Raw genomic sequence first — 56,584 nt, 5'->3', positions numbered from 1 at the left:
AGCATATTCTCTTGTAGGGTTAAAAACTTCTCCAAACTTGCTTTCATTACTATGTGTGATGAATAAGGAAAATCGCTTCTCCCAATGGAACGATTAAAAACAAAATCTCCACTAAACATTACCTTATTGCCACTAGAAAGATGTTGTAAATCTGCATTAGAGAATGTGGAATCTTTTTTGTGATCTTTGTGGTAAATGATAATAACGCTACAACCGGGTGTATGTCCGGGATAACAGATAAAAGTGATGATAAAATCCCCATAATTAAAAATATTTTTACGCTCTAAATTTTCTGTATTGGAGGTTTTTTCACAAATTTTATCAAAATCTTTTGCGCCAACTAAAAGTGTTGGAATAGAGTTTGGTAGCCCTGTGCTAAAGCAATCATTTGCTAGCATAAAGGCATCTTCATAAGGGCAAAGTAAAGGAATATGTGGAAAAAATTCTAAAAGCTCTGCATTGCTCCATACATGGTCAAAATGTCCGTGCGTGTTTAAAATCGCAAGAGGAGTGGAATGTGTGCTTTGAAGTGTGTCAATCACCCACGAGCTTGCTCCAATGCCCGGATCAATAATTAAAGCTTCTTGTGTAGCTTTATTGATGGCTAAATAACAATTTGTTTGGTATTCTCCAAAAGGCTTACATAGAACATAAAAAAAATCATTATTAAAAACTTGCATAATAATCCCTTTTAAAAAACTTTGCAAATCTTAACGCAAAATTGCTAAAATAACACAAAAAAGGCAAAATATGGAATTTGTAGCGCAACGCTTTTATTTGGCAAATCCAGACTTTAGGAGTCCCTTTAGTAGAGACAGAGATAGAATTATTCATAGTTCGTATTTTAGGCGTTTAGAGTATAAAACACAAGTGTTTTTAAATCATAGTGGAGATTATTTTCGCACGCGTTTAACACACTCTTTAGAAGTGAGTCAGATTGCACGCACCTTAGCTACACATTTAGGATTAAATGCAGAATTAGCAGAAGCCATTGCTCTAGCGCACGACTTGGGGCACACGCCCTTTGGACACGCTGGGGGCGATGAATTAGATAGAATTATGCGTAAATATGGGTATAGCAATGGATTTGAGCATAATTTTCAATCGTTTCGTGTGGTTACAAAACTAGAGAAGCGTTATAAAGATTTTGATGGATTAAATCTTACATTTGCGACATTAGAAGGAATTTTAAAGCATTCTTATCCTTATGAAAAGCCCTTTTTAAATGCAAAGATTAAAGAAGTTTTTAGGCTAGAATTTCATCCAAGTTTAGAAGCAATTCTTGTAGATTTATCTGATGAAATTGCGTATCTTAGTCACGATATTGATGATGGGATTAAATATGGATTGATTACTTTTGAAACATTAAAGGATAGCTGCCTTGTTAATCAAGCAATAGAATATGTAAAACAACAAGAGAAAATCACACAAAAGGAATCTATTTTTAGACATCGTTTTACTTCGCGTTTGATTACTGTGCTTGTTTATGATATTTTAGATAATACTACTAGTTTTAACCAAGAAAGTCCTAAATGTTTTGAGTATCTAGCAGAAACTTCTTTGCCTATTGCGCATACAAAAGAAATGAATAAAGAGATTAAAATCTTAAAAAAGATTTTGTTTAAAACACTCTATCGCCACGAAGAAATTGCTAGAAAAATGTTTATGGGAAAACGCTGTGTGCATAAGCTTTATGAATGTTTTAACGATGACACTAGCTTGCTCCCAAAAGATTTACAAGAACGCATTGCTAGTGGAGAAAAAACACATCGTGTGTGTGCAGATTATATTGCATCTATGACAGATAGATATGCAATCTCTTTGTATAAAGAGCTTGGATTTTAAGGGAATTAGTGAATTCCCTATAATTATTTAATATATTGCTTTTTGGTGAGTTCTAATGGAAAGCTTTGGATTTTCGTAATTGCTAAAAAGGTATTAAATGGAATCTTAAGCGTAATCACTCCATAGGAATAAGGCATAATTTCATAAGGCTGATAAAGAAATAAAACTTCTCCATAATCTAATAAAATAGAATTGGAGACATTGAAATCTTCATATTTTATTAGTGGTTCGCTATGCATTTCTTGTGTGAATTTTTGATATTCTTTCCATAGAAAATCTTTGAGTGGTTTGTTGTATGGAGTTAGAATATCGGCTAATGGAATGATATTTCCATCTTTTGATATTGTAATTCCAATTCTTGTGTGATTACCATGTGCTCCGCCCGTGTATATGTAAGTGTAAGTATTAAAACTTAGAAATTCTTCATCAAAGTAATATAAAAAATCGCTACTTTGTTTTTCAAAAGCACTAGAAGAAAGAATTGTGTCAATAGTTTCTGCATTCTTTAGCAATGATTTTTTTGCCATTTCATTAATCTCTGAAATTCCATTTTTACAATTGAATTTTACACCATACATTTTTTCTAATATCTTTTGTATGGTTGGATCTTTAGAACATTGAAATTTTGTTGTAATAGTTGCGCTATTGTTGGATTTTACTGTATGAGTTAAGTTAGCAATTTGTTCTTGTGTTTTAAAGGATTGTTCAAGTTTCAAATTTAAATGTTGAAATTTACCATTTTTTAGGATTCCAATAATTTCTCCATTTTTAACTTTTAAGGATGCATTTTTACATTTCAATTCACCATTTTTTAGAGGTTGTGTGATTCCATCTTTTTTATTTTCACATCTTCCAAAGTCAAATGAACCTGCATATAAAATACCTTCATTATTTTTTGATACAAACAATTTTTGTTTTTCATTTTCCATTTTGTATGTGTTGTAGGTAAAATCAATAGGTTTTGCATAAGAGCAAATGCCAAATATTAATGCGGTCGTTATAATTTTTTTTACGAGAGTTTTTTCTGCCATTTTTTATTCCTTTCTTTAAAAATAGACGAAGAATTTTACTATGATTTTATAAGCTTATTTCTTGTATGCATAATATAAAAATGCTCCCATGCCAATGATAAAAACAAATGTTAGAAATACAATTAAAACAATGTCTAAAATCCCCATTATGCTTCCTTTTTTGTCATAGTGCGTTCTCTTAGTTGTCCGCAAGCTGCGCTGATGTCTAAGCCTTTTGATTCTCTAATAGTGCATAAAAGCCCTTTTTTTAGTAAAAATTCTCTAAAGGATTCCATCTTTTCTGTGCTTGGTCTTTTGTAAATGCTGCCTTCGTGGGGATTAAAATAAATCAAATTAACCTTAGCTTTTAGTTTATTAAGCAATGCTACAAGTTTTTTCGCGCTATCTAAGCCATCATTTAAGCCGTCAATAACTAGATATTCAAACATTACTCTTTTGCGACTATCAATAGGGAATTGTGCCACCTCATCAATGATTGCTTGGATATTATAAGCCTTATTGATAGGCATAAGCTCTGTTCTTAGTTGATCATCAACAGCGTGTAAAGAGATTGCAAGTTGCACGCCAAGATTGAGCGCACCTAGTTTTTTTATTTTTGGTGCGATTCCACTTGTAGAAATTGTTTGACGGCGTGTAGAAATGCTCAATCCATCAAGTTCAGCAAGAATTTGAATTGCGCTTGCAACATTGTCTAAATTATCTAATGGTTCTCCCATCCCCATATATACAATATTAATAGCCTTATTGTGTGGAATATTTTGTGCTTTTTTAATGGCTAGGACTTGATAAACAATTTCTCCTGCGCTAAGATTGCGCACAAACCCGCCTTTGGCTGTTAAGCAAAAGCTACAACCCACTTTACAACCTACTTGAGAAGATAGACAAAGAGTAAATTTATCCTCTTTCATTTTTAAAAACACTGCTTCATAAGTTAGATTGTCTTGCGTTTGAAGTAGATATTTTACACTCCCATCAAGACTTTTTTCTTCTTTGCAAATCTTTGCGCTTGTGGTGGTAAAAGTTTCGCTTAGATAAGATTTAAGATGATTTGGAAGATTGTCCATTTTTTCAAACTCTTCTACATAACGGACATAAAGCCAATGGTAAATTTGCTTGGCACGAAACTTTTGAAAGCCTGCATTTTCTAGGATTGCTCCAAGCTCTTTTAGAGAATAGTTAAAAATATTTTCTTGCATTTATGTGCCTAATGTGGAATCTAATTTGTTTTTGATATAGGATTCTAACTTTTGCATTGCTTCTTTGTGATTGGCAAAAAATTCTTTTTGTGCATCTTTATGAATATGATTTGTGCTGCAAAAGATTCCAATAGCAGGTAATTCAAAAGTTTGTGCAACCTGCAACACGCTAAAAAACTCCATATTTTCATAGGAGATTCCAAGTTTTACCATTTTTTCTGCAAGGCTGGAATCTGTGCTAATATAGTTGCTAGAATTAACAACTTTTTGCATTGTTTCACGTGAAACATTGGTTAAAAAATTGTCTAAAGGCGTGTAGGATTGCCCTTGTAAAAAAGAGAGTTCAATATTACAAGCACTAGTTGTTTCAAAAACTTCTAGCAAGGGTTGTGTGACATCATAGTTTCCGCAAGTGCCAACAAAAACGATTTCATTAGGTTTATCATATAGGATTGAGCGCGTTAAAGAAATAGCAGATTCTACTAATCCTACACCTATGCTTTTTGCAAAAGCAAAGTTTTCAATTCTTCCTGCACAATAAATCATTGTTGCACTTCCTTGTAATATAAATACGATTCATTTTTCTTAATGGTTTTTTGTTCTGGAATTTGTAAAACTTGATAGAATTTTGATTTTTCTAAAAAGGCAATTTCTATAATATCTCCAACTTTAACATCGCGACTTGCCTTTACGCTTGTGCCCGCAATTTTCACAACACCATTTTCAATCATATCTTGCGCAATTGCGCGCCTTTTTACGATATTGACTGCATTTAAAAATTTATCTACTCTCATTTTTGTCCTTATTCTTTGTGGCATTCTAGCTAAAATAATATTAATTTGTCTAAGGGTATAATGCGCTTGATATTTACACAGGAGATTTACAATGCAAAAAAACTTTAAAAAAGTTGTACTAGCATATAGTGGCGGATTGGACACGAGCGTGATTTTAAAATGGCTTGGTGATACTTATGGTTGTGAGGTGGTAACTTTTACTGCTGATATTGGACAAGGAGAAGAAGTAGAGCCTGCAAGAGCAAAGGCGCAAAAGCTTGGTATCAAGCCTGAAAATATTTTTATTGAGGATTTAAGAGAAGAATTTATCCGTGATTTCGTGTTCCCTATGTTTAGGGCAAATACAATTTATGAGGGAGAATATTTACTTGGGACAAGTATCGCGCGTCCATTAATTGCAAAACGCTTGGTGGAGATTGCTAAACAGGTAGGAGCAGATGCAATCTCACACGGAGCAACAGGCAAAGGAAACGATCAAGTGCGTTTTGAAATTGGAGCTTATGCGTTAAATCCAGATATTAAAGTGATTGCTCCTTGGAGAGAGTGGGATTTAAACAGCCGTGAAAAATTGCTTGCCTATGCTGAAAATGCTGGAATCCCTATTGAGAAAAAGGCAAATAAATCACCTTATTCAATGGATGCGAACCTTTTGCATATTAGTTATGAAGGACAGATTTTAGAAGATCCTAGTGTTGCCCCAGAAGAAGATATGTGGCGTTGGAGTGTTTCTCCCAAAAACGCCCCAGATACACCAACGATTCTTACAATTGAGTTTAAAAATGGAGATGGAATCGCAATTAATGGAGAAAAATTAAGTCCTGCAAACTTTTGGGAGAAGCTTAATAAATTAGCGGGAGAAAATGGAATTGGACGCTTAGATTTAGTTGAAAATCGTTATGTAGGAATGAAATCGCGCGGTTGTTATGAGACTCCGGGTGGAACAATTTATCTTAAAGCACATCGCGCCATAGAATCTTTATGTCTTGATAGAGAAGAAGCACACTTAAAAGATGAGATTATGCCAAAATATGCAAGTTTGATTTATAATGGGTATTGGTTTAGTCCAGAGAGAGAAGCCTTGCAAGCATTAATTGATAAAACACAAGAAAAAGTTGAAGGAATCGTGCGTTTAGAGCTTTACAAGGGCAATGTTACAATTCTTGGTAGAGAATCTAAAAACTCACTTTTTAATGCAGCATATAGCACCTTTGAAGAAGATTCTGTATATAATCAAAAAGACGCCGAGGGCTTTATCAAGCTAAATGCGTTAAGATTTATCATTGCAGGAAAAACACGCAAATAATGTAGGTTGTTACTTAACGCGTTTAGGCTTTGTAGATATGCAAAAAGAAATAGGCATATCTACTTAGAAGCTACCTTGAATGAATACTTGTATATCTCTACTGGCTTCTTTCATCTAAGCATACTATCAAACTCTATGGAGCGATTTGTTGTCATTCTAAGATAACGCATAAATAAGCTCATTCACACGCATTTTTAAAAATTTTAACCTTGCACTACTTGCAGCAATGCTATGTGTCGTGCCACCGCTATTTATATCATAGATATGTGCGTGGTGTTTTTGTATGTATGCCTCATAGCTATCGCGGAGCTTGAGCCACACTCTTTGCTCTTCTAGCAGTGTGTCTTGCCCCAAATTTGGCTCGTGGGAGAAAGCCCCTGTTTGCGTGGTTTTGCTTTTCTTTTTGACTTTAGCGTGGTAGAGTTTGTAGTATTTGTTTAAAAACCTATCATACTCATCATAGCCATAATTTAGTGCGAGTAGAATGCTTTGTGTTGAGCCATCGCCTAAGGTTTGCACCAAACAATCAATCCGCGCCACTTCAAGCTTATAGATTTGCTCTATCGCTTAAATCCTTGAAGTTATCCTTAAAATTTTTCTCATCACATTGCTCTTTGATACACTCTTGCATATCTTTACTCACATTGTTTTTCTTAAAAAACTTGTGCAAACTCCCACTATCAGCAAACGCCACATTTGCAAATGCCATAAATGCTAGAGCTATTAGAATCTTAGCCCTTATTATAAGCCTTAATAGTCTTGCAAAAATACGCATAAATTACTTGTTTTGTAGATATAAAAAATTCTATCACGCAGAATAACATAGGATTCTTTATCAACTTTGTGTTATCTATCTAATCTCACTTCCTTACGCTTGATTTTCTTTTCTCTGCTTTGTGCGTTAGCCTGAAGCTCGGAGTGTTGGTTTTTTATCTCAAGTGGCCAGTCTGCTCCTTGTTCCCCAACATTCCATTCTGGATGTTCGTTTTCAATACTTAGATAATCTTCCACGCAACACTGCTCTATAAATTTATAAGAAATAGATACATTTTTAACTTTTTTCAGCCCAAATAAACCTTTCACTTCTTTTTCAAAATTCTCTTGGTATATCATATAAAATTCAATCTTTTTACCCTGCAAAATCGTGTGATAGAGAAAATACCACACACCAAAACTTCTTACAGCTGGTCGCCCTTTTACTCCACCATCTCTATAAATCTCTAAAGTGCTTTTGATTCCGCCTGCTGCCCCACTTCCACCGATTTTTTTAATTTCTCCATCTACTACGATGAGATACACTCTAGCAACATTCTCACTTAGAATCTTTTGTGGCAGTGCCTTGCCATTTTCATTTTTTAAATCTTTTAAATAATTAAAATTAAGTTTTGTACTTCCATCCACAAATTCCACATCAGCGATTTTAAATGCAGTTTTGACTTGCTCTATTCTCATTTTCACTCCTTTATAATCAAAAGCTCGTGGCTTTGCTTTGTATTGTCCGTATCACCTCTTTCGATACGATTTTTACCTATTCTTGTTTCACCTTGTCCCATTGTGTATTGCCATTTTGGCTCTAAAATTTTAAAATCCTTATAGACTTCTCGCACAAATTCACAATCATTATAGCTTAAGATAAATTTGCCCTTATGATTTTTAAGACATTCGCTCAAAAGCTCGTGATTAAAGTTATTGTGATGAATAGGGAAATTTCGCATAGGATAAATTCCTTTAAACATTTTAGAATCTCCTTCCAAAAAATACGGCGGGTCGCAATAGAAAAAATCGTTAGGATACATTTCAAACACTGCTTCAAAACTCGCCATTTCTACTTTAAGATTCTGCGTTTTAAAATCTCTAATTTTCTCTAAGGCTTTTAAATAGCGATTTTTATCTTCATAGATTTTACTCATCCAGCCCAAAAATCAAGGTCCATAGCTTAGATAAAATTAAAATAATAATCCCTTGCAAGAGTTAAAGAATCTAGCTCTATCTTAGGTTTATTCTTAGCATTTTTATGCCTTTCATTCCAAAATAAACTTAACTCTTTTTTGATTGTTGCATAATTTTATTTTGTAGGTTCAAGCTTTAAAAGCTCCTTATAAAGTGCGTGAGAATCCTTGCATAAAACCTGCCAAAAATTCACTAAAATATCAAATATATCAAAAGCTAAAACTTCAATATCAAGCTCTAAAGCCACTGCTACTTCCACACTCCCACCACCAATAAATGGGCTGATAAACCTTTTTGTGTTGCTAGGGATTTGCTCTAAGATTAAGCCAACCGCTAAAGATTTACCGCCACCATAACGCAAAGGGCTTTTTGTGTAGCGTTTGTAAGTAAGATTTTTGCCCTTGAGATGATGTAGAAAAGAGGTTTTTCTGTCTATATGATGTTGAAATAATCTTGTTTGATAAAAATCCACATCAAGTGCTGCGCAAATATCTCTTTGCAAGTTTTGATTATTTGCAATTTCGTTTTGTAAGTCTTTTTCTTTTGCGAAAGTCATTTTATACTCTTATTTTGACGGTTTTGGTAACTCTTTTTTGAGATTAAACCCACTATTATAGCAAACTTATAGAATCATTTTTTATCATTATGCAAACAAAATCACACAATCCCCTTACTCAAATACCTGCTTAAATCATCGGCAAAAAGCATTAAGATATAAACTTCTCATAGCTATCAAGTGGCATAATATCTATGCTAAAGTGCAATCGTGCAGAATGTGATTGTGAATGCTTTGTGATAATCACACTATCAAAGCCAAGCTCTAGCATTTTTTCATACCTTGCAAGCTCTCCTTCTTTATAACGCAAGGCAGTTTGCAAAAGCCATTTTGCTAAATCTGTGTTTGGATTACTCATCAGTGCTTTTGCGTTATCTTGGCAAAGCTTTGCTTGTAAGTTTTCTTTATTTGGCGTTGTTAGGGTAAATACTTCATCTCGTGGTGGGAAAAGATAGTTTCAAATGATACTCTTTAAGTTCTTTTTGTTTTAATATTCTCTCTGTAAATAATAAATTGTTAATTGGATTATTAAAGCTTTTAAATTGTGGTATATTATCTAAATTTACAACAATTACTAACAAATAAAAATCTTTAAATTCTCGTGCTTTATAATATTCATTTTGAGTAAGTCTAATGCTCCCATTGTGTCCCCTTAAACCTTTAATTTCACATAAATAGTCATTTTTTGCTTGAATAAAAAAATCATATCCATCTCCATATATTCTAGCATCTATACATTGCCCATTCTTAAGACATTCAATTTGATGATAGTTATGTAAGAAAAACATTTCAGCTTCTAACCCCGTGCTTTGCATTTTTTTAAATTTACTTTCTAAAATAGGATTAGGTTTATAGCTTAAATCAATACTATATTCTTTACTTAATATAAGTTTTATTACATTGGCAAATCCCTTTACATCTTCATTGCCAAATAAAGAATCTATAAAATATTTTCTATGAATGTAGGCATTGCCCTTTTGCCACCACCCTTTACGATGATTGGGAAAAAAATGGTCAAACAAATCCATTCTATTTTTTACAACACTTGCTGTTTTAACAATACCTAGATTCATAAAAAGATTAAAAAATTCTGTTTTTGTATTGCAATTAAATTCTTTTATAAACTCATTGTCAAATTTTGCTAAACCATAGCCTAAAAGATTTAAAAGTTTATAGTTTTGGTGTTTTTGACTCATAGCAATCCTTGCCTTTTATAATTTTTTGCGTTTTATTATAACTCAAATTTATTTATTGCCCATATTTTCGGTTAGCGTTGGGCAAAGCTTACTTTTATTCTCTCGTATATAAATACGCCTTAGCTGATAAATACTATCTTGTTTTATTACTTCTTTTTCTAGCCACGCATAATATTTACTCTTTGGCGTGTAGTAAAAACTATCATCTTGTTTTGTGTAGTCTATACAATTATGTATGGTTTTTGTAAGTTTTATAGGGCTTGGGAAGCTAAAATCTGCGTGATTTTTCACTTTATCTTTATGAAAAGCTATGATAAAAATTCTTTCTCTATTTTGTGGAATATTTGCGTGTGTAGCGGTGTTTAGTATGGAATCATATACGATATAGTCCATAGATTCTAAAGTGTTTTTAATCACTGCAAAAGTCTTGCCTTTGTCGTGGTTTTTTAGATTTTTGACATTTTCTAAAAACAGCACTTTGGGCTTGTGTATTTGAGCAATTTTTGCAATTTCAAAAAAGAGTGTCCCTCGCGTGTCTTCAAAGCCCTTTTGGAAGCCCGCTATACTAAAGGCTTGGCAAGGAAAACCAGCACATAAAATATCAAAATCTTTGGGGATACAAGCTTGTATAGAATTTTGTGTAATATCGCCATAAAGCGGTGTTTTTGGGAAGTTTTGCGTATAGGTTATTTGTGCGTTAGAATCTATCTCACTTGCAAATACGCATTTTGTGGCATTTTACCCCCCCCCCCCCCCCGTAGTTGCTAATGCCAAGTGGAATCCACCCACTCCAGCAAATAAATCAATAAAGCTAAATTGCATTGTGCCACCTTACAAAAATATTATGCAATTATATAAAATCATTTTAGATTTCAAACTCATTTTTGCTCATTTTGAAATCATTAAGAATTAGCGGATTGCGCGCATTGCATTAAGCAAGGCTAAGAGTGCCACACCCACATCTCCAAAAAGTGCAATCCATAAATTTGCGATTCCAAATACGCCAAATATCATAATTGCCACCTTTGCTCCTAAAGCAAAGATAATGTTTTGCCACAAAATTAAGCGTGTTTTTTTTGCAAGCTTTAGAATAAATGGAATCTTTTTTAAGTCATTGTGCATAATCACAATATCTGCACCTTCTAATGCAACATCACTGCCATTTCCCATAGCGATTCCAATATCACTTAGTGCTAAAGAAGGCGCGTCATTAATCCCATCACCTACAAAAATAACCTTTTTATTTGTATTTTTGCTGCTTGTTAGAATTTCTTTTAAATGTTTCACTTTATCTGCTGGCAATAAAGGAGCAAAATAATTTGCGATTCCAACTTCTTGTGCCACAGCTTGTGTAACTAAATTTCTATCCCCGCTTAAGATAAATAATTCAAACCCTTTTAGGTCCTCTACAACTTCTTTGGCTTCAGTTTTGATAAGATCTTCAAAATCAAAAGAAGCGATAACTTCTTTTTCTAATCCTAAGAAAATCTCACATTTTGCATTTTTGGATTCCATAATCTGCTGTTCTGTTATTTCTGCAATAAAGCGCGCATTACCCAATGCCAAATTTTTATTTTCATACTTTGCTAAGATTCCGCCTCCGGCATATTCTTTAATGGAGTCTAAAAGGATTGCTTGATCTAAATTGCACTTAGCGTTTAAAATCGCCTTTGCAATAGGATGATTAGAATGCGATTCTAACGCTTTTGCAAGATTTAGAGCATAATCTTTTGTATAATGTTTTTTTGTGTGTATTTCTTTAAGCATTAATGCGCCTTTTGTGAGAGTTCCTGTTTTATCAAATACAATAGAACCCACAGAATTTAACGCTTCTAAGTAGCTTGAGCCTTTGATTAAAACCCCTTCTTTTGATGCTCTGCCAAGTGCTGCAAAAAGCGTTAAAGGTATGGAGATAACAAGCGCACAAGGACAAGAAACCACTAAAAAAATGATTCCGCGATACAGCCAAGTTTGCAGTTCTTGCATAAAGTCTCCGCCTAAAACCCAAAAATAAAGTGGCGGGAGTAGTGCCACCAAAAAGGCTAGTAGCGTAACAATAGGCGTGTAATAACGCGCAAATTTTGTGATAAATTCTTCACTTTTGCTTTTTTGCGCGTTGCCTTCTTCAATAAGTTTTAAAACCTTGCTAAATGTAGAATCCGCATAATTTTGTGTTGCTTGAATCTGTAAAACTCCACTAAGATTAATCCCGCCTGATAGCACCTTATCTCCAACGCAAACACTTTGTGGAATAGATTCTCCATTTAGTGCAGAATTATCTATGCTTCCATCTCCCTTTACTACCACACCATCAGCTAAAATTCTTTCTCCTGCAAAAACAATTAAAATATCATCTTTTTTAACACTCTGTGGAGAAATTTGCACTTGCGTATCGCCTTGTAAAATTCTTGCATTTTCTACCTTTAAATCCCCAAGAGATCGGATTTGCTTTTTGGATTTTTCTACAACTAAATTTTCTAAAAACTCTCCTACACGATAAAAGAGCAAAATCGCAACAGCTTCAGCACCTTCTCCAATATAAAATGCGCCCAAACTTGCAATAACCATTAGGCTATTTTCATTGAAGTATTCGCGTCTTAAAGCCCCTAAAAATGCTTTTTTTAAGATTCTATACCCTAGAGCAAAATAACTTACAACAAATAGCAAAACTTGCAAAAGTTTTGGCAAATCAAACAGCTCAAACTCTCCAGCAAGTGCAATTAGAAATCCAAAAATCGCTCCACCAAACAAAATATTTTCAAAATTTTTGTTTGTAGATTTTACACTGCAAGAACCACTACAACAACATTCCATATCTTTTCCTTACATCTCTTTAATATGTTCTAGACCTTGATTTAGGATCTTTTCAATATGATCGTCATCAAGACTGTAAAACACTTCTTTTCCGATTTTTTGATAACGCACAAGGCGTGCTTGACGCAGAATTCTAAGTTGATGAGAGATGGCACTAGGAGAGAGTTGCAAAAGATGAGAAATTTCATTGACACATAGCTTTTCTTCGCGCAAAATAGATAGGATTCTAATCCGTGATGAATCTCCAAAAATCTTAAAAAACTCTGCTAAATCATACAGCAATTCTTCTTTGGGGAGATTGTTTGCAATCTTATTTAGAGCTTCTTTTCTGGTTGAATCAAGTTCTGGCATTGCATATCCTTTTAAAGTTGGAATCCAAAATTAACTCTTAATATATGAGCATTTGTTCATATATGATAATTTTAAATTTCTTAAAAACAAATAAAGATTATCAACTTTAGATTTAAGTGTCTTTGTTGATTTTGCAAATATCTTTACTTTTTATTTATCAAAACTAGATAGAATTTTAAAAATTTTTAAAGGATTGAGATGAAAACTCTTGCGATTATTGGACTTGGATATGTTGGGCTTCCTTTGGCGGTGGAATTTGGTAAAACTTATAAGGTAATAGGGTTTGATATTTATCAAAAGCGCATTGATGAACTGAAAAGCGGCTATGATCGCACGCTAGAAGTCGATGAAAATGAGCTAAAAGAAGCAAAACATTTGCAATTTACTACAAATTTAGATGATTTAAAAGAAGCGCAAATTTATATTGTAACTGTGCCAACGCCTATTGATAATTACAATAAACCAGACTTAACGCCTCTTAAAAAGGCATCACAGAGTGTAGGAAAAGTTTTAAGCAAAGGCGATATTGTAATTTATGAAAGCACGGTTTATCCGGGCTGCACAGAAGAAGATTGTGTGCCAATTTTAGAGCGTGAGAGCGGATTAAAGTTTAATGTGGATTTCTTTTGTGGTTATTCGCCAGAACGCATTAATCCGGGTGATAAACAACACCGCTTGCCTAATATTAAAAAAGTAACTAGTGGTTCAACTCCAGCTATTGCCGATGAGGTTGATGCGTTATATTCTAGTATTATCACTGCTGGCACACACAAAGCGTCGAGTATTAAGGTTGCAGAAGCGGCAAAAGTCATTGAAAATTCTCAGCGCGATATTAACATTGCCTTCGTTAATGAGCTTGCGTTAATTTTTGATAGACTTGGTATTGATACACTTGATGTTTTAGAGGCTGCAGGGAGCAAATGGAATTTCTTGCCTTTCCGTCCGGGACTTGTTGGTGGGCATTGTATTAGTGTAGATCCTTATTATCTTACACATAAGGCAGAATCGTTAGGTTATCATTCTCAAGTCATCTTAGCAGGACGTCATATTAATGATAATATGGGAATTGTTGTTGCAAATAAAGTGATTAAATTAATGGTAAAAAACTCTCATCAAATCGTTAATGGAAAAGTTGCGATTTTGGGTGTAACTTTCAAAGAAAACTGCCCAGATATTCGTAACTCTCGCGTTGTAGATATTGTTAAAGAGCTCAAAGATTTTGAATGTCAAGTTGATGTGTATGATCCTTGGGCAAGTGCTGAAGAAGTCAAACACGAATATGGATTAACTTTAAGTGATTTTAGTAAATTTGCACTTGAAGATTATCAAGCCGTGATTTTAGCTGTGGCACACGATAAATTCAAAACGCTAGATTTTAGCAATCGCGGAAAAGTTGTTGTGTATGACTTGAAAGGGATTTTGCCAAAAGATCAAGTAAGCGCAAGGCTATAAGCCTTGTTCTTAAACTTTTGTTTGAAAAACTAAGCTAGAATCTGACTGAGTCTGCTCTACAAATTCTTCTATGGTCTGTTTAAATGTTTGTTGATTGTTGCCGCATCTTTGCTTTTTAGTTACTCCACTTCCCCTGCAAAATATTTTTTTAATACAGCTTTTTCTTGAGGTGTTAGGGATTCTATATCTCCGCTTTGTTTAATTTTACAAGTAGTTCCATTGCTTTTTCTTGTGCCTCTTTTTTGCTTTTTTTGGTGTTAAATTCTTTAATTTTGATTTAAAGTCCTTTGTGGATTTGTCTTGCATTTGATTTTGTGGTATAATCTTTTCGTTGGCGGATTTGCGAAAATTGAGGTCGTTAAATACGGGATGATAGGGATGACCACGCCTATCCTCTTCCGCCTTTCTTTCATTGCGTTCGGTTTGACTATGAGTTGTTGCCAATCTATGAATTTTTTCATTGTCAAATTCGTATTTTCTACTTCCATAGGCTAAAATATTTCCATCATTTGCTTTAACTCTCCAAGTATAGCTTTGATTTTGTGGTATAATACTCATAGCAGGATTGTGAAAATTGCGGTCATTAAACTCTCGACGAAGCTGACCCCGTTCGTCCCTTCCTGTTTTTGAATGAGCCGTTAATAATCTATGTCCCTCCCCATAATCTCTTTCTCCATAATTAATTATATTTCCATCATCTGCTTTAACTTGCCAAGTATAACCTTGATATCTCTCATCATATTCTGCTTTTACACCCTTAGCCACTTTAGGAAAAGAGAGCATTTCTTTAGTGGTTACCATTCCTCTTAAATTTGGATTATCTAAATGCTTTTTAATTTCTTTATCCATAAAATCTTTATCTGCACTAATAAATTTATTAACATAATCATCTAAAGTTTTAGAAAGAATAGAATCTTCTTCTGCTTGATAGCTTTACACATTATAAACACTTAAACTTTCGCCAATCACTTCTTGTTGTTTGTCGCCAACTTTATAGGAATAGCCGTTTAAAATCATTGTGCGTTCTGTACCTGAAAATTTGCCATTTCTATTAATATCAGCTTTATTTGCTCCCATATTTTCCAAAAGTTCTTTGAGCCAGCCCCCAATATATGATTCTGCCTTACCACTTAAACGCAATGTTCCATCTTCTCTTTGATAAAAATTATTTGCATCAAACTTTTCTTGCAAGCGCGCAATATTGTCTTTTGTTGGCATTAGATTTATATGTTCTTCATTAATATTAAATTGCACAGCTCCATAATTATCTGCGTTGTTTTGCATAATGAGTTTTGCAGATTGCTTAATTTTGACATTGTTGTTTTTGTGTGTCTTCTTGCTCTTCATTTTTAAGTGCATCTTCGCTTTTGTGATTTGCAGCTAGATATACTTTAGTATGCACGATGTCGTTTTTATTGTTGATAAACATTGTATATCCTTTTAAGAGCTTAAGAAGTAATATTTTATAACCTTATACTGATTTTATTTAAAATGATAACTTCTTGTATTTTACAGAAAAACCTTGTTTCTTTTAGTAATGCTCACACATTTTGCATTTGTAAAGGTAGTTCCCAAAGGGGCAAAAAGATTCCAAGTGCAAGCCACAAAACAAGCACTCCAAGTACCAAAATCATTACGGGTTCAATCGCTCCTAAAAGTGCTTCTGAATGTGTTTGTAACTCTTCTTGGTAAAGCTCTAGCAAAACTTCAAGACTTTCTAAAAATCCTATTTCATTATGTGTTCCACTCAATAATTGCACCCCAAAGCCATCAAACATTACTCCAAGGGCGTCTTTTATTTCTATCCCTTGTGAAACTTTATGAAAAATTCCGCTTGCTTTATGTGTTAAGTAAGCATTGTGCAAGGATTTTATAGAGATTTCTAAAGTTTCTTGCAAGGGGACTTTAGAGCGATAGAGCCAAAAGAAGCTTAAAAGAAATTGCACTCTTTCAAAATCTCTTAACACTTGCCCTAAAAATGGAGTTTTTAAGAGCAGAAAATCTATACGCCATTTTAAGGATTCCACATTTTTATAAGTCCAAGAAAATATGGCACAAAATAAGACAAAAATCCCCAAACTCAAAACCCCATAATCTAGCACAACTTCACGCATAAAAAGTAGGCTTTGACTCACAAAAGGTAATTGTGTATCTACTCCACTAAATAGCACTTCAAATTGCGGTAGAACAAAGAGTGTAACTCCTAAAAACACACAAACCATTACACAAAAAACTACACTAGGATATAACATAACTTTTGTTAAGATTTTTTTGTTTTTTTGCGTATTTTTAAGGCGTAAAATCACAAGCTCCACAACTTCTAAAAGTAAATTTGATTTTTGCCCTACTAAAAGCATTGCGCAAATAAAATCTGAAAAGCCTGCTTCTTTGAAGCTTTGTGAAAGATTTTTCCCAGAATTTAGAGCAAAAAGTGCCTTTTGAAATCTGATTTTAAGACTTTTATTTTTGCAGTGATTTTGGAGATTTTCTAATAAAGTTTGCAAGGGCAAACGCGCCTTTAATCCAAGTTTAAATTCATAAAATGCACCCAATAAATCCTTGGTGTTAATATTTCTTTGTAGGTCTAAAAAGTTTGGTTTTTGCGTGATTGATAGAATTCTGGCACCTTTTAGGCTTTGTTCTAGTTTTTCTTGTGAGCTAAAAGCTTTTGTATAAATTTTTCCTTGATGTTTATATTTAACAATAAAGCGCATTTTTCACCACACGATACACTTCATATTCATCAGTAATCCCACGCGCAACTAGTTCTTTTGCTTTTTGTTCTAGTGTGAAGTTTGGCGTGGTGGATTTTAAAATTTCTAGCATTTTGGCTTTTTGGATTCCACCTTTTATAAAGCTTTCTAAATCCTTAGAGGCACACACTACCTCAACAATGGCAATTCTCCCAAAATATCCTGTGTAATTGCATTTTGCGCAGCCTTTTGGAGTCCAAACTTCTCGTGTTTTTTGTTTGCAATCACAAAGTTTTCTAAGGAGTCTTTGTGCTAGGATTCCACTTAATGCTTGTGTGATAAAATGCGCTTCTACACCCATATCTAGCAATCTTACAATAGAATCTAATGCGTCATTTGTGTGTAAAGTTGCAAACACTAAATGTCCCGTAAAAGCCGCTTGAATAGCAAGCTGTAAGCTCTCTTTGTCCCGCACTTCACCAAGACTTATTATATCTGGATCTTGCCGTAATACATTGCGTAACACATTGACAAATTCTACATCTTTGCTCATTGCTACTTGATTAATATGTTCTAAGCGATATTCTACTGGATCTTCAAGTGTGATGATTTTTAGATTCCGTTCTTTTAAGAGATTTAAGATTCCATACATTGTTGTGCTTTTTCCACTGCCTGTTGGACCTGTAATTAAAATAAGTCCAAAAGGAAGTGTAGCTAGACTTTTAATTTGTGCGAGCTCTACTTCTTCAAAACCTAAAGACTCTAGTGGCATTAGCGTCTTGTGTTTATCTAAAATTCTAAGCACAATGGATTCCCCTTGCACTAAAGGGAGAGTAGAAACGCGAAAATCAAAGGCATTTTGTGTATTGTTATCCTTTGTTAAGTTTAAACTAAAACGCCCATCTTGTGGGAGTTTGGATTCTGTTAAATTTAAATGTGCTAGAAGTTTTATGCTAGTGCTAAGTGGCGCAAATACCCAAGACTCTAAACAAAATTTTTCCACCAAAACCCCATCAATACGGAATCTAACACGCATATTTTGTAAATCTAATTCTAAATGCACATCACTTGCGCGCTCTAAAACTGCTCTTTGAAGGAGAAAATGCACGAATTCCTGCACACTAGATTTACCATCATTAAATTGCTCTTTAGAATCAATTTCTTCTTGGATTTGTTCTAGTAAATTTTGTAAGGTTTCTTTGATTTCTTCTTCTTGTAAATGTATGAGAAATTTGGATTCTGTAATTTCTGTAAATTCTAATTTAAAGGCTTTAAAAAGAGTTCTCAAAGTGTCTTTGTGAGGATTATTTGCCTTGAGTCCTATGTGTAAGACTTCTTCTTTTTTCTCTAAAATCACAGCTCCAAAATAACGCATTTGTGCGCAAGTTAGTTTCAAATTCTTTCTCCTTTACGCATTTGCTCTAGCAATCCTACAAGCTCTCCATTAGGGTTTTTAGCTAGGATTTTTTGCAAAATCAACATTGCTTCACTTTTGTTTCCCTCCAAATACAAAGCTTTAGTGAAAATCTCCCAGCTTTCGAGATTTTTAGGGTTTTGTTGATTGATTTTTAGTGCAAGCGTTTTAGCTTTTGCGTAATCTTTGTGAAGCATTGCAAGGCGTGCAAGTTGTAAATCGTCTTGTTTGGGCGTTTTTTGTGTGCTTGTGAGTAGGATTTTTGTTTTTGGTAGAGGAGCACTTGCAGCTTTTGGTTGCTCTGCTTTTTGTTGTTGGAGGCTTAAATATTCTATGGCAACATAGCCATCAGCAAGTTGCAAAAAGCCGTTTTCTATTCCAAAATACTCACACACTTGCGTTCCTTTAGGTAAGGCTTGCAGGATTTGTGCTTGTGTGTTTGGGTTTTTACGCACATTAAGCGCACTTGCTTGCACATACAAGCAAGGCTTTTCTTGTTTTTGCGGCGTGTTTTTGGATTCTAATTTTGTATCCCATACAAAAGATTCCATAACCAACACCAAAATTCCAAAACTCATACAAAATAAAGCAACACGCAACATTACTCATCTCCTATTAGTGTATATCCAAGCTTTGCTAAACTTAACTCTTCTTCTTCAACAATGCGTGGCGTGATGATAAAGACAATTTCTTCTGTGCTAATGGAATCTTGCGTGTAAGAAAAGAGTGGTTTAATGAGCGGGATATCTCCTAAAAGTGGAATCTTATTGTTTTCTTTAGCTGTATTTTGCGCAATAAGTCCCCCTAAAATTACTTTTTGATTGTTTTTAACTTTGACAATGGAGCTTAATTGATTTGTTGTAAGATTTGGTGGCGTATCAAACGCATTTGCGGCGATTTTTGTCTGCAAATCTTTAGTTTTTGTAATGGAGGGATTTACTTTGAGCATTATAGAGTCTTCAAAAATCAAAGGTGTAATATCTAGTAAAACCCCCGCAAAAATGCTCGGATATTCGTTGTTTGTATTTGTGAGTGTTGTTTGGGCGTTTGTATTTTGATAAATACTACTTTTTTTATAGCGCAAAATATCTCCAACACTAATCATTGCAGGTTGATTATTAAGTGTTAGAACTTTAGGGTTTGAGATAGAACGCACTTCTCCATAGCTTTTTAAAAACTCTATCACACGATTTAAGCTTAGTCCAGCAGAAAAAATATTTAATCCATATTGCACGCTACTTCCATTACTGCCACCAATGAGATTTAGCCCACTTGTATTTCCAATCTCTCCATTTCCTCCAAGTGTTGCGCCTTCTGTAAAAGGTGGGATTGTAAGATTTTGGAGATTGTATAAAGAATCCCAATTAATTCCCATTGTTTTTGTATCGCTATGGCGCACACTTAGAATTTGCACATCAATTAACACTTGTTTTTGTAATCTTTTATGGAGTTCTTTGATATAAGATTCCACTTTTGCAAGAGATTGCTTGTCGCCTTTTACGCTAATAAGTCCAGCTCCTTTATTGATAATCACGCGTTTATTATCTTTGTTTTCTCCAAGTAAAGCTAAAATTTCTTCTTCAATGTGTTCCCAAAAATTAAAGCCATCTTCGCTTTTGATTAAAATTCCAGATTGACTGACTTTATCGTTAGTATTTGTTGCGCTTTGACTCTCTTCATTGTTGATAGAAACTGCCGTGTTGCTGATTCCTTGCCGATTTGTGCTAAGGTAATTAATCTTAAAGGTTTTTGTCTTTTGAATGCTTAAGCGTAAAATATCTCCACTAAACTCATAGTGTAAATTTGCAGCACTAAAAAGTAATTCTAAGATAAAATCTAAATCCTTATCTTTAATATTAACCATTGATAACTTTTGATTTAAACGCGATTCTACTTCCGCTTCGTTCCACACCACGCTAAAATGACATAAGCTTGAAAACTCACTTAAAATCTCTTGCACGCTTATGGCATATTCTTGCATACTTAAATCAAATACGCGATTCTTACACGCAAAAAGTTCTCCACCAAACACACATAAAAAAACCACCAAAAATCGCTTCATTTTTCTTTGCCTTTTTCTTTAATAAATTTAGGTTTTTCTTTACAGAGTTTTTGTTGAGTTTTAGATTCCATATTTTCTAAAATTACGCAAGAGTCTTGTAAAGCCAAGAGCTTAAAGCTTTCATTTTCGTGCATAAAAGTTGTATGAAGAGAAACCCAGTTACCATTAAGATTTGCTTTAGTGTGCAAGATCCCAAAAAGTCGCAATGTTTTAAAGTCTGCAATACCATAATAAAAAGGATCACTAAAAAGCATTTGTGCCCACATAATTACTAAAAAAACACGCATTAATCTCCTTGGATCTGTAAAATTGCATAGAGTGTTAAATCCCTTGTATTAGGATTCGGATAAAGTTGCATTGCAAAAAAAGAGAGTTTAGGCTGTGCTTGTAAGGATTCCAAAAAATCAAGCATTGCATTGTATTTACCCTTTGCTTCTAGGGTAATCTGTCCTTTTTCTTGTGCAATTTCTACATTATAAAGCGCATTAACATCTGATAATTCTCTTAAAAAATATACGCCAAACTTCTCTAGTGCGAGTCTTTTTCTCTCTTCTTGTAGGGCAATTTTATATTCCATTTCTTCAATTTCTTTATGTGTTGCATCTGTGTCTTGGATATTTAGATTTTTTTGCGATGAAATTTCTTTTTGCAAGACAAGCAGCATACGATTTAACTCCACATTTTGTATATTTTCTTCCGCAATTTTAGCTTTAGCGCCTTCATAAAATAATCCTACCATAAGCCCAAATCCTATCAAAAAACACAGCATAAAAAGCAAGATTATTTCGCGTTTTGAGCGAATTTGCAAAAAAGATTCTATATGTAAAATTAAACCCCTCATCGTTTAATTACGCTCCACACAAATGCTCCATAAATCGCCATTTCTTCTACTTTCCCTAAAGATTCTTTTTCAATTGCTTCTAAAATTTTTAGTGCATTTTCTCCTAAAAGCAACAAAGAAAAACTCTTTTTTTCTAGTCCAAAATATGCGATTTTGACATTTAGCTTTTCTAAATAGGGATTTAATACAAAGATTAGTTGCGCAATTTGAAAATCCTCTTTTTCAAAGTCTTTTAAGGATTCTGCATTTGTTTTGTAGATTGTCTGTAAATTTTCTAACTTTTCTTGCAAATTGATGAGTGTATTTTGTGCTTGTGTGCGGTTTTTGCTGAGTGTTTCAAGCTCATTTTGTAGCGTGTGAATTTGTGCAGTTAGTCCTGCATTTTTTCTTTGATTTAGCAATCCAATAAAGGCTAAAATTATCCACAATACAGCACCCAAAGCAACTCCTGCTACTAAAAACTTACAAGCTACACCTAAATGTGTTTTTAAAAAAGGTTGAGATTTTTCTAGGGGATTAAAATTGCAAGATTCTAGCAATTCTATATTTTCTAAACTTTGTGTTATGTAGTGGATTGTGAATTTGGATTCTAGCTTTTTTAGTAGTTCTTTTTCGGTAAGCGTTGCACTTTCTACTTCCCATAACCAAAACATATTCAAGTTTAAATCCTTTAGCCTTTCAATAGTGTTTTCTAAAGATTCTAATGCGTAAAAATCCACAATATTTTGCTCATTGAATCCCACAAGAATCCAATTTAGATTCCAATCTTTTATTAAAACATAGCCATTTTGAATTTCACACAAAAAACAAGGATGTGTTAAATATTCTGTGGCGTCTTTGACATAATCTGCTAAAATCTCTTTATCTAGTAGCACGCAATGGTAAGCATTTGTGTGCTTGGATAACACAAAGCGCAAAAAATATTCTCTTTCTGTTGGCAGATTTAATACCATACAAATTTTTTCTTCCAAAAAATCGTGTAAGTTTTCACTATTTGCTTGATTTTGCATTTCATTTTTATCTAAAAATAATGTGTAAAAGATGATGCAATCACTTTTAAAACACTTCACAAACTATGATTCCCTAAAAAAATATTTTGATCTTGTAATTTAAACTTAACATAATTTTACTTTTTAATCACAAGTTTATATAATTTTTTTATGAAAGCATTTGCACTCTTAGAATTTTTAGTTTTTATCGCTGTTTTAGGTGTGGTTATTATGGGAATCTTAGGAAATTTCAAGCAAAACTACAAAAAAGATTTACAAAATCCACAAGATTTTTTCTATGAATATGTAACTTTATGTAACAAAATTAGCCAAGATTGTATTTTGGATTCCAAGATTATAACTCCAACCCCCTTTTTTGAAATTAATGCTACAAGAGCGCATTAATGAAACAAAAGAGAGCATTTACGCTTTTAGAAGTTTTACTTGCTGTGATTTTACTAGGAGTTTTTGGGATTTTTGGTTCAAAACTGCTTTTGGGAATTTATCAAAACTACAATCTGCAAAATCAAAACTTCCAAAAACAATTAGAAGCACAAAATGCACTTTTGCAAGTCAAACGCTTGCTTGAGAGTTCATATTTAGAGAGTTTGCAAATCCTGCCTAATGTGCCAATTTCCACAACATCAACAAATCTAATTGGAAAATCACTTATTTTTTATGAAAAGCTAGAGCAATTTGTGTTGCAAGAAGATTTTGCGATTCCGTGTTTTCATGGGGTTTTTGATCCAAAAAGTTTAAAGATTATAAATAGCACTTTGAGTTTAGAGTTTTTGAAGCTTTCTACAAATCCAAACACAACTTGTCCTTTTGGGCTACCAAAAACTGCTCTTTTAATTTCTGAAAATTTTATCTCTCCGCAAGATTTTTACAATCCGAATTTCCAAGGCAGAATTTTACATTTCAATACAGATTCTATCACTTTAGAGATTCCTAATGCGCTGAAGCAGCAACCACTCAATAAAATCTCTCCAAAACTTTATTTTTTAGATTCCCCTACGCGTTTGCATTTTGGAAATTCTCTTATTTTAGAGCAAAATAAAAATTACATCACGCTAGTTGAAAATCTAAGCCATTTTAGTTTAAAAACGCACTCTTTAGGGTTTTATGTGCGCCTTTGTTTGCAAAATGACTATTGTGCTAGCAGTGTAATTGTGGAGCTATGATGCGTAAAGGTCTTGTTTTGTTGCCTTTGATTTTATTTGTGATTTTAGGTGCATTTGTGTTGATTCTCTCCACAAAATTTGAACAAAAAAGTCTTGCATTAGAGACTTTAAATCCACGCATTGTATGGTTAGATCTTCATTTAGTAAGCGTGAAAGAAGCTCTAAAAACTCAATTAAAACATCAAACTTTAACATCTGTTAATTTTACAAAATTTACAATGCAAATTGGGGATTATCACTATATTGCAGTGCTTAAACAATTTAATCCAACACTTGTGCAGACGGCGGAATCCAAAACCATTGCATATTATTTTGTAGATGTTTTTGGGGTTTATAGAGATTCTAGCAAGGCAGTTTTGCAAGAATTTTCTACAAGGCGTAGTTTTGTTTTGCCTATTGTCTTACAACCTTAAAAGGTAGATTAAGCTATAATTTTGCAAGAAAATGGATTTAGTTAAGGGGGCAATTTGGCTTGGCTATTGATTCTTTTAGGTGGGATTGTAGAGATTTTTTGGGTGAGTGGGCTTAAATATTCTACAAGTTTTATGGGGTATTTTTTTACTATTGTTGGAATCTTAGTTTCTTTTACTTGTATGATTTTAGCAATTAAACGCGTGGAAGTTAGCATTGCTTATGCAGTATTTGTAGGGATTGGTGCAGCTGGAGTTGTGTTAAGTGAAATCTTTGTCTTTGGTGCTAGTGTTTCAATGTTGCAACTTATTTTAATTGCACTTTTATTAGTTGGCGTTGTTGGATTAAAGCTTGTTAGTAAAGAAAGTGATGCGCAAGATTCTAAAGCTATTGATGAGATTTCAGAAGTTTTAGGGATTGATGTGCTTGATGATCAAATTGAAGCAGGACGGAATCTAAAATGAGTTGGGCGTTTTTAATGCTTGCTGGATGTATGGAAGTGCTTGGTGTGATTATGATGAAGGTGTATGCAGTTACCTCTAAAAAGCTTTATCTTTTAGGTGTGGCGTTCTTTTTTATGCTAAGTCTTTTGAGCTTGTCTTTAGCCTTGCGTGAAATCCCTATGGGTATGGGATATGCGATATGGACAGGGATTGGCACAGCTGGTGGCGTGTTAGTTGGAATCTTTTTTTACAAAGAGTCGCGTAATGTTTGGAAACTCTTTTTTATTACGCTAATTGTGGCTTGTAGTGTGGGCTTAAAGCTTATTAGTTAAGAGCAAAAAGTCGCGTTGTGTTTGTGTTAATTTGTGCAATTAATTGCTCTTTTGGGAGATTTAAAATTTCTTGCATTTTCTCTAAAACTAAGGGGATATAAGAGGGTTCATTGCGCTTTCCTCTATGTGGGTGGGGCGTTAGATAAGGAGCGTCAGTTTCAAGCAAAAGGGATTCTAAAGGGATTTTTGGCAGGATTTCTACTAGTTTTCTAGCATTTTTAAAGGTTAAAACTCCACCGATTCCATAATAAAAATTAAAAGGTGCAAGTTTTAAAAGCTGAAAATCTGCATTAAAGCAGTGCAAAACGCCGCCTATTAAATCCTTAGCATAAGTTTGTAAAATCTCTAAACTATCATTAGAAGCGTCCCTTATATGCACGATTAAAGGTTTTTTAAACTTAATAGCAAGTTTAATTTGTTCTATAAATACACGCTTTTGAATTGCTTTTATTTCTTCTGTGGTATGGACTTTGAAGTCTTCTAGCTTTTCATCTAAGCAATAGTAATCCAAGCCGCATTCCCCGATTGCTACACATCTTGGGTCGCTTAAAAAAGATTCTATAAAATTAGAATCATAAGCGTATGCAAGATCTGGATGCACGCCACTTGCAAAATATACATTTGTGTGTGCGTTTGCTAAATTTTGTGCCTTTTGTAGGTCTTTAGGGTCTGCTGCTGGGATAATAAAGCGTGAGATCCCTGCATTTTCTGCGCGTTGTAGCATTTCATTAAAATCCATATCAAAGCGTGTATCATCTAAATGACAATGCGTATCACAAAGCTGCATAATAATCCTTTTATGTTACAATTTGCGCATTGTATTAGATTGTAGCTTAAAGGTTAAAAATGTTTACAGGGCTTGTGCGTGAGTTTGGCAGGGTAGAGAGTTTGCAAGGCTCAAGTTTGCGGATTTTAGCAGGGCATAAGCCGCGCATTGGTGATTCCATAGCGGTAAATGGAGCATGTTTAACGGCAGTTGAAGTGTTTAAAGGGGGGTTTGTGCTAGAACTTAGTGAAGAAACACAAAAGCATCTTGCATTAGAATCTTATCAAGGCTTGGTGCATATTGAACCTGCGATGCGTTTAAGCGATAGGTTAGATGGACACATTGTGCAAGGACATATTGATGGGATTGGGACGATTACAAACATTGCTCCACACTCTGTTGGGACAGACTTTTTTATCAAAATAGATTCCAAAATTTCAGCTTTGTGTGTGCCTAAAGGGAGCATTGCAATAAATGGCATTAGTTTAACGATTAATGAAATTTTGGATTCCATATTACGCTTGACAATTATCCCACACACTTTACAAACAACGCTTTTTAGAAATTATAAAGCAGGAGAAAGAGTAAATATAGAAACAGATTGCCTAGCACGAATGGTGCAACACTTTTTAAATCACAAGCAAGATTCTAAACTAAGCTGGGAAGCAGTGGATAGAATCTTAGGGAGTTATTAATGTCATCAAAAATACCACTAAATCAAAAAGCCGTTGCTCTAGCTTATGAGCAAAATAAACAGCGCGCACCAAAGGTGGTTGCTAAAGGAGAAGGATTTTTGGCGCAAAAAATTATTGAAAAAGCAAAGGAGTTTGATATTCCCTTGTTTCAAAGTAAGGCTTTAGTGGATTCTCTAATTCACCTAGAATTAGACGAAGAGATTCCACCTGCATTGTATAAGGCAGTTGTAGAAGTCTTTATTTGGCTTTATCAAACAGAGAAAAAGGCACAAATGAGCAGTTAATCTTTTAAGCAAAAGTATTTTACAATGCGCAGTTTATTTTAATTAAAGGCTTAAAAGTTGTTTGGTGTTATTACAGAAAGTTTCCAAAATGCAATTAGCAAAATTAGATTCCAAGATGATGAAAAGGCGTTAAAGCGCGCGTTAGATGAACTGAAAAAGGCTCTTTTAAAATCTGATGTGCATTATAAAGTTTTAAAAGAACTTTTAGCAGAAGTTGAGAAAAAAACAAAGCTAGCTGGGATTGGCAAAGATAGCTTTTTAAATGCGTTAAAAGAATCTTTAAATACGATTTTAACTGCGCCGGGGAATTACGGATTTATTTTTGCTCCAAAGCCACCAACAATTGTTTTAATGGCAGGCTTGCAAGGGAGTGGTAAAACAACAACAACAGCAAAGCTAGCAAACTACCTAAAAGGCAAGCAAAAAAAAATCTTGCTTGCAGCTTGTGATTTACAAAGATTGGCAGCAGTTGAGCAATTGCGTCAGCTAGCAGCACAAGTAGAAGTGGAGTTTTTTCATCTCGAGGGCAAAAGTGCGGTAGAAATTGCCACAGAAGCTAAGAAAAAAGCAATAGAGGGTTTATATGATGTGCTATTAGTGGATACAGCAGGGCGATTAGCCATTGATGAAGCATTAATGCAAGAATTACAAAGCATTAAAAATGCGATAAACCCCAATGAAGTGCTTTATGTGGTTGATAGTTTAAGTGGGCAAGATGGCGTTAAGAGCGCGGCGACATTTCACGAAAAAATGGATTTAAGCGGTGTAGTTTTAAGCAAGTTTGATGGGGATAGCAAAGGTGGAATAGCACTTTCAATTGCGCATCAGCTTGGGATTCCGCTTAGGTTTATTGGAGTTGGAGAAAAAATTTCAGATTTAGAAGTGTTTATCCCAGAGCGTATTGTAGGGCGATTAATGGGGGCAGGAGATATTCACTCTTTGGCAGAAAAAACAGCTGCTGTAATTAGTGAAAAAGAAGCAAAAGATATTTCTAAAAAAATTAAAAAAGGCAAATTTACTTTTAATGATTTTATCGCGCAACTTGATAATATTAAAAAAATCGGCTCAATGCAGTCTATTTTATCAATGCTCCCGGGACTTGGAAATATGGCAAGTGCGTTAAAAGATGTAGATTTGGATAATTCTAAAGAGATTAAGCAAATGCGTGCAATGGTTTCTTCTATGACACCAAAAGAGCGTGATAATCCGGATTTGTTAAATGGAAGTCGCAAAAAGCGTATTGCAATGGGGGCTGGGATAGATGTTAGTGATGTGAATCGCTTTTTAAAGCAATTTGAAAATGCCGCAAAAATGGCGAAGAAATTTTCTAACAAAGGTGGAATGGGGGATTTAATGAGCTTAATGAAAGACGCAAGAATGGGGCAATTAAGGTAATAAAGCTTTTGTTGCCTTAAAAACATTACTATTTTAAGCGTAAGTTTGTATAAAAGTGAGTAGAATTTCACTTTTATACAGATTTATCTGTAATTTTAAAGTTTTATTTTTAAGGAGCATATTTTGGCAACCGTTATCCGCTTAACAAAAATGGGACGCAAGAAAAAGCCATTTTATAGAATCGTTGTAACTGATAGCAGAAAAAAACGCGATGGTGGTTGGATTGAGTCTATTGGATATTATAATCCCTTAACAGAACCTTCCACGGTGAAATACGATGCGGAGCGTTTAAAATACTGGGTAGGTGTTGGCGCGAAAATGAGTGAGCGCGTGCAAGCAATCACAAAATAAATGGTAGAGAATTTTATAGAATCTTATGTCAAAAAAATCGTAGCAGAACCGGAGAAAATCCGCGTAATTAAGCGTGAGGTTGATACGAATTTTTATGAAATTGAGATTTTATCTTCCTTGCAAGATGCCGGACGATTGATTGGCAAAGATGGAAAGATGATTAGCGCAATCAAGACTTTTATTTCAGGCGTTAAGGCAAAAGACGGAAGCTCTTATCGCGTTGTTGTGAAACCGCAATAATGTATAAAGTTCCAAAAGATTGGGTGAGTGTTGCGAAGATTGGACGCTCACTCGGCTTTAAGGGTGATGTGATTTTACACCTTTTTAGTGATTTTCCAGAATCTTTTAAAGCTGGAAATGTTTATCATACGCCTTTTGGGGACTTAACTTTGGAATCTTATTCTCCACAGAAATCTGTCGCAAAATTTAAAGAAATCAACTCTAAAGAAGAAGCAAAACAAATTGTAAATTGCATTGTGTATTCTACGCAAGAAGAGAGCAAAGAGCAGTGCGCACTAGAAGATAATGCGTTTTTTTGGTTTGAACTTGTTGGGAGTGCGGTTATAGAAAATGATGAGATGTTAGGCGTGGTGAGTGAGATTGATCGTTTTTGCAATCAGGATTATTTGTTTGTAAAAACAGATTCTTCACTTGTGACAAAAGGGCTGCCTAAGAGCTTTTTGATTCCCTATAACGCGCGCTATATTTTAAATGTGGAATCCAAAATGGATTCCACCAAAGCAATCCATACACAATTTTGTAAAGAAATTTTAGAAAACAGCTAATGCGTTTTACTTTTGTTACATTATTTCCGCAATTAATTCAAGGTTATTTTAGTGATTCTATCTTGCATCGTGCGCTTGAATTAGAATTAATGTGTGTGGATTTTGTTAATCCGCGCGATTTTAGTCTAAATAAGTTTTCAAAAGTAGATGATTATCAAGTAGGCGGTGGTGCTGGGTTAGTGCTTGAGCCTTTAGCGTTTGGTTTAGCATTGGATTTCATAAAAACACGGAATCCAAAAACACATATAATTTTTCTAACGCCTTGTGCGAAAACTTTCTTGCAAAATGACGCAAAACGCTTAAGTCAAAAAGAAGATGTAACCTTTGTTTGTGGGCGTTATGAAGGTTTTGATGAGCGATTGATTGAATTGTATGCTGATGAGGTATTTAGTATTGGAGATTTTATTTTAACAGGTGGCGAGTTAGCAGCATTGTGTCTGTGTGATAGTGTGGCAAGACAGATTGATGGTGTGCTTGGGAATCAAGAGTCCCTAAAGGGAGAAAGCTATGAAAAGCATTTGCTTGAAGCACCAAATTTTGTAAAACCACATAGATTTAAAAATTTAACAATTCCTTCAGAGTATTCAAAGGGAAATCACGCTAAAATTGCAGATTTAAAACTAAAAGCCGCAGAGGCAAAGACTAAGTTTCATAGACCAGACCTCTATGTGCGCTACAAACAAGGGTTAAACGATGAGAAATAAATACATTCAGCATTTTGAAGATGCACAAATTGCAGGCAAAGAGATTCCGCAATTTAAAGCAGGAGACACATTAAGAATAGGGATTAGAATCTCTGAAGGAGATAAAACAAGAATCCAAAATTTTGAAGGTGTTTGTATTTCTTTGCGCGGTGTTGGCACAGGAAAGACTTTCACAATTAGAAAAATTGGCGCAAATGGCGTTGGCGTAGAGAGAATTTTCCCAATTTACTCTGAAAGCATTGATAGCATTAAAGTGCTTAAAATTGGACGCGTTAGACGCGCTAAACTTTACTATCTACGCACAAGAAGCGGAAAATCTGCAAGAATTAAAGAGATTAGAAAATAAATTTCTTCTCTGTTCTCCTTGTGAGTTTGCAAATAGATATAAAACCCTTGTGGTGGGGTTTTATCTTTTTTCTTCATTAGTCTTTCTAGTTTCTCTTTTAAAATCTAATCTTTGGGTGTCTTCTTTTGTTAGGGGATTATTTTTAAAAACATTTTCTTTTAGGAGTTGATTAAATTGTTCAATGAAAGAATTTAATTTTTCTTCTTGCGCTTTAGGATAATAAGAGTTGTATTGTTCGCAAAATTATTTAATTTGTTTTTCTAAGTCTTTAGTGAGTTGTGCTAAATTGGCGGATTCTTTAAGATTACATCTCCATATTTCTCTCGCATTGATGCTGTAAATTGCTTGGTTCAGGCTTCTTTGCTATGTTAAGGAATTCTCTTGTGTTTTTATTTCATTAATTTTGTTACTTCTTGATTGTTGGTCTCTATTGCTATATAAAACATATCCTACAAAATCCATAATGGAACTTGTTCTAAAACTTCCTGTGTTATTAGTTTAATGAATTGATAAAATCATTTTTAAATAGTTATTGTTTGATTTTGATTATTGCACAAATTTTTGAGTAAAATCTAAAATTATTTTAGATATTTGCTCTTTAAGCTTATTTATCTTTTTGTTGTTTTTGTAATAGTTTTTCTTGTTTGCCCATAATTGATATAAAATCCAAATGGCAAAAGCTGATATGGATTATCCTAAATTAGTAGAATTACTAAAAAACATAAGCAAAACAAGAGAAAATCTAGCAAATAAAATTAATTGTGGTAAATTGAATTTTGCATTTACATTAATGCTTTTAGATATTATTGGTGTCAAAATCAATTCATGATAGATATTTCATTTTAAAATATTTGAGTAAATTTGCTAAAATTTTTATAATAAAAAACTTAAAAAATAGGGAATAATATGAGGTTTTTAAAGAGCAAAAGCAAATTTGACACTACTATCACGGGGGGGGGAATACACCCAGTTTTTAAGTGAGCATTTAAGCTTTGATAAACAAACAAGCCTTTATAAGAAAGATGGCTCTAAAAATGAGCAGTATTACAAATGGCAGTTTTTATTTGCACTGACAGATTCTGGGCTTTTTGCAAAAGATTATATCGGCACAGAAATCCATCTCCCAAAGGGCAATAAATCCTCCGCTCCACTTAAAATTGACGCAGTCATTTTTGATGATAAAGCGTGGTTTAAAAAATACGAGGACTACCACAAAAATAATAATTTACAAGCTTTACAATGGCTCAAAAGCCACATTTTGTGCGTGATAGAGTTTAAAAAAGAAGATTCTAAAAATATACAAGAAATCTACGAAAAACAGCTTAAAGCCTATATGAAAGAGTGTGAAAATCCCTTTTGCTTAGGCGTTTTATACGACACAGAGCGACTCTATCTTTTTAAAAAGCAAGATTCTAAATTCCTACGCTATTCTCAAAATTTTAATGATAAAGGGCAAGATTCTAAAACAAATGATTTAAATCTACATTTGCCAGACCCCTACGATAATATCCCAGATTTTACGCATTTGCAAAATTTTCAAAATCCAAAGCCTATTCAAAGAGAAAAACGAAGTGTAGATGAGCTAGAAACTATCTCGGGACTAAATTCTACAACGCTAAATCAAGCGATGTTTAGCATACTCCACACACTAGATTCTGTAAGCTTAGTCAATCAAAAGGGCTATGTGATTCTAATCCAAATCCTAGCCCTAAAAATTTATGATGAAAAGCATAATTCCCCCTTACGCTTTTATATTTTAGATGAAGAAAAAAGCTATAAGCAATTAAGCGATACGCCTTTGCAAAATTTCATTAAAAGAATAAGCTCCATTACAGAAAATGCTAAAAATGAATATAAAGAGATTCTAAAAGACAAAGAGCTAGACTATAAAAACGAAAATCACATCAAAGTCTTAATTTCTATCGTCAAAGAGTTTCAAGACTACTCTTTCACGCTTTCTTACAAAAGCGACTTATATCAGCTTATTTTCCACCGCTTTGCAAGCGAATTTACCAAAGGAGACAAAGCGCAGTTTTTAACGCCTTTGCCGCTGATTGATTTTTTAGTAAGCATTGTTAATCCTAGAAATACAGAAAGTGTCATAGACCCCACGGTGGGCATAGCAGACTTTCTCTCTGTCTCTTATGTGAATTCTCACTCTAAGCTAGATGATAAAAATATCTTTGGTATGGATATTGACACCCAGATGATAAACCTAGCCACGCTTAATATGCTGCTAAATGGCGATGGTAATGCAACTTTAGAGCATAAAGCAGGATTAGGCTCTATCTTGCATAAATTTGCTAAAGGCGGTGGGACTTTAAAGCTAGATTCTAATACCAATCAAAATGGCGAGTGGGATAATAGAGCCGATGATAAGGAATTAAGAAAATTTGATGTCGTCCTTACTAATCCACCTTTTGGCGAAAAACGCTCCTTTATCCCCAAAACAAAAGAAGAAAAAGAACTTATAAGCTGCTATGAAACTTGGGATTTTTATAAGAAAAAAGATGGAAGCGGTAGCATTGATTTGGGTGTAGTGTTTTTAGAAAACGCATATAGGATCTTAAAGGATAATGGCAGACTTGGCATAGTGCTATCTAACTCCATAGCAAGTATTGATACGCATAAAGACACTAGAGCGTGGCTAATGGAAAAAATGCGTATTGTAGCTATTTTTGACCTACCTGCAAATACCTTTGCTGAAACAGGTGTCAATGTCTCTTTAATCGTAGCTTATAAGCCAGAAAAAGACGAGCTTGAACGCCTTAAAGCACAAGGATATAGCGTTTTTATCAAAAATATACAAAATATAGGCTATGAGATTAAAACGACAAATCGCGTAAAAAACTTTGTAAATGTATATAAAATCCACCCCGAAAGCTTTGAAGTAGAGCTTGATGAAAACGACAGAGCAAAGCTTGATGAAGACTTTAGCGGGACAATAAGCGAGTTTAGAGAATGGTGCAAAATGCAAGAAGAAAGTCTGCAAAATCTCTTCATTAAGGCAAAATAATGGCTTACATAGATATCCCACAAGAAATAAGCTTTAAAGAAGTGCTAGAAAATGGCTGCAATCTCTCAAGCAATGCCTATAAATATTTAACAACAGAAAAAATAAAACAAGCCTTATCAAAAAAATATGAAAACTTATTGCAAGATTTTTATTCTCTTGATGGCTATGCCTTTTCATCAAACATTTTTACTGCAAATTCAAATAATGCCCTGCCGCTCATACAAATTTCAAATGTTAATCAAAGCGATTTTTACATTTCAACACAATTTAATAGATTTATTCCCAAAATCCACATTAAAGAAAAATTTTTACTCAACAAACCTTGTGTGCTTCTTTCTCTCACAGGCGGGGAAAATCAAGGTAATATAAGTGCATTTTATAAGGGAAATGAAACTTTTTTACTTAATCAAAGAGTTTCCGCATATTTTCATAAATCCAACGAATCCAGTTTTCTTTATTTGTTTTTAGCTTTTACAAAACATCAGTTTTTTAAATCACAAATGCAAGGTAAAGGTGGCATACAAAAAAATATTATTACAAGCGATAAAGAAAAACTTTATATACCAAAAATCACAGACAAAAAATTTTTAGATTTTATAGAAACCCTTACAAAATCTATCATTAAAAAAGAAAGCTTGATAAAGCAAAGGCACAAAGCCATTTTAAATACAATAGAAAAAGAACTTTTAGAAAATCAACTCCCAAATACCTTTAGTTACACTTACCCTACTATTGAAGAACTCCAAGAATCCACGAGACTTGATACAGGAATTTACTGCGAAGAGTTTAAAAGACTTGATTTTATGATTAAAAATTATAAAAATGGTGTGTTTTATATAGATAAAGGTAAAATCAAAAGTGGTAGCACACCAAAAACACGCTTTATTGGTAAGGACAAGTTTTTAAAATATCAATGGATAACACCTAGCCATTGTAGTGATTATGGGACAATTAAAGAAGAAGAGAGAATAAATTTTATCGGTAAGCCAAATTTAACACAAGATTGTATTCTTATTACAAACGCAACCTCAAAGGGAAAAAGGGGTGAATATGTGGGGATAGCAACCTTTTATGATTATAGTGATTTTGGTAAAGCTCAATACAATCAACAACTATATAAATTAACTGATAAAAATACAACAAAATTGCTTTTTATACTTTGTTTTTTAAATTGCAAACTTATAAGAGAAATGTGTTCTTATCTTTGTGTTGGCTCTAAAATGAAAGGAATGAAAATAGAACATTTCTTACAAATCCCCTTTCCAAATTTCCCCACAAAGCTACAAGAGCAAATCGCAAAGCTTTATCATAATGAAAACGCAAAGCTACCAGATCCTTTAAGCAAAAATTTCACACAAGATGATGAAGAATTTTGCAACGAAGCTGGAATCTATGAGCTAGATTTAAGCATAAAGCAGTTAAAAAATCTTGTCAATGATGTTATTAATAATATCGTTAATGATAAAACATAGTTTTTAATAGATTATAGATTTTAGAAGAATTTTTGTTTATGCGCATTGTAATACTTCATATTTGTTTCAAAATGTAACTTTATATAAAGATTTTCAAAAATTTTTCAATCACAAAAGTAAAAAATTTTTTAATTAGATACAATGAATCATCTTAACATTTAAGGAGAAAAGATGAAAATTTTAATGGCGTTATTGCTTGCTGTTTCTTGGATTTTTGCGGCAGTAGATTTAAACACAGCTAGCAAGCAAGAGTTAATGAGCGTTAAAGGTGTAGGGGAGATTAAAGCACAAGCGATTTTGGATTATCGCGCAAAGCAACCTTTTAAATCCGTAGAAGATCTTGTTAATGTCAAGGGCTTTGGGGATAAGAGTGTAGAAAAACTCAAAAATGAATTTAGTGTTTCTGAAACAAAAGAATCAACTCATAGCACAGAATCTAAAAAATAAGCGCAAAGATTAGGGATTTAAATTAAATCCCTATTTGAATTCCAACTTTTTAAAATTAATTTTGCAACCATTATGAATAAGAACTTTAACAGAGAATCTTTATAGCTTCTTGTAGATTATTTACTCTGTGTGTTGCATTTGGTGCTTCGTTATTTCCAACTAGAATACGCGTTTTAACGCCTACTTTAAGTCCCGCTTGCATATCTGTATCTTTATCGCCTAAAATATAAGAATCGTAATGTTCAAGATCTAAATTGAAGTCTTTTATGGCTTGTTCTAGCATTTTAGAGTTAGGCTTACGACAAGCACATTGCTCTTCTTTGGTATGTGGGCAAAAATACACTCCATCAAAGCCTATGTTTTTTGGCATAAAACCACTTTGACGCAAAGGGATCGTAAGGCAGGATTTAATACAGCTTTGCATAAAGGATGTGAGAATTTCAAAGTCTTTTTGCGTGAAGATTCCACGATTAATGCCTGATTGATTGGTTACCACAAAACACAGCGCATCTTGTTTTTTTAGCTCCAAAAAGAGCTCCATAAAAAAGGGAGCGAAATAAAAAGTGTCAATCTTATATCCATAGGGAGCGTCTTCAAGATTTACAACATCATCGCGGTCAAAAAACACAACCTTGCGTTTTTTGGATTCCACACTCATCGCGCAAACACCCCAAAGAGTTTTTGCATTTTAATCCCAAAGAGATAAAAAAGTGGAGTATTTGCAAATGCAAAAATGAATTTCATTAGATAATCTCCAAGCATTAACATTAACACATTTTGCCAAGGCATAACAAATAAAAACGCAATATGAAAGAAAATCATCGTATCAATAAATTGAGAAAATGCTGTGCTTCCAGCACTTCTTAGCCACCAAATTTTTGGTAATTTAGATTTAATCCAGTAAAATGCATAAACATCAGCTTGTTGAGAGATGAAAAACGCACTGACGCTTGCGATTGCAATTCTAAATTCTGCTAGAAACATTGATGGAATAAAGGCAAAAAGGATTCCAAATCGCACAACTTTTAGCACTTCTTGCTTTGTGTAGCGTTCTGCTAGAATATCTGCTAACAAAAAGGTAAAAGGATAGGTAAGCGCACCATAAGTAAAAAAGTCATTTAAGGGAAACTGCACAAGATAGTTTGACGCTACAATTAGCGCGGTAAAGATCATTATAGAGAGAATCATTACAGCATTAGACATTAGAATCCTTTTTTGAAAAATCGTATTGTATGTTTTTAGAGTTTAAGATTTCATAAGAAGCAGGTTTTTAGAGATTTGCAAACACAAAGCCAAAAAATCTTTCTCCAAAAGATCCCGGAGAGATGAGTGTGCGGAGTTTTCCGCTTTGGCGCATATAAGTTTCTAAGCCAAATTTTTCAATATACCAAGCACACATTTTATCTAATCCCATTTCAACTAATGCACGATTTTGGTGATGCATTAGCCAAGTTTTACCCCCAAATTGTGAAAAGATGTGCTGCCAAAGTGTGAAATTGACATCATAAGTCATATCCATAAGAGCAAAGTTTTTTAAGAGTTTTTGATTAGGAGTTTGTGAGTCTAAAAAGAGATTTTCTGTTTTGTGATTTTGATAAAAGCGCAAAGAAAACGCATTGCGCGGCTCTAAACCCCCATAATCAAAACCCATAAAAAGCCATTTTGATGCACAATTTGTTAGAGATTTTACGAAACTAAGGGCGTGTAATGGGATCTCTCCTTTTGTGATTTTAAAGATTTCTGCAATCTCAAGCATTTCTTTGCTTATAGGGGCGAAGGTGAGTTCTAGGCTTTCTTTATGGACAAAAGCCATAGAATCTTGCCAAACTAGCTCGCACGCAAAAGCGTCTAAAAGCTCATTGCTAACAAATAGCAGGCAATCATAATGCGCTTCTTTTAGTTCTTTAAAATTGCAAAATGTATGGAGTTTTAAATTAGGATTCCGTGTTTTAAAGGTGTTTTGTTGTAAGGATTGCAAGGGGATTAGTGGCTCAAGTGTGGCAAAATCTAGCTTGCATTGTGGATTAAAAGCGTTAAAAAATTCCGCAATATCAGCGATTAAATCGCCCTTTTCACTACCGATTTCTACAAGTGCGATTCTGCCTTTTAGCTTCTCTAAAAGACCATAAAGATAAAAGCCCAAAGTATAGCCAAAAAACTTCCCCACACTCACATTTGTATAAAAATCTAAATCCTTGCCGACACGCGCTTGCTTGTAATAGCCTTCTTTGCCAAAAATTGCTCCATCTCCATAGAGCCATTCTTGCATAAAATTCCCAAAGGTTAAGTGATTTTCTAGCATTATTGGTAGAGAGTTTCATCAAGTTTTGTGATTCCATTGTTTCCACAGACGCGGCAATTTGGATTCCGTTTAATCGCAATGGTTCTAAAATCTAGTGAGCGCACATCGCAAGTTAAGAGTTTATCAAAAAGTGGTTCGCCAATATCTGTGATGATTTTTATTGCCTCATTTGCTTCAATGCAGCCAAATAATCCAGCAGCAGCCCCTAAGATTCCAACGCTTGCGCTAGTTGGCATTGCTGTTTTTGGTGGCGCATTAAATAAGCAGGCATAACACGCGCTAACCTTTGGTTTTATGCTCATTGCTTGTCCGCTAAAGGCAAGCGCACTTCCGCGCACTAAGATTTTATTTGCTAAAACACAGGCATCATTAATCAAAAATTTCGCACTAAAAACATCTGTGGCTTCTATGACAATATCATAATCCTTGATGTATGTTAAGATGTTTTGTGGATTTAAGCGTTCTTTGAAGACTTGTAAATTTATATTTGGATTTAGTAAATGTAGTTTTTCAAATGCGGAATCTGCTTTGTTTTTGTTTAGATCTTGAGTGTTGTGCAGGATTTGTCTTTGTAAATTACTTTGATCTACAACATCTCCATCGCAAATCCCTAAATTTCCTACACCAGCGGCTGCTAAATAGTATAAAATAGGAGAGCCAAGCCCACCAGCACCTGCGACAAACACACGCGCATTTTTAAGTTTTAATTGCCCTTCTTGCCCTATTCCTGCAAGCAAAATATTGCGTCCATAGCGTTCTAATTCTTCTTGTGAGAGTTGCATTATAATCCTTTGTTTTGATGCCAAACTTCAAGCGCAAACAAACTCCAAAGCATTTTTGCGCGTTTTTCTTTTGGGTAGAGATGCGGTTTAAAACAGAGCGATTCTATCATATTTTTTTCTAAAAATTCTTGTGCGATTTTAGGGCTTGTTAATGTGTCAAAAATCAAGCTTTGCAACTCTCCATCTATCCACGCAACTAAAGGCACTTCAAAGCCTCTTTTTGGAGCATTATAGACTGCTTTATCTAAATATTTTTCTGCAAGTTTTCTTAAAAGATATTTTGTGGTTTTATTGCGCACCTTTAGACGATCATCTAGGCGTGGTGCAAACTCTACAAGAGATTTAGAAAGAAAAGGAGAACGCCCTTCTAAAGAATGCGCCATTGTTGCAATATCCATTTTAGGCAATAAATCACAAAGAAGTAGATTATTAGTATCTAAAAAGAGCATTTTAGATAATGTGGATAAATTGCTTTTAAAAACCGATTCTAGCTCTTCTTTAAAACTAGGATAAATCGTAAAATTATGAAATCCTATAAAAATATCTGTTGTTGCGCGCAAATAATATTCTGATAAATCTTTTTTATAGGCATTTGCCATTTGTAAGAGGCGATAAAAGTAGTTATATAGAGATTGTTTTTTGTTGGGGCTTTTAAAGAACTTTGCAAAAGAGCTAAAAGGGAGAACCTTGCTTAATAGCAAATGTCCAACATAGCGGCGATACCCGCCAAAAAGCTCATCAGCTCCATCGCCATTTAAAATCACGCTTAAATGTTCTTTTGCTGCTTTTGCGACATAATAGCTAGGGATTGCCGAACTATCAAAAAAGGGACGCCCATAGTTTTGTAAGATTTTTGGGACATCTTCTTTTAGATTTGTGTGAATTTTTAGCGTTGTGTGTATGGTGTTGTAGCGTTTTGCAGTTATGCTTGCAAGGGTGGATTCATCAAAACTAGAACCATCAAAGCTCACAGTAAAAGTGCGGAGTTTTGGTGTGATTTGTGAGCTTAGTGCAACAATTAGTGAGCTATCAATCCCGCCACTTAAAAATGCGCCTACTTCTAAATCAGAAGATTCTATGCGGTTTTGAATGCTTTGTTTTAGTAATGCTTCACAAGTTTGTAGGGCTTCAATTTCGTTAGTGATCTTTGGGGCTTGATAGCAAGTTTGTAAATCAAAATAAGTTTTAATTTCTAAAGAATGTGTGTTTAAATCTAAGATTCCATAACTTGCATTTGGCAAGGCAAAAGTGTTTTTATAAGGTGCGCCATCGCGATAGAAAAAGCCACTTTGGAGATAAAAATTGATTGCGTCAAAATCCATTTTTAAGGGCGTTTTAACTAGAGCTTGGAGTGTATTTAACTCGCTTGCAAAGGCAAATTGTTCGGAGTCTTGATAATAAAACAAAGGTTTTTTGCCCATTCTATCGCGTGCAAAATAGACTTTTTGCGTTGCTTTGTCATAAAGAGCAAAGGCAAACATTCCATCAAAGGCATTTAGGTTTTCTAAAAATGCTTCACCATAGTTTGCAAAAAGTGCTAGGATTGTTTCTGTGTCGCTATGTGTTTTAAAAGCGAAGTCAAGATTTTTTCTAAACTCTAAATGGTTATAAATCTCTCCATTAAACACTAAGCACAAATCCTTATGTTGCATAGGTTGATGTGCAAGAGTGCTTAAGTCTTGGATACTTAAGCGTGCATGAAAAAACTGCAACAAGCCCCATTTTGTGAGATCATAAAATGCTCCTTTGGCATCTGGTCCTCTGTGGCGCATTAATGTATAAATGCGCTCAACGGGTAGTTTTTGTTGGTTTATTGATCCTGCAATTCCACACATTTAGAATCCTTTATGTGATAAATGCGCACGCTTTCTCCGCTAGCACATACATTTTTAGGGAGTTTTTGAAAAATCATTAAAGAAATCATATTACTCTTTAGATAATCAACGCTTAATAACAGGGAGTTTTCTCCAAAATTTATTTGTGTTAATGGTGTTTTTTGGTGATGAAAAGTTGTATAAATGTAAAAATCTTCATAGAGATCTATTTCTTGATGGATTTTGTAGTTTTGTGGATTTTTTGTATTGTTAAAATAGACAAAAACGCTAGATTCTTTTAAGGGTTTTCCATTTTCTGGGTTTAAATTAGCAAAGATGTTGATGTTTGCAAGTAGTGGCAAAATACGCATAGGGAGCACCCAATACACTTGTGCGTTGTGTGCTAAAGAGATGTTTTGGTAGCCCTGCTTTAAAGAGTTTAAAAAGTCTTCTACATTTGCATAATTTAGCATTAAAGAAAAAATACGATTCCACATTTTGGATTCCGTATTTTGCAGATTTTGCGCTAGAAGTCGCGAAAAATTATAAAACAATTCTTTAGAATCACTTAGCAAAATTTTAGCAATAGGATAATTCACAGCTCCAGAGTGTCGTCCTCCATCTAAAAACACTTGCGCTTTTGTAAAGTAGCGCAACGCATAGCCATAATCCCACCAAGAAAAAATAAAGTCATTTGTGCTAAGTTTAGAATCTAAAATTTTAAAGGCGTGAATTTCTTCTGCGGATAAGATGGGTTTTGGGATTGAGTAATTAAGCGTTGTAAGAGATAGGGGCAAGATAATGGAGCTTGCAAAAAGACAGAAAGTTAAGAAGTTGTAACATTTTGCTAAGAAAAAAAGCAAAAATAATGCGATTCCAAGCGCAATAATTGGCACTAAAAAGAAGCTAAAGCGCACACCTAAATGCAAAGAAAAAAATCCTAAAAGACAAAAAGGGAGTAAAAAAAGATTTAAGTAGAGCAAGATTCTATTGGGGGATTGGCGAAAGATTAGTGTTTTAAAAAGTGCGAATGCAAATTGATAAAGCAAGATGATAAAGCCTAAAATCCCAAGTGTGAAAATTAAGATTCCACCATTGCGCGTGATTAACACAGGAGGTGTTGTGGGGCTTGTTTCTAAAATGGCATTGACAACAGAAGCAAAAATAAAATCGCTTGCGTGCTGTGTAGAACCAAAAATATACGCATTAATTTGAGCAATGAGTGGATTAAATAAACCAAAAGTCGCCGCATAAATCATAGCAACACAAACATAAAGCCAAATTGCTCTTGGATAGAATCTAAAAGCAAGCAATAAAGCAATTAACACAGGCAAACAAAAAGCAGATGGTGTTAAAATTACAAAGAAAAGACTTGCTAAAATTAAGCTATTATTTGGGATTTTACGAAACAATAAGGCAAAAATAAATTCTAAAAATAAAAACAGCAAAAATCCTAATAAAAGTAAATTTTGGATTCCATTATGCCAATTGATTGCAAGAAAACCAAAAAGCGCGAAAAAAACAAGTGATAAAAAGCGTTGCGTCTGTGTGAAGTGTAATAAAAAAACTAGCGCGCACAAAGGTAGCGTTAATAAAAGCATATCTGTATCAAAATATCCTGCTCCAACACGCTGATAAAAACTTGGCAAGAACAAAGCAATCAAACTAGAAAGGAAGGCAATAAAGGCTAAGATATTTTGAGAAAAATAGCTTTTTTGTGCCAAGAAACGAAGCACGAAATAATTAAGCGCATAGATAGTGGGCGCAAGTGTGGCACTAAAAATTACGCTTGAAAAACTAAGAGAAAATCCTAAAGAAGTCAATTTTGCAAGGATTCCACCTAAAAGAGATAAAAAGGGCAGTGTAGAGAATGCGTTTAAAAGGCTGTTTAAATCAAAAGAGTTTAAAAATCCTAAAAATTCTCTTGCGCCTTTTGCGTAGTAATAGGCATCAAAGGAAGTTAAAATTAAAGTATCATCAATGAAATTTTTAGAATCGCTTAAAAAAAATTTAAAGTCTAAGTAATGGAATCCAAAATGAATACCACAAAGAATAAGAATAAAAAGAAAGTGTAATGAGATTTTGGTAGAGAAGTTGGAATCGGTTTTTAGCATATTGTGCAAAATGCTTTTCCAAAATATTGCAAGAGCCCAAAAAGGACCCTGTAAAAAGCCATTATCTTTTTGAGAATTGCGGACTTCTTCTTGCTTTGCGCTTTCCGTATTTCTTACGCTCAACGACTCTAGAATCACGCGTTAATAGTCCTTTTGGCTTAAGAATTGTTCTAAAGTTTTTGTCATACAATGCTAGAGCTTTAGAGATTCCGTGGCGTAGTGCTTCAGCTTGTGCAGAATAGCCGCTACCTTGTGTTTGCGCGATAATATCCACGCTTTTTTCTTGTTTTGTTAGCAATAAAGGTTGCATAACTTTCATTTTAATTGCTTCGTGTCCGCCAAGCCAATCATTAAGATTTGTGTCATTAATGCTTAGTTTTCCTGTCCCCGGAGTTAGCCAAACTTTTGCGATTGCTGTTTTTCTCTTTCCTGTTGCATAAATTTTTGCCATATCTCAATCCTTATTTTGAAACTTGTGCGCTATGTGGATGATTTGCATCACAATAAACTTTTAACTTCTTAAGCATTGCGCGCCCTAGCTTTGTCTTAGGGAGCATACCTCTAACTGCAAGCCTATAGAGCTTCTCTGGGTGTTTTTCCAGCATTTCTTTTAGTGTTTTAGACTTTGTGCTTCCAAAGTAACCAGAGTGTGTAAAGTATTCTTTATCTTCTAGTTTCATACCGCTAAACTTGGCTTTTGGAGCGTTGATAACGATCACAAAATCTCCACAATCTACATTTGGTGTATAAAGCGGCTTATGCTTACCTCTAAGTAGTGTTGCGATTTCGGTAATAAGGCGTCCAAAAGTTTTGCCCTCTGCGTCTAAAACAACCCATTCGCGTTTAATTTCATTGGCTTTTGCCATTTTGGTCATATTCATTGCGTTGCCTTTCCTAAAATGTATTACTTAAAAGTCCAAAAATCTTTTGGAATAAAGGTGAAATTATAGCTTAAGTTTATTAAAAAAAGCTTAATTTAAGTTTTGATTAATCAGTTTCTATTGTTGCTTGGTTTCTTCTTCTGTGGAATTCTTTTTAAAGGGTGGTCCTTTTTGCAGGAGAGTAGTAAGTGTGGCTGCTTTTTGGGGATCCATTTTAGAGAGAATCTTGCTTGTGATTTTTGTATCTAGCGCAAACAAAATTGTGGCGGCTTCATCATCAGGCAAGCTTTGTAAAATCGCTGCAGATTTGGAATCTTTCATTGTGGTGTAGGTTTCGCCAATCTTGCTTTGTGTGATGCCTTTTATCTCTTTTAAAATCTCTTCATTGCGTTTTAAGAGTCTTTCAATTTTGGCTTGGCGTTCTTGGATTTCTTTTTGTGTGTTTGCAATGGCTAATTCACGCTTTTTTAAGTCCTGTTCTTTTTGGTCAAGCACATTTTGTGTGGCATTTTGTAGAGCTTGTAGAGCTTGTTGTTGTTCATCAATTTTTTCTAATTCTCTTAAAATTTCTCCTTTGCGTTGCTCAAAAATAATATTACAATCAATAACTTTGTCGCTTTGGTTTGCATTAAGAGCAAGTGCGCTAAAAATAAGAAAATAAAAACGCTTCATTTTGGATTCCTTTAATGTTTGTCTTTGTTGTTTGTATGGAGCATTACAGAGATTTCATCTAAATCCCTACTTTCTTGTATGCGTGCTTTTTCTAAAAGTTTTTTGATCTCTAAGCCATCTAAATATTTTGCCTTTTCATACTCTATATTTTCAAGCTTAAAAGTTTCTTGTAATTCTCTTTTTGTTTGTTTAAGTTGTGCTAGCTCTTGCATTTTAAAATCAATGCTAGAGCGATATTCTTCCTTGTGATGGGCAAAGGCTAAGAAATTTTGGTAGATTCCGCTTTGAGGTTCTTTTAGCGTGGCAAACTCTGCAACAAGTGCGTCAATTTCACCTTGTTTAGCGATGATATGCTGCGCGTTTTTTTGTAGCATCAACTCTACTTCATCAACTTTTCTTTTGCGCAAAAGCACAAGCTGTGTAAATTTTGTTTTTATCATCTAAAAATCGTATCGTTTCTATCAGGGCTTGTAGAAATCATCGCAATTTTCACACCAATAAATTTTTCTAGAGCTAAAATATAATCTTGTGCATTTTTGGGCAACTTAGAAAACTCTCTAACACCGGCGGTTTTGTCCCAACCTTTGAAGTGCATATAAATTGGTGTAACTTGCGCTAAATCGCTTGGAAAATCTTCTAAAACATTGCCATTGCAGTCTTTATAGCCCGTGCAAACTTGGATTGTTTCAAAGCCATCTAGCACATCAAGCTTCATCATTGCAAGCGCGCTTACACCATTAATGCGACAAGCATATTTAACTGCCATTGCATCAAGCCATCCACAACGTCTTGCGCGTCCTGTTGTTACACCAAACTCACCGCCTTTTTCACGCAGTGTTTCTCCGATTTCTCCTAGCTCTTCTGTGGGAAATGGACCATTTCCTACGCGCGTGCAATATGCCTTTGTGATTCCAATAACTTCTCCTAATTCGCGCGGTGCGATACCTGTCCCATTGCAAGCTCCTGCTGCTGTTGTTGTGGAGCTTGTTACAAAAGGATAAGTCCCAAAGTCAATATCTAGCATACTGCCTTGCGCACCTTCACAAAGGATTTTTTCGTTATTGTCCATTGCTCTCCATAGCATTGCAGTTGTATTTGTAAGATAAGGCAAAAGTGCCTTTGCATAAGTATCAAGTTCGTTTTTAAGAGAATCAAGACTAAAAGTTGGAATCGCATTTTCTTTTGCATTTAAAGCTTGGAGTTTATCAAAGACTTTTTTTGCTAGAGTTTGCGTGTCTTTTAGCTCTTCAATACGGATTCCATTGCGTGAGATTTTATCTGTGTATGCAGGTCCGATTCCTTTGCCTGTTGTGCCAATAGCAACCTTTGCCTTTTCTTCACTTAATTTATCTAATAATTCGTGGTAAGAGAGAATTAAATGCGCCTTTGTGCTAATAAATAAACGCCCTTTAAGTCCGCCGTGCATTTGTTCAAATTGTGCCATTTCAGCAATGAGTGCCTTTGGACTAATCACAACGCCATTGCCAATAATATTTTTACAATTTGGATAAAGAATCCCAGATGGGATCAAGTGTAAAGCATATTTTTTGCCATCAACAACAATTGTATGCCCTGCATTATGTCCCCCTTGATAGCGCACTACAAAATCATAATTACGCGCTAGTAAATCCACCATTTTACCCTTGCCTTCATCGCCCCATTGAATCCCTACGATTAAGTCTGCTTTACTCACTATCACTCCTTAATAAATATTGAATTAAATCATCAGTATAAATCCCAAATCCACAAGCATTTTGTTCTAAAATCGCATATTCTCCGCCCATAATTAAAGTTGCATTATCAGCAAAAAATCTAAAAAATAAGCCTGTATAATAACTCATTGGCGCATAATACAAAGGAGACAAAATACAATCAGGCATTGCTTTTGCAAGATTTATTAATTGCTCTAGCGCTTCTTTTAGATTTTGTGCTAAATTGTTGTGGAGTTGTAGAAAATCTTGTAAGGATTTGACATCATGCACAGACAAAAGATCTTGCATAATAGGGCTAGAATTTGCAATCACGCCAACATCAATCTTTTCAAACGCAATAAGTGGAATCCCAAAAATCTCCGCACAAATTTGTGGGATACGCACATTAGCAAGTTGCAAAAATGGTTTTTGTTTTGGACTTAAAAAGTTGGAATCTAAAATCTCTAAAGACATTTTGATAAAGGGTGCAATATCGCAATTCTCTAAATTTTCCACACCGATTTGGTGGATTTCAGTTGTGGGATAAATAAACACTGGCTGGATATAAAACCAACGCTTACTTAAAGTATTTTCACGCAAATGTGGAGCTAAAAGGCGAATAGTGTCAATGGTAGAATCATTGCGTAGAGCAATTTGATGATTGTATTGATTATTTGTGCGCACAACTTCGCGACTTTTTGTGTCGCGTTGATGCTCTAAATAGGAGAAAGTTGGCGTGATAATCTCTTCGTACCCATTTCTGTATAAAATCGCACTAGCAAGGGATTCAATTTCGCGTTTTAGGCGTGCACTTTTGCCAAAATAAAGCTTGCAACCTTGCGGAATCTCGTGGCTTAAAATCACAAATTTCCTTCAATTTAATCTAAAAAAGTAAGCATTGTAGCATATTTTAAATGAAACTTTAAGGCGTTTTCAAAATCTAAAATTGCAAGAATCCAAAAAAGTTAACGCAAGCTTTCTATATATGCTCCAATATCGTCCATATCGCGCTTAGTATAGCGTTGAGCAATTTGGTTTTTCACAAAGCGTGATTGTCCTTGAAAACTTTGGTTTGCATAGGTTTTAATTTCATCGGCAATATCATTAGCTTTCCAAGTGTTAATAGGTTTTTTGCTTGCAACAGAGAGTTCTCCCTTTTCTCCGTGGCAACTTGCACAATCTCTATCATAGAGTTTTTTGCCATTTTCTAAGTTTGCTCCACGCTTACTTTCACTAACTTCTCCCGTGCCTAACATACTTGCTAAAAAGCTTTTTTCTTGTGGTGTTAAATCTGCATCTTCACGCACGACTTTAATATTGTCATTGCCTAAATTTTTGGAGTATTTTTTCATAATTGCTTTAATTTCTTCTCCAAATTCTCCTTTTAGCTCAAAACAAATGCATTCTCCTGCATACAAAACTCCGCCTAAAGTCAGTGCGCAAGCTAATGTTGATAGTAATTTTTTCATTGTAAGTTTCCTTAAACACTAAAAATTTGTGTAATTTTGCCTAAAATTTATTAATTTTTGGATTAAAGTTAAAAGCCACTTTAGCTAGTATTGTTTATAATTGCACTTCCTAAGTAGTGCGTGTTTCTTTATTTTGGGGTCCAACATATTTAAGTATTGCTGATTGCATAGTTGGTTCTGTGTGATGGTGTTTTCGCCTGAGTTTCTTAAGTTGAAACGAGAATCTGCCGCCTAATGCGCCACTTGTGGTTGGAATCGTTGCCGTTTTTGGGCTACACAAAAAGTAACGGCTGCTTGGGTTTTGCTTTTTAAAGTTTTAGTTGGAATCTAAAATTAAAATTCTTAAGTAAAGAATGGAATCTAAAATTTTAAAAATTAAAATGAAGGTAGAAAAATGGAAGTTGTGATTGTAGGAAGCGGTGCAAGGGAGTATTCTATTGGACTTGCATTGCAAAGTGAATGCAGAATAGATGGAATCTATTTTTATCCGGGCAATGGTGCAACAAGCAAGCTTGGTAAAAACATAGATTTTAAAACACAAAAAGAGTTTGTAGATTTTGCTTTAAAAGAACGCATAGGACTTGTAATTATTGGTCCTGAAGCTCCACTTGTAGAGGGACTAGCAGATGTCTTAAGAGAAAATGGAATCGCAACTTTTGGTCCAAGCGCAAAAGCTGCTAGATTAGAGGGGTCAAAGGCTTATATGAAAGAATTTGCAAAGCGTTATGATATTCCAACAGCAGGCTTTATTCAAACGCAAGATTATAAGGAGGCTTGTGCGTTTATTGAAACGCTAAATACGCCTATTGTCATCAAGGCTGATGGTTTATGTGCGGGCAAGGGGGTAATTATTGCACAAAGCTATGAAGAAGCAAAACGCGCCGCAAAGGAAATGCTAGATGGAAAGAGTTTTGGGGAGTCTGGCAAAACGATTGTTGTAGAAGAATTTTTAGATGGTTTTGAACTTTCTGTATTTGCAATGTGTGATGGGAAGGATTTTATTGTTTTGCCTGCAGCACAAGATCACAAGCGATTATGTGATGATGATAAAGGTCCAAATACTGGTGGTATGGGAGCTTATGCGCCTTCTCCTTTGGCAAGTGAGGCAATTTTAGAAGAAGTGAAGCAAAGCATTATTATCCCTACACTTGATGGTATGGCAAAAGACGGCAGTCCTTTTAGTGGAACGCTGTTTTGTGGGATTATGGTGGTGAAAAATAAGCCATATTTACTAGAATTTAATGTGCGTTTTGGAGATCCTGAGTGTGAGGTGTTAATGCCGCTTTTTGAAGAAGGCTTGTTAGATTGTTTTTTGGCTTGCGCTAATGGGGATTTAAAAAATGTGCAATATCGCTTAAGCGATGAGGTTTGTGTAGGAGTTGTTGTAGCTTCTAAGGATTATCCTTATAAAAACTCTAAAAAGGAAAAAATTACAATTTTAAACACGCAAAATCTACAATCGCATATTAGTTTTGCTGGTGTTAGCAAAGAAAATGAAGATTTGCTAGCAACTGGTGGGCGCGTGCTTGTGTGTGTAGGCAAGGGGGAGAGTGTGCAAGAAGCGGTTAAAAACGCATATCAATGTGTAGAATCTGTGAAATTTGTAGGTATGCAATACCGCAAAGACATTGCTTATCAAGCATTGGGTCATTAATGAATCCTGAAAAAATAGAAGAAATTTTGGCGCGTGAAGAAATCCAAGTTGCTACACTTTGGAAGCGTGTGGTTGCGCATATCATTGATGATTTGCTTGTGAGTATGGTGATTATTGGAATGTATTGGGAAAGCATTACACAAAATGCTGGTAATCCTGAAGTTGTTTTAAATATCATTTCAAGTTCGTGGCTAATTTTGTATGTGGTGAGAATTGCGTATCATTGGCTTTTTGTGCGCTTTTATGGAGCGACAATTGGGAAAATTGTGGTGAAAATTAAAGTCATTGAAACAGGGCTTTTAGATAATCCAAGTCTAAAACAAGCCTTTATTAGAGCATTGCTTAGAACATTGAGTGAGTTTTTGATGTATTTGCCGTTTTTGTATCTTTTGACAAATGCTTTACGCTTAGGATTGCACGATAGGATGGCAAATACTATTGTTGTAGAGTTAAAGAGTTATAATGTTTAAAACAAAGACAAAACAAATAGGAATCGCAATTTCTTTGGCAACAACTCTTGCATTAAGTTCTCTTCAAGCGCGTCCTTCTATTAAGCAGTTTGATGCCAAGCAAGAAGCTGTTTTTGAGTTTTTAGCTGATGATATGGAATACAATCAGTCCATTATCACAGGTAAAGGACACGCTACTGTCATAAACTTGGATTACTATATTAGTGCAAATTTAGCGATTTATGATACAAAAACGCGTGAAATTACGCTACGTGGCAATGTTAATGCTTATAAGGGTAATGCGCTGTATTTAAAGGCGCAAGAAGTGAAAATTAAACTCCAAGAAGATTATTCTTTCTTAGAGCCTTTTTATTTGCAAGATTCCACAACAGGTTTATGGGTGGAAGCAAAAAGTGCAGAATACGACAAAGAAGTCTATGCAATGCAAAATGCTTCAATTTCTACTTGTAGTGTGAATAATCCAATTTGGAAACTCAAAGCAAGTGAAGGCAAATATGATGTGAATAAAGAGTGGCTAACGCTTTGGAATCCGCGCTTGTGTGTGTATGATGTGCCAATTCTTTACTTTCCTTATCTTTCTTTTTCAGCAGGCTATAAACGCAAAAGTGGTTTGCTCTATCCTGTGCTTGGAAACTCTAATGATGATGGAATCATTTATTCTCAACCGGTTTATTTTGCCTTGCAAGATTGGTGGGATATGACACTTACACCAACAATGCGCACCAAAAGGGGTGGGGGCTTGTATGGAGAGTTTAGGGTCGTAGATGACAAAAACCAAATGCTGTGGGCAAATTTTGGATATTTTAGTGATTCTAATCGTTATCAAAACACCTATGATTTAGAAAATCAAGAGCATTTTGGATTCCAACTAGAATACGCACGCAAAGATTTACTAACAGATGTTCAAAATTATTTTTACGAAGATGGACTCTATGTAGATGTTTCTCAAGTATCAGATATTGATTATTTTAGATTGACTGATGATAATGCAGAAAAGCGTGCGGATTTGCAAGGTAGTCTTTTAACTTCAAGACTAAATTATTTTTTAAAAAGTGATGCAGATTATGTTGGAATCTATGGGCGTTATTATTCGGATTTGGAATTTACAAGCAACTCTAAAACGCTTCAAACCTTGCCACAAGTGCAGTATCATCGTCAAATTGATAATCTCTTTATTGATGATTTATATTATAGTTTTGATTATCAAATCAAGCATTTTACACGTCCTATCGGTTATCGTGCAGTGCAACAAGAAGCGCAATTGCCTATTCTTTTTACTCAAAATCTAGCAAATGATTATTTAAATGTATCAATTTCTCCGGTATTTTACGCAACACAAGTGAATTATAGCAATGTCAAAAATGAGCTAGATCTAAAAACAGGAAAATATATCACGCAGCATTATCAATTTAAGGCTAATACGGATTTAGTTAAGCAGTATGAAAACTTCGGACACACGCTAGGTTTAGAAGCACTTTATATTGTTCCTGGTTTTGAGGATAAAAAGGGAGATTTTACAACTTTTTTTACGCTTCCGGGAGATTCTCAAGAATTAAAGCTTAGTATTTCACAGCATTTTTATGATACAACTAATTTCTTAAAGCTTTCTCATAAGATGTATCAATATTTTTATCTAGAAGATGAACATAAAGTTGGTGAGCTAGAAAATGAAGTGCAGTATTTTTATAATGATGAGTGGAGTGTTTTGAGTGATATTTTTTATGCACATTCAGAAAATAGAATTTCAGAAGCTACGCATAAGATCCATTATGATGGGGAGTATTTAAGCGCGTATTTTGGACATTTTTTTCGCGATTCTTCCGCACGAGTAGATTGGAGCCGTGGGCGTTATGGTGAAGCAAATTATATTATGGCAGGTGCTAATAAAGAATTTGCCAATTTAAATCTCTTTGCAGGTTTAGGCTATGATTATAAAGAGGATTATTTTAAAACTTGGCAAATTGGTTTTGAAACAAGCGTGCGTTGCTTTTCTTTTGGATTAAAATTTGTGAGTGAAATTTATCCAATGCTAACAACACGAGGTGCAGAAGCAAGAGATGATAAATATGTGCTTTTAACCATTAAATTTATTCCACTTTTAAGTGGAGATGTCAAAGTAGGTCGTTAATGCAAAATTTTACTATCCCTATCCTTCAAACAGGCAATATTGCGCATTCTACAAGGAGAAAGATTTTATTTGAAAATCGTGATGATGCGCTACAAAAATTGTTAAGTAATATGCCTCTTAGTTTTTTTGAACGGCAAGATTGTATTGTAGTTGGAATCTCTTTTGAGGGTATTTATTTTGCGCATCGCCTAGCACAAACCATCAAAGCACCTTTAGCGTTTCTTTTTACTTCTCCTATCTTAGCACCTAATAATCCAGAATGTGAAATTGCAATGGCGACAGAAACGCACGATGTGGTGATTAATGAGCCGCTAGTGCGTTCTTTTGGGATTAGCTTGGATTATATTTATGGAGAAGTGCAAAGGCAGTATGAAGACAAAATGTTGCCTTTAATTTATCAATATCGCAAGGGTAATCCATTGATTTCTTTTAAAGGCAAGAGGGTTTTGATTGTAGATGAAGGGATTGATAGTGGATTAACGGCTTTTTCTGCAATTAAATCTGTGATAACTTTGCAGGCAAAAACCGTGCATTTTGCTTGTCCTGTTGCGCCTTATGATGTTGCAGAGATTATGGAAGAAGCCACAGATGGAATCTTTTGTCTTTATAAATCAAAAAATTTTGTGGATATTGGATATTACTATAAAGACTATCCGCCTATTCAAACAGAGCAAATTGAAGAAGTTTTTAACAAGATACAAGGAGAGTAAATGCGTGAAATTAACCTTTCATTTTTAAAGCAAGACGAACAATATCTTTTTGATTATGTCGCAAAACAAGCAAGCGGTAGCGTGTATTATAAAAGTGGAAACAATGTATTGTTAGCAAGTGTTGCAGTAGATAGTGATTGTATCGTTGAAGAAGATTTTTTGCCTTTAACTGTGCAGTATATTGAGAAGTCTTATGCAGCAGGTAAATTTCCGGGTGGCTATGTTAAAAGAGAGGCAAAGCCCGGAGATTTTGAAACACTTACAGCAAGGATTGTAGATAGGAGTTTGCGTCCGCTTTTCCCAAAGGATTATTGCTATCCCACACAAATTACCATTATGGTGCTAAGTGCAGAGAATGACGCAGACTTGCAACTTTTAGCTTTAAATGCGGCGAGCGCAGCTTTATATGTTTCAGAGATTCCATTAAATTTTGCCGTAAATGGCGTGCGTATAGGTAGAATCGGAAATGAATTTATTATCAATCCTAGCTTAAAAGAAATGGAGCAAAGCACGCTAGATTTGTTTGTGAGCGGTGTTGATGAAGATGTTTTGATGATTGAAATGCGCACATTTGGTGGTGTAGATATACAAAATCCTAGCAATCCTTTGAGCTTGGTTACCACACTAATAGAGGACAAACAAGTAGAGTTTAGCGCAAATGAACTCACAGAAGCCGAATTAATGCAGGCTTTAGAATTAGCCAAAACAAACATTAATCAAAAGAGCCAACTCATAAAAGAACACTTTAAAGCGTGCATAAAAGAGCCTTTAGAGCTATCACAAACACGCAAAAGCCATAAATGCCAAAGAGTGCAAGAGTTTATCAAGCAAGGCTATTTAAGAGAACTTAGAGAAATCATTACAGAACTTTCTAAAACAGAACGCCATAGCCGTTTAAAATCTTTTACCAAAAAAATCGCACAAGATTACACGCAACGCAATCCACAAGATATAGAATTCTTAGAAGAACGCATTAATGAAGCACTAAATGCACAAAAGCGACAGATTATTCGCACAATGATTTTAGAAGAAGGTATAAGAGCTGATGGAAGAGGGCTTAAAGAAGTGCGTCCTATTAGTATCCAAACAAACATTTTGCCAAAGGCACACGCAAGCGCACTTTTCACACGCGGACAAACACAAGCATTAGTGGTTTGCACGCTAGGTGGTGAAATGGACGCACAAAGTTATGAACTGCTAACAGATAAAGGTGCTACAAAAGAGCGTTTTATGGTGCATTATAACTTCCCTCCTTTCAGTGTGGGCGAGGCAAGTCCTATTGGAGCAACAGGTAGGCGTGAGCTAGGACACGGGAATTTGGCTAAAAGAGCATTAGAATGTAGTGTGGTTAATACAGAACAAAGAACAATCCGTCTTGTATCAGAGATTTTAGAATCTAATGGTTCAAGTTCAATGGCTAGCGTTTGTGGTGGCTCTTTAGCGTTAGCAGCAGCAGATATTCAATGCACTTCATTAATTGCTGGTGTGGCAATGGGGCTTGTGTGTGAAGATAAAAAATATGCAGTTTTAACAGATATTATGGGCTTAGAAGATCACGATGGAGATATGGATTTTAAAGTTGCAGGGAGCAAAAAGGGAATCACAGCTTTACAAATGGATATTAAGCTTGGAGGTTTAAGCACAGAGATTTTAGAGCGTGCTTTATTGCAAGCAAAAGAAGCGCGATTCCATATTTTAGAAATTATGGAAGAAGCAAAAGCGAAGATTGTTTTAAATACAGCGGCTCTCCCTAGCTCACAAACTTTTGCAATTCACCCTAGCAAGATTGTAGAAGTGATTGGACAAGCAGGTAAGACAATTAAAGAAATCATTGAAAAATTTGAAGTAGCGATTGATTTAAATCGCGATAATGGAGAAGTTAAGGTAAGTGGTGGAAATAAAGAAAAAGTAGATGCGGCAAAAGAATATATCATAGGAATTACAAGCGCTAGTAGCGATAAGCCTAGCATTGCCGAGCTTTATAAAGTGGGTGATGTGTATGAGGGAAGAGTAAAAAAAGTCGTGGATTTTGGGGCATTTGTGGAGTTGCCACACAATTATGATGGGCTTTTGCATATTTCAAAAATCACAAGCAGTCGTGGTGCGCAAGCAAGTGATTATTTGAGTGTGGGGGATTTGTTGCGCGTTGAAGTGTTATCGCTTAATAAAAACAAAGTTGAGCTAGGATTGCAAGAGAAGTTGAGTAAATAAGTTGCATTTTTCACATTTGCTAGGCTTGTTTTGGGCTTAAATTAAAGCAAAATTTAGCTAAATGCGTTTATAATCACCCCTTACAAAGTGTTGAGTAGGGGACAGATCCGAAAAGACTTTGAAATTTTAAGGAGAAAGTTATGAAAAAATTACTTCTAGTGTTTTTTGCATTAGCTGGCGTGGCGTTTGCTGCAGAGGGAAATGAAATGTTGTTGTCGTATTCGGCAATTGCTGCTGGTATTGGCTTAGGTATCGCTGCTCTTGGTGGTGCTATTGGTATGGGAAGCACAGCTGCTGCTACAATCTCTGGTATGGCTAGAAATCCGGGCGTTGGTGGTAAATTAATGACAACAATGTTTATTGCATTAGCAATGATTGAAGCACAAGTTATTTATACGCTTGTTGTTGCATTAATTTTGCTTTATGCAAACCCATTTTTAGGCTAATTAATAGTTTATCCTTAGGCTTCTTGCCTAAGGCTTGCGCTGGTGGTGGAATGGTAGACACACCATCTTGAGGGGGTGGCGGGGCGACCCGTGCGAGTTCAAGTCTCGCTCAGCGCACCATTTATTACTTCTTTTTGTATTACGCTTTTATTCCTGTTTGGGTATTTGTAAAAATCAATAAAACTTTCTTAATATTTCTATATATTCGTTACCAAATGTAACTTCAAATTAAATAAATTAAGCTTTATAAAACATACCTAATCTTTTTATAAAGCCTAATAAATCTCTATAATTATGGAATCAATTTTAAAATTTATTTTTGCATAATAAAAATGATTTTTGTTTCATTTAAAAAATAGTAACAACATCACTTAAGATTTAAAAGAATTTATTATAAAATGGCAAGGTTTAAAATCAAAATCACACTTCAAACAAAGGAGAAAAATAATGGAAAAAACATTAAATAATCATTCTAATATGATTGATATTCCTGCGGGGGGGGGGGGCATTTAAGAGATATTTAGCTCCATTTACTAGCAAGGCAATTTATTATAGCGTTCTTGCAACTTCACTTTCTACTTTTATCTTTCACTCACAAGCTTATGCACAATCAAATGATGAAAAATCTGTTCCAGAAATTATTGCTAATCAATTGAAAGTCGATATTGACAATAATACTCCAAATACAACTAATATAAGCGATACAAAATTAGATGAATTAAATTTCAATATAGGCGGTTTGCACGAAAGTAAAATAGAGAAGAAAGTTACTTTTGATAAATTGACAATTGATAGATTGACAACTGCGCAAGCTGGAATTCCGGGATTGGATCCAAACAAAAGCAAGGAAGAGAGAAAACAAATTATTGAAAGCTGGATAAACAATTTGCAACCAAATCAATATGGGCAGTATCCAAGTATAGATAAGTTTGCGCAATTATCTCTTGAGGGAGAAAGTTTAACTATTAATAACAATATTGACAATCAAGGTGATGTGAATATTAAAACTAAACATTTAGATATTGCCGGAGATGTAGCAATAAATTATGGAGGTTTGAGCATAGAATTTGATGAAGGGAGTCTTGGAAGGATTAATGCAGGCAATAGAACAAAAATAGAATTTGGTAAAACAGATGTTTTTTTTAATAATCTCCCTAGTTTTTCAATTATTACCAAAAAAGGTGAAATTGTTTCGGATATTATAAGTAAAAATGGTGGCTATTTAAATATACAGATTGGTGATGAAAAAAATGGTAGCGGTAAAATGACTGGGGATATAATATTTGAAGGTTATAAAGACTCTGATAGGTGGGTAATTGGTAAAGATAATAATAAGCCACCATTTTCATTAAAAGAATATGGAGAATTGGTAGGAAGTCCATCTAGCATATTTACTAATATGATGGGAATGGTAGCTGTAAATTGGAGTAAAATTGAAGGAAATATTGATTTAATAGGCGATGTTTCAAGTTGGATAATGTTACATAAAAATGCACTAATGAGCGGAGATTTAAAAGTTGCAACAACAGGCAGTCATAAAGGATCATATTTTGGTGATCCAATTCTTTATTTTACAGGCGATTCTGAAATATCAGGAGATATTACAGTTGAAAAAAATGCCACTTTGCAAATGACAACTAGTAGAGTTAATCCTATGATGCCACTTTTTGCAGGATTGGGAAGCAAAAATCTAGTCTCTGGAAAGATTACAAATAAGGGAGAAATGCGGCTTGATAGTGTTAGGGGAAGTAATTTTACAATTCAACAAACTATTGATAACATTGGTGGAGTTCTTGGTATTTATGATGATGTAGAAAATAGCTTTGCAGGAACTACCTTTAAATTCCTACGCGGAGATAGTGGCACTGATGCACACTTTAAAAACACAAATGGTGGAAAAATAGCAATAAATCGTTGGGATTTTAGAGAAGATGAAGGTAATGGCAGAATCATTATTGATACTGATGGGCAGAATAAGAGAGAAGAGAATCTTAAAAATGTAAAGTTTGGAGAGTTTCAGCATTGGAATAGTAGTTTTATTCCCCCTACTGCAGACAATCCAGTTATTCTCTTTGGTGACGATAAAATCTTCGCCAATGGCTCTTATGTCCAATACCTAGTC

General features: G+C 34.5%; 62 protein-coding genes, 1 tRNA gene and 3 pseudogenes (1 of these 66 cut by a window edge). 28 read left to right on the top strand and 38 right to left on the bottom strand.

Translation table 11 applies throughout. The features are described from left to right. A protein-coding gene (locus tag Q0358_RS01955; RefSeq protein ID WP_299546465.1) for an MBL fold metallo-hydrolase crosses the window boundary here: on the bottom strand, positions 1 to 680 show its 5' portion. 79 nt of this gene lie to the left of the window's left edge; the window shows 680 of its 759 coding nt (coding positions 1-680); its start codon is at positions 678 to 680; its stop codon lies off the left edge, out of view. A gap of 70 nt (positions 681 to 750) precedes the next feature. Here Q0358_RS01955 and Q0358_RS01950 point away from each other — a divergent pair, with 70 nt between their 5' ends. Further along, positions 751 to 1,845 carry a deoxyguanosinetriphosphate triphosphohydrolase gene (locus Q0358_RS01950; protein WP_299546463.1) on the top strand — a complete coding sequence of 365 codons (1,095 nt, stop codon included), beginning with the start codon at positions 751 to 753 and terminating at the stop codon, positions 1,843 to 1,845. A gap of 23 nt (positions 1,846 to 1,868) precedes the next feature. Here Q0358_RS01950 and Q0358_RS01945 read toward each other — a convergent pair whose 3' ends face one another. From Q0358_RS01945 to Q0358_RS01930, 4 genes are all read right to left on the bottom strand, one after another. Further along, positions 1,869 to 2,876 carry a DUF3298 and DUF4163 domain-containing protein gene (locus tag Q0358_RS01945; RefSeq protein ID WP_299546461.1) on the bottom strand — a complete coding sequence of 336 codons (1,008 nt, stop codon included), beginning with the start codon at positions 2,874 to 2,876 and terminating at the stop codon, positions 1,869 to 1,871. Between the two features lie 146 nt (positions 2,877 to 3,022). Beyond that, positions 3,023 to 4,072 (bottom strand): 23S rRNA (adenine(2503)-C(2))-methyltransferase RlmN, encoded by a 1,050-nt coding sequence (gene rlmN / locus Q0358_RS01940; RefSeq protein WP_299546459.1) that lies wholly within the window; start codon positions 4,070 to 4,072, stop codon positions 3,023 to 3,025. After that, on the bottom strand, positions 4,073 to 4,618 hold the full coding sequence (locus Q0358_RS01935; RefSeq protein ID WP_299546457.1) for a purine-nucleoside phosphorylase: 546 nt from the start codon (positions 4,616 to 4,618) through the stop codon (positions 4,073 to 4,075). It lies immediately after the preceding gene. Continuing rightward, positions 4,615 to 4,866: an RNA-binding S4 domain-containing protein gene (locus tag Q0358_RS01930; RefSeq protein ID WP_299546455.1), complete on the bottom strand. Its 252-nt coding sequence runs from the start codon at positions 4,864 to 4,866 to the stop codon at positions 4,615 to 4,617. The genes Q0358_RS01935 and Q0358_RS01930 overlap by 4 nt, the downstream gene beginning before the upstream one ends. 91 nt (positions 4,867 to 4,957) lie before the next feature. Here Q0358_RS01930 and Q0358_RS01925 point away from each other — a divergent pair, with 91 nt between their 5' ends. After that, positions 4,958 to 6,169, top strand: a complete 1,212-nt coding sequence (locus Q0358_RS01925; protein ID WP_299546453.1) for an argininosuccinate synthase — start codon at positions 4,958 to 4,960, stop codon at positions 6,167 to 6,169. A 156-nt stretch (positions 6,170 to 6,325) separates the two neighbouring features. Here Q0358_RS01925 and Q0358_RS01920 read toward each other — a convergent pair whose 3' ends face one another. The 9 genes and pseudogenes from Q0358_RS01920 to Q0358_RS01880 form a co-directional block, all read right to left on the bottom strand. Continuing rightward, the gene (locus tag Q0358_RS01920) at positions 6,326 to 6,709 is read right to left on the bottom strand and encodes a lysozyme inhibitor LprI family protein (RefSeq protein ID WP_299546451.1); all 384 of its coding nucleotides are present in this window, start codon (positions 6,707 to 6,709) and stop codon (positions 6,326 to 6,328) included. 7 nt (positions 6,710 to 6,716) lie between these two features. After that, positions 6,717 to 6,878, bottom strand: a complete 162-nt coding sequence (locus Q0358_RS01915; protein WP_299546449.1) for a hypothetical protein — start codon at positions 6,876 to 6,878, stop codon at positions 6,717 to 6,719. 137 nt (positions 6,879 to 7,015) lie between these two features. Then, positions 7,016 to 7,621 (bottom strand): type II restriction endonuclease, encoded by a 606-nt coding sequence (locus tag Q0358_RS01910; RefSeq protein WP_299546447.1) that lies wholly within the window; start codon positions 7,619 to 7,621, stop codon positions 7,016 to 7,018. 2 nt (positions 7,622 to 7,623) lie between these two features. Continuing rightward, positions 7,624 to 8,555, bottom strand: a pseudogene (locus Q0358_RS01905) (DNA adenine methylase). Between the two features lie 271 nt (positions 8,556 to 8,826). Then, a complete protein-coding gene (locus Q0358_RS01900; RefSeq protein ID WP_299546445.1) occupies positions 8,827 to 9,033 on the bottom strand; it encodes a hypothetical protein in 207 nt (68 codons plus the stop codon). Between the two features lie 73 nt (positions 9,034 to 9,106). Continuing rightward, on the bottom strand, positions 9,107 to 9,871 hold the full coding sequence (locus Q0358_RS01895) for a DUF3883 domain-containing protein (protein WP_299546443.1): 765 nt from the start codon (positions 9,869 to 9,871) through the stop codon (positions 9,107 to 9,109). Between the two features lie 48 nt (positions 9,872 to 9,919). Next, positions 9,920 to 10,591, bottom strand: a pseudogene (gene dcm / locus Q0358_RS01890) (DNA (cytosine-5-)-methyltransferase); the annotation flags it as partial. Positions 10,592 to 10,780: 189 nt separating this feature from the next. Beyond that, complete coding sequence (locus Q0358_RS01885; RefSeq protein ID WP_299546441.1) at positions 10,781 to 12,685, bottom strand: heavy metal translocating P-type ATPase; 1,905 nt, start codon at positions 12,683 to 12,685, stop codon at positions 10,781 to 10,783. A 9-nt stretch (positions 12,686 to 12,694) separates the two neighbouring features. Beyond that, complete coding sequence (locus Q0358_RS01880) at positions 12,695 to 13,036, bottom strand: metalloregulator ArsR/SmtB family transcription factor (protein ID WP_299546439.1); 342 nt, start codon at positions 13,034 to 13,036, stop codon at positions 12,695 to 12,697. Between the two features lie 198 nt (positions 13,037 to 13,234). Here Q0358_RS01880 and tviB point away from each other — a divergent pair, with 198 nt between their 5' ends. Continuing rightward, positions 13,235 to 14,488, top strand: a complete 1,254-nt coding sequence (gene tviB, locus Q0358_RS01875; RefSeq protein WP_299546437.1) for a Vi polysaccharide biosynthesis UDP-N-acetylglucosamine C-6 dehydrogenase TviB — start codon at positions 13,235 to 13,237, stop codon at positions 14,486 to 14,488. 204 nt (positions 14,489 to 14,692) lie between these two features. Here the strand turns inward: tviB and Q0358_RS01870 are convergent, their stop codons facing one another. The 10 genes from Q0358_RS01870 to Q0358_RS01825 form a co-directional block, all read right to left on the bottom strand. Continuing rightward, complete coding sequence (locus Q0358_RS01870) at positions 14,693 to 15,337, bottom strand: hypothetical protein (RefSeq protein WP_299546435.1); 645 nt, start codon at positions 15,335 to 15,337, stop codon at positions 14,693 to 14,695. Positions 15,338 to 15,421: 84 nt separating this feature from the next. Next, positions 15,422 to 15,835, bottom strand: coding sequence for a hypothetical protein (locus tag Q0358_RS01865; RefSeq protein WP_299546433.1), 414 nt, complete (start codon positions 15,833 to 15,835; stop codon positions 15,422 to 15,424). Continuing rightward, positions 15,792 to 15,917 carry a hypothetical protein gene (locus tag Q0358_RS01860; protein ID WP_299546431.1) on the bottom strand — a complete coding sequence of 42 codons (126 nt, stop codon included), beginning with the start codon at positions 15,915 to 15,917 and terminating at the stop codon, positions 15,792 to 15,794. Before Q0358_RS01860 ends, Q0358_RS01865 begins: the two co-directional genes overlap by 44 nt. Before the next feature lie 112 nt (positions 15,918 to 16,029). Next, on the bottom strand, positions 16,030 to 17,202 hold the full coding sequence (locus Q0358_RS01855; protein ID WP_299546429.1) for a type II secretion system F family protein: 1,173 nt from the start codon (positions 17,200 to 17,202) through the stop codon (positions 16,030 to 16,032). Continuing rightward, positions 17,186 to 18,577: a GspE/PulE family protein gene (locus tag Q0358_RS01850; RefSeq protein ID WP_299546427.1), complete on the bottom strand. Its 1,392-nt coding sequence runs from the start codon at positions 18,575 to 18,577 to the stop codon at positions 17,186 to 17,188. Before Q0358_RS01850 ends, Q0358_RS01855 begins: the two co-directional genes overlap by 17 nt. After that, positions 18,574 to 19,197 (bottom strand): SH3 domain-containing protein, encoded by a 624-nt coding sequence (locus Q0358_RS01845; protein WP_299546425.1) that lies wholly within the window; start codon positions 19,195 to 19,197, stop codon positions 18,574 to 18,576. The genes Q0358_RS01850 and Q0358_RS01845 overlap by 4 nt, the downstream gene beginning before the upstream one ends. Beyond that, a complete protein-coding gene (gene mshL / locus Q0358_RS01840; protein ID WP_299546423.1) occupies positions 19,197 to 20,657 on the bottom strand; it encodes a pilus (MSHA type) biogenesis protein MshL in 1,461 nt (486 codons plus the stop codon). The genes Q0358_RS01845 and mshL overlap by 1 nt, the downstream gene beginning before the upstream one ends. Further along, positions 20,654 to 20,944, bottom strand: a complete 291-nt coding sequence (locus Q0358_RS01835) for a hypothetical protein (RefSeq protein ID WP_299546421.1) — start codon at positions 20,942 to 20,944, stop codon at positions 20,654 to 20,656. Before Q0358_RS01835 ends, mshL begins: the two co-directional genes overlap by 4 nt. After that, positions 20,944 to 21,498, bottom strand: a complete 555-nt coding sequence (locus tag Q0358_RS01830; protein WP_299546419.1) for a hypothetical protein — start codon at positions 21,496 to 21,498, stop codon at positions 20,944 to 20,946. The genes Q0358_RS01835 and Q0358_RS01830 overlap by 1 nt, the downstream gene beginning before the upstream one ends. Next, on the bottom strand, positions 21,495 to 22,568 hold the full coding sequence (locus Q0358_RS01825) for a hypothetical protein (protein WP_299546417.1): 1,074 nt from the start codon (positions 22,566 to 22,568) through the stop codon (positions 21,495 to 21,497). Before Q0358_RS01825 ends, Q0358_RS01830 begins: the two co-directional genes overlap by 4 nt. Positions 22,569 to 22,658: 90 nt before the next feature. Between Q0358_RS01825 and Q0358_RS01820 the strand changes: the two genes are divergently transcribed. The 5 genes and pseudogenes from Q0358_RS01820 (at position 22,659) to Q0358_RS01800 (ending at position 24,857) form a co-directional block, all read left to right on the top strand. Further along, positions 22,659 to 22,892, top strand: coding sequence for a hypothetical protein (locus tag Q0358_RS01820; protein WP_299546415.1), 234 nt, complete (start codon positions 22,659 to 22,661; stop codon positions 22,890 to 22,892). Next, positions 22,892 to 23,671, top strand: coding sequence for a type II secretion system protein (locus Q0358_RS01815; RefSeq protein WP_299546413.1), 780 nt, complete (start codon positions 22,892 to 22,894; stop codon positions 23,669 to 23,671). The genes Q0358_RS01820 and Q0358_RS01815 overlap by 1 nt, the downstream gene beginning before the upstream one ends. Continuing rightward, complete coding sequence (locus Q0358_RS01810; RefSeq protein WP_299546411.1) at positions 23,671 to 24,084, top strand: hypothetical protein; 414 nt, start codon at positions 23,671 to 23,673, stop codon at positions 24,082 to 24,084. Before Q0358_RS01815 ends, Q0358_RS01810 begins: the two co-directional genes overlap by 1 nt. Positions 24,085 to 24,138: 54 nt before the next feature. Beyond that, a pseudogene (locus tag Q0358_RS01805) lies at positions 24,139 to 24,450 on the top strand (SMR family transporter); the annotation flags it as partial. Between the two features lie 92 nt (positions 24,451 to 24,542). Beyond that, the gene (locus Q0358_RS01800; protein WP_299546407.1) at positions 24,543 to 24,857 is read left to right on the top strand and encodes a multidrug efflux SMR transporter; all 315 of its coding nucleotides are present in this window, start codon (positions 24,543 to 24,545) and stop codon (positions 24,855 to 24,857) included. On the opposite strand, the gene Q0358_RS01795 is transcribed toward Q0358_RS01800, so the two are convergent. Continuing rightward, the gene (locus Q0358_RS01795; protein ID WP_299546405.1) at positions 24,850 to 25,644 is read right to left on the bottom strand and encodes a TatD family hydrolase; all 795 of its coding nucleotides are present in this window, start codon (positions 25,642 to 25,644) and stop codon (positions 24,850 to 24,852) included. The genes Q0358_RS01800 and Q0358_RS01795 overlap by 8 nt on opposite strands. A gap of 59 nt (positions 25,645 to 25,703) precedes the next feature. Between Q0358_RS01795 and ribE the strand changes: the two genes are divergently transcribed. From ribE to Q0358_RS01740, 12 genes are all read left to right on the top strand, one after another. Next, complete coding sequence (ribE, locus tag Q0358_RS01790; protein WP_299546403.1) at positions 25,704 to 26,318, top strand: riboflavin synthase; 615 nt, start codon at positions 25,704 to 25,706, stop codon at positions 26,316 to 26,318. Beyond that, on the top strand, positions 26,318 to 26,602 hold the full coding sequence (locus Q0358_RS01785) for an EscU/YscU/HrcU family type III secretion system export apparatus switch protein (protein ID WP_299546401.1): 285 nt from the start codon (positions 26,318 to 26,320) through the stop codon (positions 26,600 to 26,602). Before ribE ends, Q0358_RS01785 begins: the two co-directional genes overlap by 1 nt. A gap of 57 nt (positions 26,603 to 26,659) precedes the next feature. Continuing rightward, positions 26,660 to 27,997 carry a signal recognition particle protein gene (gene ffh / locus Q0358_RS01780; protein WP_299546399.1) on the top strand — a complete coding sequence of 446 codons (1,338 nt, stop codon included), beginning with the start codon at positions 26,660 to 26,662 and terminating at the stop codon, positions 27,995 to 27,997. 123 nt (positions 27,998 to 28,120) lie between these two features. Beyond that, positions 28,121 to 28,348 carry a 30S ribosomal protein S16 gene (gene rpsP, locus Q0358_RS01775; RefSeq protein WP_299546397.1) on the top strand — a complete coding sequence of 76 codons (228 nt, stop codon included), beginning with the start codon at positions 28,121 to 28,123 and terminating at the stop codon, positions 28,346 to 28,348. Then, positions 28,349 to 28,588, top strand: coding sequence for a KH domain-containing protein (locus Q0358_RS01770; protein WP_299546395.1), 240 nt, complete (start codon positions 28,349 to 28,351; stop codon positions 28,586 to 28,588). After that, on the top strand, positions 28,588 to 29,133 hold the full coding sequence (gene rimM / locus Q0358_RS01765; protein ID WP_299546393.1) for a ribosome maturation factor RimM: 546 nt from the start codon (positions 28,588 to 28,590) through the stop codon (positions 29,131 to 29,133). Before Q0358_RS01770 ends, rimM begins: the two co-directional genes overlap by 1 nt. Next, positions 29,133 to 29,837, top strand: coding sequence for a tRNA (guanosine(37)-N1)-methyltransferase TrmD (trmD, locus tag Q0358_RS01760; protein ID WP_299546392.1), 705 nt, complete (start codon positions 29,133 to 29,135; stop codon positions 29,835 to 29,837). Before rimM ends, trmD begins: the two co-directional genes overlap by 1 nt. Next, complete coding sequence (rplS, locus tag Q0358_RS01755; RefSeq protein ID WP_034290067.1) at positions 29,827 to 30,183, top strand: 50S ribosomal protein L19; 357 nt, start codon at positions 29,827 to 29,829, stop codon at positions 30,181 to 30,183. The genes trmD and rplS overlap by 11 nt, the downstream gene beginning before the upstream one ends. 670 nt (positions 30,184 to 30,853) lie before the next feature. After that, on the top strand, positions 30,854 to 31,012 hold the full coding sequence (locus Q0358_RS08420; protein WP_317381185.1) for a DUF6471 domain-containing protein: 159 nt from the start codon (positions 30,854 to 30,856) through the stop codon (positions 31,010 to 31,012). A 105-nt stretch (positions 31,013 to 31,117) separates the two neighbouring features. Next, entirely contained in the window at positions 31,118 to 33,199 is a 2,082-nt protein-coding gene (locus Q0358_RS01750) for an N-6 DNA methylase (RefSeq protein ID WP_299546387.1), read from the top strand. After that, complete coding sequence (locus Q0358_RS01745) at positions 33,199 to 34,671, top strand: hypothetical protein (RefSeq protein WP_299546385.1); 1,473 nt, start codon at positions 33,199 to 33,201, stop codon at positions 34,669 to 34,671. Before Q0358_RS01750 ends, Q0358_RS01745 begins: the two co-directional genes overlap by 1 nt. A 171-nt stretch (positions 34,672 to 34,842) precedes the next feature. Beyond that, positions 34,843 to 35,118, top strand: a complete 276-nt coding sequence (locus Q0358_RS01740; RefSeq protein WP_299546383.1) for a helix-hairpin-helix domain-containing protein — start codon at positions 34,843 to 34,845, stop codon at positions 35,116 to 35,118. 85 nt (positions 35,119 to 35,203) lie between these two features. Here Q0358_RS01740 and Q0358_RS01735 read toward each other — a convergent pair whose 3' ends face one another. The 13 genes from Q0358_RS01735 to Q0358_RS01675 form a co-directional block, all read right to left on the bottom strand. Further along, a complete protein-coding gene (locus Q0358_RS01735; RefSeq protein WP_299546381.1) occupies positions 35,204 to 35,776 on the bottom strand; it encodes an HAD family hydrolase in 573 nt (190 codons plus the stop codon). After that, the gene (locus tag Q0358_RS01730) at positions 35,773 to 36,321 is read right to left on the bottom strand and encodes a queuosine precursor transporter (RefSeq protein ID WP_299546379.1); all 549 of its coding nucleotides are present in this window, start codon (positions 36,319 to 36,321) and stop codon (positions 35,773 to 35,775) included. The genes Q0358_RS01735 and Q0358_RS01730 overlap by 4 nt, the downstream gene beginning before the upstream one ends. A gap of 67 nt (positions 36,322 to 36,388) precedes the next feature. Beyond that, positions 36,389 to 37,387, bottom strand: coding sequence for an SAM-dependent methyltransferase (locus tag Q0358_RS01725; protein WP_299546377.1), 999 nt, complete (start codon positions 37,385 to 37,387; stop codon positions 36,389 to 36,391). A gap of 32 nt (positions 37,388 to 37,419) precedes the next feature. Continuing rightward, positions 37,420 to 38,202, bottom strand: a complete 783-nt coding sequence (locus Q0358_RS01720) for a HesA/MoeB/ThiF family protein (protein ID WP_299546375.1) — start codon at positions 38,200 to 38,202, stop codon at positions 37,420 to 37,422. Then, positions 38,202 to 40,037 carry an asparagine synthase (glutamine-hydrolyzing) gene (gene asnB, locus Q0358_RS01715; protein ID WP_299546373.1) on the bottom strand — a complete coding sequence of 612 codons (1,836 nt, stop codon included), beginning with the start codon at positions 40,035 to 40,037 and terminating at the stop codon, positions 38,202 to 38,204. Before asnB ends, Q0358_RS01720 begins: the two co-directional genes overlap by 1 nt. Beyond that, positions 40,013 to 42,268: an STT3 domain-containing protein gene (locus Q0358_RS01710; protein ID WP_299546371.1), complete on the bottom strand. Its 2,256-nt coding sequence runs from the start codon at positions 42,266 to 42,268 to the stop codon at positions 40,013 to 40,015. Before Q0358_RS01710 ends, asnB begins: the two co-directional genes overlap by 25 nt. Next, complete coding sequence (gene rpsI, locus Q0358_RS01705; RefSeq protein WP_299546369.1) at positions 42,192 to 42,581, bottom strand: 30S ribosomal protein S9; 390 nt, start codon at positions 42,579 to 42,581, stop codon at positions 42,192 to 42,194. The genes Q0358_RS01710 and rpsI overlap by 77 nt, the downstream gene beginning before the upstream one ends. A gap of 10 nt (positions 42,582 to 42,591) precedes the next feature. After that, positions 42,592 to 43,005, bottom strand: a complete 414-nt coding sequence (rplM, locus tag Q0358_RS01700; protein WP_299546481.1) for a 50S ribosomal protein L13 — start codon at positions 43,003 to 43,005, stop codon at positions 42,592 to 42,594. Positions 43,006 to 43,128: 123 nt separating this feature from the next. Next, complete coding sequence (locus Q0358_RS01695; protein ID WP_299546367.1) at positions 43,129 to 43,683, bottom strand: MotE family protein; 555 nt, start codon at positions 43,681 to 43,683, stop codon at positions 43,129 to 43,131. An 11-nt stretch (positions 43,684 to 43,694) separates the two neighbouring features. Next, entirely contained in the window at positions 43,695 to 44,123 is a 429-nt protein-coding gene (locus Q0358_RS01690) for a flagellar export protein FliJ (RefSeq protein ID WP_299546365.1), read from the bottom strand. Further along, on the bottom strand, positions 44,120 to 45,379 hold the full coding sequence (locus Q0358_RS01685) for an adenylosuccinate synthase (protein WP_299546479.1): 1,260 nt from the start codon (positions 45,377 to 45,379) through the stop codon (positions 44,120 to 44,122). Before Q0358_RS01685 ends, Q0358_RS01690 begins: the two co-directional genes overlap by 4 nt. Then, complete coding sequence (locus tag Q0358_RS01680) at positions 45,369 to 46,238, bottom strand: ATP phosphoribosyltransferase regulatory subunit (RefSeq protein WP_299546363.1); 870 nt, start codon at positions 46,236 to 46,238, stop codon at positions 45,369 to 45,371. Before Q0358_RS01680 ends, Q0358_RS01685 begins: the two co-directional genes overlap by 11 nt. A gap of 101 nt (positions 46,239 to 46,339) precedes the next feature. Beyond that, positions 46,340 to 46,843 (bottom strand): cytochrome c, encoded by a 504-nt coding sequence (locus tag Q0358_RS01675; RefSeq protein ID WP_299546361.1) that lies wholly within the window; start codon positions 46,841 to 46,843, stop codon positions 46,340 to 46,342. Between the two features lie 394 nt (positions 46,844 to 47,237). On the opposite strand from Q0358_RS01675, the gene purD reads away from it, so the two are divergent. The 8 genes from purD to Q0358_RS01635 form a co-directional block, all read left to right on the top strand. Next, a complete protein-coding gene (gene purD, locus Q0358_RS01670; RefSeq protein WP_299546359.1) occupies positions 47,238 to 48,497 on the top strand; it encodes a phosphoribosylamine--glycine ligase in 1,260 nt (419 codons plus the stop codon). After that, positions 48,497 to 48,967 carry an RDD family protein gene (locus tag Q0358_RS01665; protein ID WP_299546357.1) on the top strand — a complete coding sequence of 157 codons (471 nt, stop codon included), beginning with the start codon at positions 48,497 to 48,499 and terminating at the stop codon, positions 48,965 to 48,967. Before purD ends, Q0358_RS01665 begins: the two co-directional genes overlap by 1 nt. After that, positions 48,960 to 51,095, top strand: coding sequence for an LPS assembly protein LptD (gene lptD / locus Q0358_RS01660; protein WP_299546355.1), 2,136 nt, complete (start codon positions 48,960 to 48,962; stop codon positions 51,093 to 51,095). The genes Q0358_RS01665 and lptD overlap by 8 nt, the downstream gene beginning before the upstream one ends. Further along, complete coding sequence (locus Q0358_RS01655; RefSeq protein ID WP_299546353.1) at positions 51,095 to 51,805, top strand: phosphoribosyltransferase family protein; 711 nt, start codon at positions 51,095 to 51,097, stop codon at positions 51,803 to 51,805. Before lptD ends, Q0358_RS01655 begins: the two co-directional genes overlap by 1 nt. Beyond that, positions 51,806 to 54,016, top strand: a complete 2,211-nt coding sequence (locus tag Q0358_RS01650) for a polyribonucleotide nucleotidyltransferase (RefSeq protein WP_299546351.1) — start codon at positions 51,806 to 51,808, stop codon at positions 54,014 to 54,016. A gap of 140 nt (positions 54,017 to 54,156) precedes the next feature. Continuing rightward, a complete protein-coding gene (locus tag Q0358_RS01645; protein WP_006802245.1) occupies positions 54,157 to 54,462 on the top strand; it encodes a F0F1 ATP synthase subunit C in 306 nt (101 codons plus the stop codon). Positions 54,463 to 54,498: 36 nt separating this feature from the next. Beyond that, positions 54,499 to 54,582: transfer RNA gene (locus Q0358_RS01640), tRNA-Leu, on the top strand. Between the two features lie 361 nt (positions 54,583 to 54,943). Beyond that, on the top strand, positions 54,944 to 56,584 hold a 1,641-nt coding region (locus tag Q0358_RS01635; RefSeq protein ID WP_299546344.1), incomplete at its 3' end, for a hypothetical protein.

This window comes from uncultured Helicobacter sp. (genome assembly GCF_937893305.1).
Lineage (GTDB): Bacteria > Campylobacterota > Campylobacteria > Campylobacterales > Helicobacteraceae > Helicobacter_D.
The sequence above is the reverse complement of the archived record's forward strand: the minus strand, read 5'-3'. Positions and strand labels throughout refer to the sequence as shown.

Bases quoted from the DNA above. Each gene is read 5' to 3' on its own strand.
- Q0358_RS01855 (WP_299546429.1), bottom strand. From the start codon at position 17,202: ATGCGCTTTATTGTTAAATATAAACATCAAGGAAAAATTTATACAAAA.
- Q0358_RS01655 (WP_299546353.1), top strand. From the start codon at position 51,095: ATGCAAAATTTTACTATCCCTATCCTTCAAACAGGCAATATTGCGCAT.
- Q0358_RS01910 (WP_299546447.1), bottom strand. From the start codon at position 7,621: ATGAGAATAGAGCAAGTCAAAACTGCATTTAAAATCGCTGATGTGGAA.
- Q0358_RS01815 (WP_299546413.1), top strand. From the start codon at position 22,892: ATGAAACAAAAGAGAGCATTTACGCTTTTAGAAGTTTTACTTGCTGTG.
- Q0358_RS01915 (WP_299546449.1), bottom strand. From the start codon at position 6,878: ATGGCATTTGCAAATGTGGCGTTTGCTGATAGTGGGAGTTTGCACAAG.
- asnB (WP_299546373.1), bottom strand. From the start codon at position 40,037: ATGTGTGGAATTGCAGGATCAATAAACCAACAAAAACTACCCGTTGAG.
- Q0358_RS01945 (WP_299546461.1), bottom strand. From the start codon at position 2,876: ATGGCAGAAAAAACTCTCGTAAAAAAAATTATAACGACCGCATTAATA.
- Q0358_RS01650 (WP_299546351.1), top strand. From the start codon at position 51,806: ATGCGTGAAATTAACCTTTCATTTTTAAAGCAAGACGAACAATATCTT.
- Q0358_RS01870 (WP_299546435.1), bottom strand. From the start codon at position 15,337: ATGGATAAAGAAATTAAAAAGCATTTAGATAATCCAAATTTAAGAGGA.
- Q0358_RS01730 (WP_299546379.1), bottom strand. From the start codon at position 36,321: ATGTCTAATGCTGTAATGATTCTCTCTATAATGATCTTTACCGCGCTA.
- Q0358_RS01820 (WP_299546415.1), top strand. From the start codon at position 22,659: ATGAAAGCATTTGCACTCTTAGAATTTTTAGTTTTTATCGCTGTTTTA.
- tviB (WP_299546437.1), top strand. From the start codon at position 13,235: ATGAAAACTCTTGCGATTATTGGACTTGGATATGTTGGGCTTCCTTTG.
- Q0358_RS01930 (WP_299546455.1), bottom strand. From the start codon at position 4,866: ATGAGAGTAGATAAATTTTTAAATGCAGTCAATATCGTAAAAAGGCGC.
- Q0358_RS01830 (WP_299546419.1), bottom strand. From the start codon at position 21,498: ATGAGGGGTTTAATTTTACATATAGAATCTTTTTTGCAAATTCGCTCA.
- rplS (WP_034290067.1), top strand. From the start codon at position 29,827: ATGAGAAATAAATACATTCAGCATTTTGAAGATGCACAAATTGCAGGC.
- Q0358_RS01935 (WP_299546457.1), bottom strand. From the start codon at position 4,618: ATGATTTATTGTGCAGGAAGAATTGAAAACTTTGCTTTTGCAAAAAGC.
- lptD (WP_299546355.1), top strand. From the start codon at position 48,960: ATGTTTAAAACAAAGACAAAACAAATAGGAATCGCAATTTCTTTGGCA.
- Q0358_RS01770 (WP_299546395.1), top strand. From the start codon at position 28,349: ATGGTAGAGAATTTTATAGAATCTTATGTCAAAAAAATCGTAGCAGAA.
- rlmN (WP_299546459.1), bottom strand. From the start codon at position 4,072: ATGCAAGAAAATATTTTTAACTATTCTCTAAAAGAGCTTGGAGCAATC.
- Q0358_RS01735 (WP_299546381.1), bottom strand. From the start codon at position 35,776: ATGAGTGTGGAATCCAAAAAACGCAAGGTTGTGTTTTTTGACCGCGAT.
- Q0358_RS01785 (WP_299546401.1), top strand. From the start codon at position 26,318: ATGTCATCAAAAATACCACTAAATCAAAAAGCCGTTGCTCTAGCTTAT.
- Q0358_RS08420 (WP_317381185.1), top strand. From the start codon at position 30,854: ATGGCAAAAGCTGATATGGATTATCCTAAATTAGTAGAATTACTAAAA.
- Q0358_RS01835 (WP_299546421.1), bottom strand. From the start codon at position 20,944: ATGCGTGTTTTTTTAGTAATTATGTGGGCACAAATGCTTTTTAGTGAT.
- Q0358_RS01675 (WP_299546361.1), bottom strand. From the start codon at position 46,843: ATGAAAAAATTACTATCAACATTAGCTTGCGCACTGACTTTAGGCGGA.
- Q0358_RS01880 (WP_299546439.1), bottom strand. From the start codon at position 13,036: ATGCCAGAACTTGATTCAACCAGAAAAGAAGCTCTAAATAAGATTGCA.
- Q0358_RS01885 (WP_299546441.1), bottom strand. From the start codon at position 12,685: ATGGAATGTTGTTGTAGTGGTTCTTGCAGTGTAAAATCTACAAACAAA.
- mshL (WP_299546423.1), bottom strand. From the start codon at position 20,657: ATGAAGCGATTTTTGGTGGTTTTTTTATGTGTGTTTGGTGGAGAACTT.
- Q0358_RS01895 (WP_299546443.1), bottom strand. From the start codon at position 9,871: ATGAGTCAAAAACACCAAAACTATAAACTTTTAAATCTTTTAGGCTAT.
- Q0358_RS01800 (WP_299546407.1), top strand. From the start codon at position 24,543: ATGAGTTGGGCGTTTTTAATGCTTGCTGGATGTATGGAAGTGCTTGGT.
- Q0358_RS01795 (WP_299546405.1), bottom strand. From the start codon at position 25,644: ATGCAGCTTTGTGATACGCATTGTCATTTAGATGATACACGCTTTGAT.
- rpsI (WP_299546369.1), bottom strand. From the start codon at position 42,581: ATGGCAAAAATTTATGCAACAGGAAAGAGAAAAACAGCAATCGCAAAA.
- Q0358_RS01950 (WP_299546463.1), top strand. From the start codon at position 751: ATGGAATTTGTAGCGCAACGCTTTTATTTGGCAAATCCAGACTTTAGG.
- Q0358_RS01645 (WP_006802245.1), top strand. From the start codon at position 54,157: ATGAAAAAATTACTTCTAGTGTTTTTTGCATTAGCTGGCGTGGCGTTT.
- purD (WP_299546359.1), top strand. From the start codon at position 47,238: ATGGAAGTTGTGATTGTAGGAAGCGGTGCAAGGGAGTATTCTATTGGA.
- Q0358_RS01860 (WP_299546431.1), bottom strand. From the start codon at position 15,917: ATGTTTATCAACAATAAAAACGACATCGTGCATACTAAAGTATATCTA.
- rplM (WP_299546481.1), bottom strand. From the start codon at position 43,005: ATGACCAAAATGGCAAAAGCCAATGAAATTAAACGCGAATGGGTTGTT.
- trmD (WP_299546392.1), top strand. From the start codon at position 29,133: ATGCGTTTTACTTTTGTTACATTATTTCCGCAATTAATTCAAGGTTAT.
- Q0358_RS01665 (WP_299546357.1), top strand. From the start codon at position 48,497: ATGAATCCTGAAAAAATAGAAGAAATTTTGGCGCGTGAAGAAATCCAA.
- Q0358_RS01900 (WP_299546445.1), bottom strand. From the start codon at position 9,033: ATGAGTAATCCAAACACAGATTTAGCAAAATGGCTTTTGCAAACTGCC.
- Q0358_RS01845 (WP_299546425.1), bottom strand. From the start codon at position 19,197: ATGTTGCGTGTTGCTTTATTTTGTATGAGTTTTGGAATTTTGGTGTTG.
- Q0358_RS01745 (WP_299546385.1), top strand. From the start codon at position 33,199: ATGGCTTACATAGATATCCCACAAGAAATAAGCTTTAAAGAAGTGCTA.
- Q0358_RS01720 (WP_299546375.1), bottom strand. From the start codon at position 38,202: ATGCAACTCTCACAAGAAGAATTAGAACGCTATGGACGCAATATTTTG.
- Q0358_RS01690 (WP_299546365.1), bottom strand. From the start codon at position 44,123: ATGATAAAAACAAAATTTACACAGCTTGTGCTTTTGCGCAAAAGAAAA.
- Q0358_RS01740 (WP_299546383.1), top strand. From the start codon at position 34,843: ATGAAAATTTTAATGGCGTTATTGCTTGCTGTTTCTTGGATTTTTGCG.
- rimM (WP_299546393.1), top strand. From the start codon at position 28,588: ATGTATAAAGTTCCAAAAGATTGGGTGAGTGTTGCGAAGATTGGACGC.
- ribE (WP_299546403.1), top strand. From the start codon at position 25,704: ATGTTTACAGGGCTTGTGCGTGAGTTTGGCAGGGTAGAGAGTTTGCAA.
- Q0358_RS01865 (WP_299546433.1), bottom strand. From the start codon at position 15,835: ATGAAGAGCAAGAAGACACACAAAAACAACAATGTCAAAATTAAGCAA.
- Q0358_RS01925 (WP_299546453.1), top strand. From the start codon at position 4,958: ATGCAAAAAAACTTTAAAAAAGTTGTACTAGCATATAGTGGCGGATTG.
- Q0358_RS01695 (WP_299546367.1), bottom strand. From the start codon at position 43,683: ATGAAGCGTTTTTATTTTCTTATTTTTAGCGCACTTGCTCTTAATGCA.
- Q0358_RS01725 (WP_299546377.1), bottom strand. From the start codon at position 37,387: ATGCAAGAATGGCTCTATGGAGATGGAGCAATTTTTGGCAAAGAAGGC.
- Q0358_RS01810 (WP_299546411.1), top strand. From the start codon at position 23,671: ATGCGTAAAGGTCTTGTTTTGTTGCCTTTGATTTTATTTGTGATTTTA.